Raw genomic sequence first — 44,748 nt, 5'->3', positions numbered from 1 at the left:
CACCCGGATCGGCCGACCTACGCGGGTCGACGCCGGGCACGGCGCTTTCGCCGCGTCGCCGGTTTCCCGGCGCGCGGACGGCGGAGAACTCGCGGGTTCGGTGCTCTCCGTGCTGCCTGGCATCGCACGCTGGACAGGGCCGCGCGCCGACTGGCCGCTGGTCGGTGCGGGCCACGCGAGGCTCCCCGGCGGTCGAGCGAGATGCCCGACGTCTCAACTCTTCCGCCGGGGAGCCGCAGTGATCACCTCTGCTGCCGAGTTGGACCTGCACACGCTGCTTGAAGGGAGTGACGAGGCCGATCGTCACCTGAGAGGGTGATCGCCGCTGCAGGTCCGGCCCCCGCCACGGACCTGGTCGCGCTGGTGCGCCCCACCTCGTGCGTCCGCCTCGGCAGTCTCGCTCTGGCCGACCGGGCCCAGCCCGGCGCCGACGGCAGCCTCGCCGCACCCAACGGACGCCCGCCCCGCAGGAACCCGGCACCTGGCAAAGATCGCCGGTCTAGCGCGGCGCCCAGTGCGCGGTGAAGGCCGACGCGTCCCACGTGCCGCCGATCCGGGGGGAGAGCCAGCCGGGCGCCGCCTCGCGGAAGGCGTCGGGGGCGAGGGCGGCGGCACCGGCGGGCAGGGCGCCCAGCAGCGGGGCGCCGGTGACCTCCGGCAGGTCGGAGAGGTTGCAGCGGGCGGCCAGGTCCGCGTCCTGCGGCCAGCTCCCGATGACGAAGCCCGCGCACTGCAGCTTGCGCGCCGTGAGCACCTGCGCCGTCAGCGCGGCGCCGTTCAGCGTGCCGAGCCCCGCCGGGGCCACCACGAGCACCGGGGCTCCCAGCATCCGTGCGGCGTCCGCCAGCGTCGAGCCCGCGTCGTCGAGACGGACGAGCAGACCGCCCGCCCCCTCGACGAGCACGATGTCGTGCACGGCCGCCAGCTTCGCAGCCGCCTCGGCGACATCCGTCGGCCCCACCGCGGGGATCCCGGAGCGCCGTGCGGCCGTGGCCGGGGCCAGCGGCTCGGGGTACCGGGCCAGTTCGACACTCGTGACCTCGGGCCCGGCGAGCCGGGTGACCTCGGCGGCGTCGCCCGGTTCGCCGGGCCCGACCCCGGTCTGCGCGGGCTTGAGGTAGGCCACGCTGTACTGGCCGGACAGCGCGGTGGCCGCGATCGCCGCCGTGGTCACCGTCTTGCCGATCTCCGTGCCCGTACCGGTCACGAACAACACCGTCATGCCGCCTCCGCCGCCGCGCGCACCGCCGCGCAGATGCGCGCGACGTCCTCGTCCCCCGTGACGTACGGGGGCATCGTGTAGATCAGGTCCCTGAACGGCCGCAACCATACGCCCTTGCGGACGGCGGCCCTCGTCGCGGCGGCCAGGTCGACCTCGTGGTCGAGCTGGACGACGCCGATCGCGCCCAGCACCCGCACGTCACGCACCCCGGGGAGCCCGGCGGCGGGCGCCAGCCCCTCGCGCAGCCCGGCCTCGATCCGCTTGACCTCCTGCGCCCAGTCCTGGCCCAGCAGCAGGTCGAGGGAGGCGCAGGCGACGGCGGCGGCCAGCGGGTTGCCCATGAAGGTCGGGCCGTGGGCGAGCACCGGCACCTCTCCCCGGGAGATCCCCTCGGCGACCCGCGCGGTGCACAAGGTGGCGGCCATCGTGAGGTAGCCGCCGGTCAGTGCCTTGCCGACGCACATCACGTCCGGGCTGACCCCGGCCTGGCCGGCGGCGAACAGCGTCCCGGTGCGTCCGAACCCGGTGGCGATCTCGTCGAAGACCAGCAGCACGTCGTGCTCGTCGCACGCCTCGCGCAACACGCGCAGATAGGCGGGGGAGTGGAAGGCCATGCCGCCCGCGCCCTGCACGACGGGCTCCACCACGACCGCCGCGAGCTCGTGCGCGTGACGCGCGATCATCTCCCGCAGGTGGCCGGCGTACGCCTCCTCGTACGCGGCCGGCGGCGCGTCCGCGAAGACCTGCCGGGGCAGGACGCCGGACCACAGCCCGTGCATGCCGCCCTCGGGGTCGCAGACGGACATCGGCTGCCACGTGTCGCCGTGGTAGCCGCCGCGCCACGTCATCAGCCGCTGCTTCTCCGGCCGTCCGAGCGAACGCCAGTACTGCAGGCACATCTTGAAAGCGACCTCGACCGACACCGAGCCGGAGTCGGCGAGGAAGACGTGCCGCAGCGGCTCGGGGGTGATCTCGACCAGGCGGGCCGCGAGCCGCACGGCCGGCTCGTGGGTGAGCCCGCCGAACATCACATGGCTCATCCGGTCCAACTGGCCGCGAGCCGCCTCGTTGAGCACCGGGTGGTTGTAGCCGTGGATGGCCGACCACCAGGACGACATGCCGTCGACGAGGTCGGTCACACCCTCGAAGGGCTCGGCGAGCCGCAGTCGGACCCCGGCCGCGGACTCCACGACGAGCGGTTCCTGACGGCCCGGCATGGGCCCGTACGGGTGCCAGACGTGCTCCCGGTCCAGAGCCAGCAGCTCGCCGGGGGTGAGCGGCTCAGGCATTGGGCGGCAGATCCGTGCCGGCGCCGCGGCGGCGCACGGCCACCAGGTCGGTTCGGGCGGCACCGGCGGGCGCCGGCTGCCCGGCGTCCGCGGGATCGTCCGTGGCGGCGCCCGCCCGCGTGCGGCCGCCGCAGGGACCGCAGCCGCCGGCCTCCTCCCGGCCCTCGCCGTGCGAGCCGCAGCCCGCGCCGGCGTGGCCGCCGCACGCCCCCGCCGCGGCCGCCGCCGCGTCCATCCGGTGGACGGGCAGAGTCGTCTCGCCGGCGCCCTCCACCTCGAAGCCGGCGTCCGCGATCATGTCGAGGTCGGCCTTGCCCGCCTGGCCCTCACTGGTGAGGTAGTCGCCCAGGAAGATGGAGTTCGCCAGGTGCAGCGCGAGCGGCTGCATGCTCCTCAGATGCACCTCGCGGCCGCCCGCGATGCGGACCTCCACGTCGGGACAGACGAACCGCACCATCGACAGGATCCTCAGGCACCGCTGCGGGGTGAGGTTCCACTCGTTCGCCAGCGGGGTGCCCTCGAAGGGGATGAGGAAGTTCACCGGGACGGAGTCCGGGTCCAGCTCGCGGAGCGCGAAGACCACGTCGACCAGGTCCTCGTCGCTCTCGCCCATGCCCGCGATGAGTCCGGAGCAGGCCGACAGGCCGGCCGCCTGGGCCTGCTGCACCGTGTCGACCCGGTCCGCGTAGGTGTGGGTGGTGGTGATGTCCCCGTAGACGGCCTCGGAGGTGTTGAGGTTGTGGTTGTACGCGTCGGCGCCCGCGCCGCGCAGCCGCTCGGCCTGCCCGGCGGAGAGCAGGCCGAGGCACGCGCAGACCTCGACGTCCTCGTGCCGCTCCTTGATGGCCTCGATGGTCGCGGAGACCCGGTCCACGTCGCGGTCGGTCGGGCCGCGCCCGCTCGCCACCAGGCAGACCCGCTTGGCGCCGCCGGCGACCCCCGCCGTGGCCGCGGCCGCCGCCTCGTCCGGCTTCAGCCAGGTGTACTTGAGGATCCCGGCCTCCGAGCCGAGCCGCTGCGAGCAGTAGGAGCAGTCCTCAGGACACAGTCCCGACTTGAGGTTGACCAGGTAGTTCAGCTTCACCCGGCGGCCGAACCACGCGCGGCGCACCTTGCCGGCCGCCGCCACCACGTCGAGCAGTTCGTCGTCGGAGGTCGCCAGTACGGCCAGCGCCTCCTCGCGGGTGGGCAGCTCGCGGCGCAGACCCTTGTCCACCAGAGCATTCAGCAGATCCATGTCGCGATCCTGGCGTACCGCGCGTGCCCGGGCCAATGGGGCATGCCACAAGACCGCCCGCCCAGGTGTGTACGTCACCGCACCGTACGAGCCGGTCCGGCACACTACGGTGCTGCCCGACCCTCCGCCGACCCCAGGGACGACCATGACACGCGACCCGTTCGACTGGATCGACGCGCACGCCGAACGGCGGCGCGCCGCCGGGCTCGTGCGCACCCTGCGGCCCCGGCCCGCGCGCTCGCCCCTGCTGGACCTCGCATCCAACGACTACCTGGGGCTCGCCCGCCACCCCGAGGTGACCCGGGCCGGCGCGGACGCCTGCCTGCGCTGGGGAGCCGGTGCGACCGGTTCCAGGCTGGTCACGGGCAGCACCGAGCTGCACGCCGAACTGGAGTCCGAGCTCGCCGCCTTCTGCGGCTTCGAGGCGGCGCTGGTCCTCGCCTCGGGCTACGCCGCCAACCTCGCCGCCGTCACCGCCCTCAGCACGGAGCCGGGCACGCTCATCGTGTCGGACAGCGGCAACCACGCCTCGCTCATCGACGGCTGCCGGCTCTCCCGCGCCACCACCGAGGTCGTGGCGCACGCCGATCCGCAGGCCTTCCGCAAGGCGCTCGCCGGCCACGACGGGCCCGCCGTCGCCGTCACCGACTCGGTCTTCTCGGTGGACGGCGACGCCGCCCCGCTCGGGGCGCTGGCCGGCGCCTGCGGCGACCACGGTGCCGCGCTGCTGGTGGACGACGCCCACGGACTCGGGGTGCTCGGCCCCGGGGGCCGGGGGGCGGCCGCGCAGGCGGGTCTCGCGGGCGCGCCCGCCGTCGTGTGCACCGCCACCCTCTCCAAGTCCCTGGGCAGCCAGGGCGGCGTGGTGCTCGGTCCGGCCCGCGTCATCGAGCACCTGGTCAACACCGCGCGGACGTTCATCTTCGACACGGGCCTCGCCCCGGCGGCGACGGGCGCGGCGCTGGGCGCGCTGCGCCTGCTCCGGCGCGAGCCGGAGCGTGCCGCACGGGCCCGCGCCGTCGCCCGCGAGCTGTACGAGCGGCTGGTGGAGGCCGGACTGGAGGCCGCCGTGCCGGACGCCTGCGTGGTGTCGGTGCGGGCGCCGTCGCCCGGGGCGGCGGTCGAGTGGGCCGCCGCGTGCCGCGCGGCGGGTGTGGCGGTGGGCTGCTTCCGGCCCCCGTCCGTGCCGGACGGGATCTCGCGGCTGCGGCTCACCGCGCGGGCCGACCTGACGGACCGGGAGATCGGCGACGCCGTGCGGACGGTCGTCCGCACGGCGCCGATGCCCACCTGCCCCTGACCTCAGGGACGTTCGGTCAGACCGCCCTCCGTCACGGCGGCGAGGAACTCCGCCCAGGCCGCGGGGGTGAAGAGCAGGGCGGGGCCGCGCACATCCTTGGAGTCGCGTACGGCGAGCTGTCCCGAGAGCGGCCCGCTGCCGATGAGGGCCGCCTCGACGCAGTTGTTCGCCGCTGTGCTGTGGCTGCTGCGTCGCCAGTGCACGCCGGAGAGGGACGCACTGGAGGTGACGTACTGAGGCGATGCGTCGGACATGGGGGAATGCCTCCTTACGCGCCTTTGTCGATGCCTTTGCCGATGCCGGAGATGTAGGACAACGACTGCTCGGCCGACAGGGCGTGGGAGCGCAACCGGTTGAAGGCGGCAGCGTACGCCCTGACGTCCTCGCGCTGATCCAGATAGAGACTACTCGTCAAATGGTCGATAACAACCACGTCCAGATCAGCAATGCGCGGAAATGAGAAGACGACGAAAGGCCCCGTGACGCCTATATGCCCACCGGCCGAGAAGGGCAGCACCTGCAGATGCACATGAGGCAGTGAACCCAGTTCCACAAGATGGCTCAATTGCGCCGCCATCACCCCGGGGCCCCCGACCTCCCGGCGCAGCACCGCCTCGTCCAGCACCGCCCACAGCTCCAGCGGCGGATCGGCGCGCAGCACCGCCTGGCGGGCGATGCGCACCTGCACCAGGGTCGCGATCTGCCGGGGACCGAGCTGCGGGATGACGGAGCGGGTGAGCTCGCGCGCGTAGTCCGGGGTCTGCAGCAGCCCCGGTACCACCGTCGTCTCCAAGGTGCGAGCCCGGCAGGCATCCGTCTCCAGCGAGATGAAGTCCCGGTACGCCGTGGGGAGTTCCTCCCGGAACTCGTGCCACCAGCCGCGCCGGTCGCCCTCACCCGCGAGAGCGGCGAGCATCTCGCGCAGCCGCGCGTCCCGCACCCCGTACACGTCCAGCATCGCCGCGACGTCCTCCGGGCGCACCCCGCTGCGGCCGGTCTCGATCCGGCTCACCTTGGACTGGTGCCATCCCAGGCGCTGGGCGGCCTCACCGCTCGTGAGGCGCGCCGCGTCGCGCAGTCGGCGCAGTTCCGAGCCGATCTTGCGGCGGCGTACCGCCGGCACCTGCTGCATGGTGTGTGCACCTCCCGTTGGGCGTCTCCCCCACTTCCGGAGCGAAGTCTGCCGCGCATATACGTGCTCTCGTAGCAGAGTTCACCGTTTTGGGGGACAGATATATGCATATAGCCGTGGTGAGACCCTGATGAAGGGCACGATGAATGACACTCTGGCGCGTGAGTGCCGTACGGGGCCGTGCCGTACGAAAGCGGGCACGGCGCCGTCGGCTGCCACGCGCGCGGCCACGGGTGCGGCAGGCGCCGGCGTCCTGGTCACGGCGGGAAAGGGACAGCGTCGTCATGGCAGATCACCAGGAAGCATCCGTCACCCTGCCGAGCGACCCTGCCTCGGTCCCCGCGGTACGCCGCTATGTGAGCGACCTGCTGGCGGAGTGGGGCATGCCCGAGGACTCGGATCCCGCCGACTCCGTCCGGCTCATCGTCTCCGAGCTCGCGACCAACGCGGTGCTGCACACCCTCGGCACATCGCCGACCTTCACCCTCGACGTCCGGCTCGACCGGGACGAGCAGCTGCGGATCGGAGTCACCGACAGCCACCCCCGATGGCCCCAGCGGTTGCCCGCCGCCGTGCAGCAGGACAACGGGCGCGGCATATTGATCATCCGTCACCTCACCGCGGAGGCGGGCGGCACCCTGAGCGTCACCCCCACCGCCGACGGCGGCAAGACGGTGTGGATCAGCCTGCCCTGGGCCACCGCCGCCGTCGAGTGACGCCGGGCGCACGGAGGCCGCACGGCTGTGCGGGTCGGCCTCTCAGTCGTCCCGGGTGAGCAGCAGCGCCTCGGCGCCCATCGGCACGAAGCCTGCCGCGTTGAACGCCCGCCCGCTCGCTGCGTTGCCCGGGGCGATCTGCGCCCACGCCGTCGCGCCCTCGGGCACGAGGTGACGCGCCGCCAGCGCCAGCCGGCGCCCGAGGCCCGCGCCGCGCGCCACCGGATCGACCTCCACGGCCACCTCCCAGCGGCCCGCCACGCCCCGTCCGGTCAGGACCGTGCCTCCGGGCACCGTCCAGGCCCGCACCTCGTCGCGGTGCCGCAGGGCCCTCGCGATCCGGGGATGGTCACGGTCGGTGGTCTCCCGCAGGGACAGTCCCAGGGCGGCCGGTGGCGGTCCGGGGAGAGCGGGCGCGGCGGTCAGCAGGTCCACGGTGTCCACCGTGCGGTCCAGCACCCCGCACAGCGCGGTGAGGAAGGGCGGACCGAGCGGCGCCGAAAGGTCGCCGGGGGGCAGCAGCCCGCGGACGACCTCGGGGTCGGCGTCGGCGAAGACCACGCAGTGGGCGGTGAAGGCGACCACCCCGGCGTCGCGCGGCGCGGGCTGCGGCACCACCGTCACCGAGCCGTCCGGGGGCGGGAAGACGCCCTCGGCGGCGTCGGCGAGCATGCGAGCGAGGGTCACGCGCGCACGCTACCGGCACGCCGCCGGCATGTCGACGCCGCCGAGGGCGTGGCCCGCGAGCCCCGGCTCCCGGGCCACCAGGCCGCGGTCACTTCACCCGGCCGTACCAGACGCTGCGGCTCCAGATCTTCTCCAGCCGCACCCGTCCGCCGGGCTTGGGGGAGTGCCAGATCTTCCCGTGCCCGGCGTACATCCCCACGTGGTAGACGTTGCTCCCGTAGTGGAAGAAGACCAGGTCGCCACGGGTGCGTGCGGACGACCGGATGTGCCGGACGCTGTTGTACTGGGCCGCGGCGGTACGCGGCAGCTTACGGCCCACCTTCTTGAAGGAGTAGAAGGTGAGCCCGGAGCAGTCGAAGCTGCCGGGACCGGCCGCCCCGTACCGGTACGGCGCGCCCTTCTTGGACGCCGCGATCTTCAGCGCCTTGGCGGAGACGGATGTCGCCTCCGCCTGCTGGGAGGCATCCGGCAGTACCGCGGGACCGGCCACGGCGGCGGCCGTGAGGGCCGATACCGCACCCAGCCGGCCCAGGACCCCTGACATGGCTGTCGGCGCACTCATGCGCACCCCTTCGTCGTCCGCCTGCGAAGGATGACCTGTCGGGTTCGGACAGGCGAAGATGCCCGGCCGCGGCTGCGGCTTCACCCCAAGGGTCCGGCGACCTGCACCGGGCCCGCCCTGCTCGGGTCCTCCGCTCCTGCCGTGGCGTCGTCGTCGACCTGGCACCCGCGCGGCGGCAGGATTCGGCGTCCGCGCGGACCGCCCCGCCGGGATGACGGGGGCTTGTCGTCGAAGGGATCATCACTCAGCGAAGCGGTCGATTCACAGCGCAACCGGTCGAATGTGAGTATGTTCACGACTCACCTATCCGGGTGGATTCCGCGACACACGGCGACGCCTGACGCCCTAAAAGCTAACGGAACGCCAGGGCCGAGACGTCAGATCGCCTGCCCGGAGGGCTTCGCGCGCAACTCGGGGCTGCCCGGCCGCACGCGGCGGATACAACGATCGGGCGAGTCCATTCGGTTCGAGTTCGCGTCCCCCGAACGGACCAGCCGGATCGTCAACGCGTGACGTTCCGTCAACGGGGCGGGGGTGAGGGCAAGGTGACCTGGCCCGTCCGCCGTTCGCCGTCCAGCACCCGTAGCGCCCGCTCCATCGTCGCGGTGTGCACCTCGCTCTCCCCGCGCGTGTGCATCAGCGCCAGCGCGTCACGCAGCTCCGCGGCCCGCACCACCAGGGCCTGCGCGGCGCGCAGCGCCCCGTAGGTGTCCCGGCAACGGGAGGGGTTGGTCCGGCCGAGCAGATCCACCACCTCCAGATAGGCGTCGACCAGCCCGCCCTCGGCCCGTGTCAGGGCCGGAAGCGGGGGCAGTTCGGGCACCACCGCGATCACCGCAGGGCGCGCGGGGCGCGGCCGGCGCCGTCCTTGCGGCTCAGCGTCAGCCGGTCGACCAGGCCGTAGGCCAGGGCCGACGGGGCGTCAAGAATGGTGTCCCGGTCGATGTCGGCCCGGATCCGCTCCGGTTCCCGCCCCGTGTGACGTACCAGCAGCTCCTCCAACTGATCACGGCGACGGAGCAGTTCCCGGGCCTGGATCTCCAGGTCGGACGTGGTGCCCTGGACCGCCTCCGCGAACGACGGCTGGTGGATCAGGACCCGTGAGCCGGGGGTCGCCAGCCGCTTGCCGGGCGCGCCGGCGGCGAGCAGGACGGCCGCCGCTGAGGCGGCCTGGCCCACGCACACCGTCGACACGTCGCAGCTGACGAACTGCATGGTGTCGTAGATCGCGGTCATCGCGGTGAAGGACCCGCCGGGGGAGTTGATGTAGAGCGAGATGTCCTGCTCCGGGGCGGCGGCCTCGAGATGGATGAGCTGTGCCATCACGTCGTTGGCCGAGGTGTCGTCGATGGGCGTCCCGAGCAGGACGATCCGCTCCTGGAGCAGCTTGGAGTACGGGTCCATCGAGCGGACGCCCTCACTGGTGCGCTCGGTGAACTCGGGGAGGACGTAGCGGGCGGTCGGTCGAAGCATCGCGTACCTCCGTGGGCACCCGGGCAGGGGTGATCCATAGCTGTAAAAAATGTACAGGACGTACATCTCGTTATGATGGGGAGCATGGCCCATGAAGTCCCGGTGACACAAGCGCGTGCGGAGCTGGCGGAGCTGATCAACCGCGTCGTCTACGGCGGTGAGCGGGTGGTCGTGACACGTCACGGCAAGCCGCTGGTCGCCCTGGTCTCTGCCGCTGACCTGCAACGACTCCAAGAACTGGACGCCGCTCCCGAGGAGACGGTGGTCAGCACCGTCTCCTCGGTGCGCGGAGCGGTGTCCGCCACAGGCGAACGCCGCCGCTTCGGCATCGCCGCGGAGCACCGCGGGACGGCGAACGCCCGCCACGACGGGGCCTGAGCGGCCCCCGGGCGGGCCCTCCCCAAGCCCGAGCGGGCCTGGGACAGGGGCCGGGCGGCGCGGCGTGCCCCGGTTGCCCGTACCGGTCCTGCGCGCGGCGGTGTCGGCCGTGCGCCGGGGCGCCCGGCCCGTCCCGCGGTCGCCCACCAGTCGCCACCGCCGGCGCCCGACGAGCGGCCCGAGGAGGGCGACGGAGCCCCGCCGTCCCGGACAGCGGATGAGCCGGAAGAGCGGCCCGAGGGATCCCCCGGTGGAGGGACACCGGGGTCGAGGCGGCCGCGCCGCGTGGATCGTCGGGGGCGATGGAGCCCTGTCCGCTTCCGGCGCGAGGGCCGTGCCGGCGTGGCTGATCACGTGCGGCCTTTCGCGCGGTGGCGCGGCGGCGCTCGTAGCGCCGGGCGGCGGCTCCCCGGTGAGGTCGGCGGAGCCCCGCTGTCCGGCGAGCGGCCGGCCGGAAGATCGGCCCGGTCGAAGGCGGCACAGGCATTGCGGCCGGAGGGCCGTCGCGTCGCCATGGTCCGGCCCGCCGAGTGGCGGCACCGCACGGACCAGCCGAGTGTGCCGGCACTCCGCCCGCTTCCCGCCTGCGCCATGCCGGGATTCCGAGGGTTCCTGATGGATGCCCTCCTGTATGCGGCCTTTCGCGCGGTGGCGCGGCGGCGCTCGTAGCGCCGGGTGGCGGCTCCCCGGTGAGGTCGGCGGAGCCCCGCTGTCCGGTGAGCGGCCGGCCGAAAGATCGGCCCGGTCGAAGGGCGCGGACGGCACAGGCTTTGCGGCCGGGAAGACCGTCGCGTCGCCTGCGAAGGATGCGGTACGCCATGGCGGTCGCCGCCTTCGTGTCGTACGGCGAGGAGCCAGGAGCGCCATGGCATGCTGCGCAAGGACGCCGAGGCCCACGGGTCACCCGCTCCCTGGCCGGCGCCCCTGACGGCAGGGGGAGGACGGCCCATGCCTGAGCGCGCAGGGCGCTCCGGCGCACAAGGGCCGCGGCCGCCACCACCTGCCGCTGACCGCGCGCCCGCCGGGGCCACCGGGTAAGGGCGACAGCGAGTAGGGAAGTTAACGCGGACGAAACGCCGCCGAACTAACCTGCGGCGTCCGGACAACGGCAGAGCGGATCCGCAGGCCGTACACGCCCCCGCGGGTCCCTTCACCCGGGACGACTGCGAGGTGTTGCCATGCAACTGACCCCCCATGAACAGGAACGCCTGCTCGTCCACGTCGCCGCCGACGTGGCGGAGAGGCGCCGGGCCAGAGGCCTGAGGCTCAACCATCCGGAGGCGGTCGCGCTGATCACCTCTCACCTCCTGGAGGGGGCCAGGGACGGCCGCACCGTCGCCGAACTCATGGCATCGGGCCGCAAGGTGCTCACCCGGGACGACGTCATGGAAGGCGTGCCGGAGATGATCCACGACGTGCAGGTCGAGGCAACCTTCCCGGACGGCACCAAGCTCGTCACCGTCCACGAGCCGATCGTCTAGGGGGCGCCGCGTGATTCCCGGAGAGATCCTGCACGCGGCCGAACCGGTCGTGCTCAACGCGGGCAGGCCGGTGACCCGGCTGAGGGTGCTGAACCGCGCCGACCGGCCGATCCAGGTCGGCTCGCACTACCACTTCGCCGAGGCCAACCCGGGCCTGGACTTCGACCGTGCCGCCGCCCGCGGCAAGCGCCTGGCCGTCGCCGCGGGGACGGCCGTGCGCTTCGAGCCCGGCATCCCCGCCGAGGTCGATCTCGTGCCACTCGGCGGCGCGCGGATCGTCGTGGGGCTGCGCGGCGAGACCGGCGGCGCCCTCGACCGGGACGACGCGCACGAGGCCGGCGGGTCGCACACGAGGGACGGGGCCGGCGTGCGCCGGGCGGACACGGACACGAGGGGAGAGCACGGTGTCTGAGCTTTCGCGAGCCGTCTACGCCGACCTGTTCGGGCCCACCACCGGGGACCGGGTACGGCTCGCCGACACCGACCTGCTCATCGAGGTCGAGCGGGACCTGTCGGGAGGCGCCGACGGCTCGGGCGACGAGGTCGTCTTCGGCGGCGGCAAGGTGATCCGCGAGTCGATGGGGCAGGCCCGCGCCACCCGGGCCGAGGGCACCCCCGACACGGTCATCACCGGCGCCATCGTCCTGGACCACTGGGGTGTGGTCAAGGCGGACATCGGCATCCGCGACGGGCGGATCGCGGCGCTGGGCAAGGCCGGCAACCCCGACACCATGGACGGCGTCCACCCGGACCTGGTCATCGGGCCCGAGACGGAGGTCATCGCCGGCAACGGCAAGATCGTCACCGCCGGCGGCGTCGACGCGCACGTCCACTTCATCTCCCCGACGATCGTGGACGAGGCCCTGGCCTCCGGCGTCACCACGCTCATCGGCGGCGGCACCGGCCCGGCCGAGGGCACCAAGGCCACCACCATCACGCCCGGCCCCTGGCACCTGGCCAGGATGTTCGCCGCACTGGAGCACTACCCGGTCAACATCGGCCTGCTCGGCAAGGGCAACACCGTCTCGCACGAGGCGATGCTCTCCCAACTGCGCGGCGGAGCCGTGGGGTTCAAGATCCACGAGGACTGGGGCGCCACCCCGGCCGCCATCGACGCCTGCCTGACGGTGTGCGAGGCGACCGGCGCGCAGCTCGCCGTCCACACCGACACCCTCAACGAGGCCGGCTTCGTCGAGGACACCCTCGCCGCCATCGCCGGACGGGGCATCCACGCCTACCACACCGAGGGAGCGGGCGGCGGGCACGCGCCGGACATCATGACCGTCGTCGCCCACCCCAACGTCCTGCCGTCCTCGACCAACCCGACCCGACCGCACACCGTCAACACCGTCGAGGAGCACCTCGACATGCTGATGGTCTGCCACCACCTCAACCCCGCCGTGCCGGAGGACCTCGCCTTCGCCGAGTCGCGGATCCGGCCCGGCACGATCGCGGCCGAGGACGTGCTGCACGACATGGGGGCCATCTCGATCATCTCCTCGGACTCCCAGGCCATGGGCCGGATCGGCGAGGTCGTGCTGCGCACTTGGCAGACCGCGCACGTCATGAAGCGGCGGCGCGGCGCCCTGCCCGGCGACGGGCGGGCCGACAACCTGCGGGCACGTCGCTATGTCGCCAAATACACCATCAACCCGGCCGTCGCCCAGGGCCTCGACGGAGAGATCGGCTCGGTCGAGGGCGGCAAGCTCGCCGACCTGGTGCTGTGGGACCCGGCGTTCTTCGGCGTCAAACCGCACCTCGTCCTCAAGGCCGGCCAGATCGCCTACGCGCAGATGGGCGACGCCAACGCCTCCATCCCGACCCCCCAGCCGGTCATGCCCCGGCCGATGTTCGGCGCGATCGGCGCCGCCCCCGCCGCCAACTCCTTCACCTTCGTCACGCACACCGCACTCGAGGACGGCCTCGCCGAACGACTCGCCCTCGGCAAGCGCTTCCTCCCGATCCGCGACACACGGAGGGTCACCAAGGCGGACATGCGCGAGAACGACGCCATGCCGCGGGTCGAGGTGGACCCCGACACCTTCACCGTCCGCATCGACGGAGACGTCGTCGAACCCGCTCCGGCCTCGGAACTCCCCATGGCCCAGCGGTACTTCCTGTTCTGAGCGGGCAGGGGGACGATGAACCGCGCCGCGCTGCTGCTGCTCGCCGACGGACGCTTCCCCGCCGGCGGCCACGCCCACTCCGGCGGGGCCGAGGCGGCGGTCGCCGCGGGCCGGATCACCGGCCCCGGCACGCTCGAGGAGTTCTGCCGCGGCAGGCTCCACACCACCGGCCTGGTGGCCGCGGCGCTCGCCGCCGCGGCCACCGCGGGCGCCGACCCGCTCGCGCTGGACGAGGCCGCCGACGCCCGCACCCCCTCGCCGGCCCTGCGGCAGACCGCCCGCCGCCTCGGCCGCCAGATGACGCGCGCGGCCCGCGCCGCCTGGCCGTCACCCGATCTCGACGCGCTCGCCGACGCCCGGCCGCGGGGCGCCCACCAGCCCGTGGTGCTCGGCCTCACCGCCCGGGCCGCCGGCCTCGCGCCGCTCGACGCCGCCCACGCGGCGGCGTACGAGGCGGTGACCGGCCCGGCGACCGCCGCCGTACGCCTGCTGAGCCTCGACCCGTTCGCCGTGACCGCCGTGCTCGCACGGCTCGCCCCGGACCTGGACGACGTCGCCGCCCGGGCCGCCGACGCCGCCCACCGCTGCCTCACCGAGGGCACCGACGCCCTGCCCGCCGCCTCCGCGCCGCTTCTCGACGTGTACGCCGAGGCCCACGCCGGGTGGCCCGTCCGCCTCTTCGCCTCCTAGGGGGACCCGACATGCACCTCGACCACGACCACACCGTCTTCCCGCAGCGCCACACCTGGGCCGCTCCCACCGCCCGCCCCGACGGCAGCCGCCGCGCCCTGCGCGTCGGGCTCGGCGGCCCGGTCGGCTCGGGCAAGACCGCCACCGTCGCCGCGCTGTGCAGGGCGCTGCGCGACGAGCTGTCCATCGCCGTCGTCACCAACGACATCTACACGCGCGAGGACGCCGACTTCCTGCTGCGCAACGCCGTCCTGCCGGCGGAGCGCATCGCCGCCGTGGAGACCGGCGCCTGCCCGCACACCGCGATCCGCGACGACATCTCGGCCAACCTCGAGGCCGTCGAGGAACTGGAGGACGCCGTGGGGCCCCTGGACCTCGTCCTGGTGGAGTCCGGCGGCGACAACCTCACCGCCACCTTCTCCAAGGGCCTGGTCGACGCGCAGGTCTTCGTCATCGACGTGGCCGGAGGCGACGACATCCCGCGCAAAGGCGGTCCCGGGGTCACCACAGCCGACCTGCTGGTGGTCAACAAGACCGACCTCGCCCCGTACGTCGGCTCCGACCTCGGCCGCATGGCGCGCGACGCGCAGCGGCAGCGCGGCGAACTGCCGGTGGTCTTCACCTCCCTCGTCGCCGAGAACGGCGTCGGCCCCGTCGCCGAGTGGGTCCGCGACCGGCTGGCGGCCTGGGCGGCGGTCGCCGCGTGAGCGGTGTCCACGCCACTGCGCGGATCACCGCCGTCCCGGACGGCCGCGGCGGCACCGCGCTGCCCGAACTCGCCGGTGAGGGACCGCTCGCGCTGCGCCGTACGCGGTCCGCGGACGGACGAGCCGCCCGGGTGACGGTCGTCGGGGCCATGACCGCGCCGCTGGGCGGCGACCGGCTGGCCGTGCACGTCACGGCGGCACCGGGCGCGGTGCTGCACGTGGACGCGGCGGCGGCCACCGTGGCGCTGCCGGGTCGTGACGGCGGCCGAGCGCGGTACACCGTGCGGCTCGTGGTCGGCGAGGGAGCGGAACTGCACTGGCTGCCGGAGCCGTTGATCGCAGCGCAGGGCAGTGACCTGCTGATGGCCACCACGGCGGAACTCGCTCCGGGGGCCCGCCTCGTCCTGCGCGAGGAGCAGATCCTCGGCCGGGCGGGGGAGCGGCCCGGCCGCCTCACCACCCGCCTGACGGCGCGGATCGGCGGCCGTCCGCTGCTGGACCAGGAGCTCGCCTTCGGGCCGGGCGCGCAGGGGTGGGCCGGGCCCGCCGTCCTGCACACCTATCGGGCCGTCGGTCAACTCCTCGTGGTGGACCCGGCCTTCGAGGACACACCGATACAGGCGCGAGCGTCGTCGGCACCGGACGCGGAACAGGGGCAGTCCGTGCTGGCCCCGCTCGCCGGTCCCGCCGCGCTGCTGACGGCAGTTGCCCCGGACGGGTTGTGCCTGCGGCGTATGCTGTCGGCTAGCGTACTCCCGTGACGTCGATAGACACCGAGACCCCGGGCCGCTACGGCCCCACCGCGACCACCGAGGCAGAGCCCGAGCAGGTCGGTCCCGTCCGCACCGAGTACGCGCCGGCCCACGACGGCGACCCCGACCCCGGCGAGATCGTCTGGACCTGGGTGCCCTTCGAGGAGAACGACGGCCGCGGCAAGGACCGGCCGGTCCTCATCGTCGCGCGCGAGGCCGGCGACACTCTGCTCGCGGTGCAGCTGTCCAGCAAGGAGCACAACGACGACCGCGAGTGGGTCGCCATCGGTTCCGGCCCGTGGGACAAGGAGAACCGCCCGTCCTGGGTGAATGTCGACCGGGTGATGCGCGTCCACCCGGACGGCATGCGCCGGGAGGCCTGCGCGCTCGACCGGGGCCGCTTCAACATCGTCGTGAACCGGCTCAAGGAGCTGTACCGCTGGAGCTGACGCGCCCGCGGACCGGCCCCCGGGGCGGACGGACCGTCCCGGGGGCCGGAGCACGCCGTCACGGCATCACGACCGGACGTCGGCCACGACCGCGTACTGCGTCGACTCGTGTTCCAGGACGCACTCGCGCAGTCCGACGCGGCGCGCCTTGAAGTCCTCGCTCGACAGGTACGCGAGGTACTGCTCGAGCGACCGCCACTCGCTGGTCACGATCCAGCTGTCCGGGTCGGTGAGGGACCGGCAGACCTGGGAGCTGATGAAGCCGTCGGCGTTGACGATGCCGCGGTGCACGAGGTCGTATGCCTGCGCATACTGATCGCCCGTGCCCTCGTGGAGCCGGAGCCGCAGCACGACGCGTGTCTTCTGGGTGCTGTCCATGGAGACCTCGATCCTTCGGGGCGCGGGGACCGTGCGTCCGCCGCGACCGCGCCGGGCGGGGCCCGTGGCCGCGCTTCGGGCGGTGGCGTGGGCCCGGGAGGGCCGCTGGAGCGCACGGGGCGGTGCGGGACCGCGTGGCAGGGGCCGTCGAGCGCGGGACCCGGGGCGGTCGCCCGGGAGCTCGCCTCGTCCATCGCCGGGGATGGGGCGCCCGGTCACCGCCATTCCTCGACTGTGCGGCCCTCACCCGGGCGGGGCAAACAAACACTGCGCCAGACGGGTGAGCACCGCCCCGGGGCACGGGGTGGCGCGGGGCGGCCGGCGCGCGAAGGCGTGGCCCGGTACTGCGGCGACGACACCGGACGCCCTTCCGTTCCCGGCACGTGCGCCGGAGCCCCGACTGGGCGGCGCCCCCGCGGCCGGGGCGGCTATCCGAGCCGTACGCCGGCCGTGCCCGTGCCCTCGTCGCTGTCTCCGGTGTTGACCGTGCCGCGGGGCTCGAACATCAGGATGCGGGTGCCCTCCTCGGCGCGCGGCCGGTGCGGGACGCCGCGGGGCACGGTGAACACGTCGTGCGGGCCGAGGGTCACCGTGCGGTCCGGCAGCTCCAGGTGCAGACGGCCGGCGAGGACGAGGAAGAACTCGTCGGTGTCCGCGTGCGCGTGCTCGGCGAAGTCGCCCTCGACGTCGGCGACCTTCACGTCGTAGTCGTTGACCTCGGCGAGGACGTGCGGCATCCACTTCTGGTCCACGGCGTCCATCACGGTGTCGATGTTGCGCTTGTCGCTCATGTGACTCCTCTACCCGGGGAAGGCGGCGGCGAAGGCCGTGCGGGTGGGCGAGTCCGCGCGCCGGTCCAGTACGGCGAAGACGACCCGGGCGAAGCGGTCCGAGAACCGGCCGCCCGGCCCGAGGTGCTCGCGGAAGGCGGCGGCGACGGCCGCCGGGTCGTTGCGGAACACCCCGCAGCCCCAGGCGCCCAGCACCAAGGAGGGATAGCCGTGCGCCGCCGCGACCTCGAGGACCCGGCCCGCCCGCGACGACAGGGCGGCGGGCACCCGGTCCACTGCCTCCGGCTCCTGACGGGCGATCACCCCCGCGTTGGGCGCGGGGGAGGTGAGGAAGCCGACGTCGAAGGGCTCGTCCAGCACGGCGCCGCGCTCGTCGCGGAAGACCGGGACGGCGGGGGAGTGGATCACCCGGTCGCTGTAGAAGGGGCTGCGGTCCTCGCGGTGCCAGTCGTAGAACTCCCGCGCCGCGAGCAGCGTGGTGTAGAGCGCCGAAGCGCGGCACAGTGCCTCCTCCTGCGCCTGCGCCCCGTTCAGGTAGCCACCGCCGGGGTTGCGCGCCGAGGCGAAGTTCAGCACGGCGACCGGGGCCTCCCGGACCCTCCCCACCAGCCGGCGTGCCGCCTGCAGGCTGTCCTCGCCGGTCACCTCGAAGACCGTGGGACCGATGCCCTCCACGCCGGGGCCGGGATCGACGGGCCCGGGGCCGTGGATCCGCGTCCCTCGCACGGCCCGGGCGACGGCCTCGCCGATCGCCACCTCCACGCCCCGGGCTGTGCGGTAGCGGCCGTCCGCGACGAAGCCTTCCGTCTCCTTGGCGAGGGCCCGCAGCCGCGCACTCATGTCCCGTCCTCTGTCACGCCCCGAGGCTAGTGAGCCTCCCGGTGCGCGGCGAGCGGTTTTCCGGCGGCCAGCCAGCGGTCCTCGGCCTCGTAGTCGAACAGGTCGCCGAAGCGGTCGTACGTCGACGCCAGGTAGGGGAAGCCCTCGCGCCAGTCGCGGTCGCCGAGCCGTTCCACCAGCCAGGCCACGGTCTCCGGCAAGGACTCCGCGTAACCGGTCACGGCGCGGTAGCCCAGCTCGCGCTCCGCGGCCGACATGTCCAGGACGAAGGGGTGCGCCGTGGTCCAGGGCGTGTCGCCGACGTTCTTCGCAGGGGGAGGGCCGTCCACGGTGTACGTCTCCGCCTCGTGGCCCAGTACCGCCGCGATGGCGTCGGCGATCTCCGCGACCGTCGGGGCGTACGGGTCACCGGCGTTGAGCACGCGGGTGCCGGGGCGGCGGGCGGCGAGGCGCACCAGTTCCGCGAGGTTCGACGCGTGCACCGGGTGGAAGCGGCTGGCGCCGTTGTACGCGAGGACGTGGAAGGGCCGCCGGTCCACGGCCCGCTTGACGAAGTACAGCTCCCGCGGCCGCAGGCTGTGCAGTCCGTGGACGGCCCCGGCGCGCAGCAGAGTGACGGGCAACCGCCCCTTTGCCGCCAGCAGATGGCGCTCCAGCGCCACTTTGCGCGCCGAGTAGCCGCCCTCGCCGGGGGCCAGCACCGGCTGCGTCTCCGGGATCGGCACCGGGAGGACGGGCGCGCCGCCCGGCTCCCCGCCGGTGTCCAGGCTGCGGCCCCGGTCGTCCGCGTAGACGGAGCAGGTGGACACGACGACCGCGGAGCCGACCCGGTCCGCGAGATCCGTCAACTGCCGTGCGTGCTCCGGCCCGTAGGCGACGCAGTCCAGCAGCACGTCGCAGCCCTCGCCGAGCGCCGCCGCCAGAGCCGCGGTGTCCTCGCGGTCCACGGCCACCGGCCGCACCCCGTCGGGCCAGCGCACATCGCCGCCGCCCCCGCGGGAGGCGGCTCTCACCTCCCAGCCGTCCTCGGCGAGGGCGCGCACCGCCGCCCGGCCGATCTGTCCCGTTGCCCCGAGACGAACGCGGTTCCCGTCATGGCGGTGACGCTAGCGGCAGGAAGACACGTGGACCAGACCGGTTCGCCGTGCGCGGATCCGCGCACGGCGAACGGGCGAAAGGTCAGGCGCTGCGCCGCAGCCGGGAGCCGATGCCGGTCTGGCCCTGCTGCTCCGCCTTGACCTCGGCGGCGTAGCGGTCGACGTACTCCTGGCCGGACAGGGCGAGGATGGCGTACATGATCTCGTCGGTGGCCGAACGCACCACATAGCGCTCGTTGTCCATCCCCTCGAAGCGGGAGAAGTCCAGCGGCTCGCCGAAACGGATGGTCACCGGTTTGATGCGCGGCAGCCGACGGCCGGTGGGCTGGATCTCGTACGTGCCGATCATCGCGCAGGGGACCACCGGGACGCCGGCGCGGATGGCCATGGTGGCGACCCCGACCTTGCCCTTGTAGAGGCGTCCGTCGTGGGAGCGCGTGCCCTCGGGGTAGATGCCCAGCAGTTCGCCCTTGGCGAGCACCTTCAGGCCCTCGCGGATCGCCGACTCGCCCGCCTTGCCGCCGGAGCGGTCGACCGGGATCTGCCCGATGCTGTGGAAGAACGCCGCCGTCAGCCGCCCCTTGAGGCCGGTGCCGGTGAAGTACTCGGCCTTCGCCAGGAAGGTGATGCGGCGCGGCAGGATCGCGGGCATCAGGAAGTGGTCCGAGAACGACAGGTGGTTGCCCGCGACGATCGCCGCGCCTTCCTCCGGGATGTTCTCCATGCCCTCGATCCTCGGGCGGAACAGCACCCGCAGCAGCGGGCCGAGGACCACGTACTTGAGCACGTAGTAGAACACTGACGGTCTCCCTACTGGCGCCGGTCGGCTCCGGGGCGGCGTTCTGCCAGGTCACAACGTGGTGCGAGGATGGTCAGTCTAGGCGCGGCGGGCGCCTGGCGTCACCGGGCCGGCACGAGTGCGCCGCGGCGCTTTCGCGACCGGTGGCCGACGGGTAGCGAGGGCGCCACCAGGGGGCCGGCGCCGGCGGCCCCCGGTCGGCATGGTGGAGGCGCTCACGCGCGACGAGGGCGACGAGCGCTTCGAGTTCGTCCTCGACCTGCTCGTCTCCGGCCTGGCCCGCCGCGGCGCCGGCTGACCTGACGACACCGGGAAGGCGGCGAGGTCGGCGGCATCGCTGTGGGCGGGGGGAGGACCCGCACCGCCCTGGCGGGGGCCTCAGCGGGGCGTGCGGACCGCGAGCATGCCGATCGTGGACAGCGTGAGGACGACCCAGGCGAACCAGAGCCAGCCGCTGGGGCCGAGCGCGACCGTGTACGCCGTCGCGGCGATCAGGCCTGCGACCGTGCAGGTGATCATCGCCTTGGCAGGTGTGGGCATCTTCGGCCTCCTCCCCGAGGGGCCGCGAGGCGGCGGCCCGGCTTCCATGGTCCCGCCGCCGCCCGCTGTGCGCTACCAGTCGCCGTCGGTGACCTGGTCCCCGTCCTTGAGGTGCTTCACCTGACCGGGATGAGGCGCCACCCAGGGCGACTCGTCCTCGCCGAGCCAGTCGCCGACCGGCTCGACCCGGCTGAGCGCGCCGGGCGCCGCCAGGTCCTCGGCGTCGGCGTCGTAGTAGTCGAACCAGGGCAGACCCGCAGCGGTGTACGCGGCGCGGTCGACCGGCGAGGGGGGAGCCGGCTCGCCGGTGATGCGGCGCCATTCCGGCACCGTCGTGAGGTGCACGAAGACCCGGCCCGAGGGCTTGTCACGCCAGTCCGAGGGCGCGCGGTCGTCGCGGTAGACCTCCTGCCGCATCCGGCCGCCCGCCCCCAGCCCCATGGTGACCGGCGAGCGTCCCGCGGCCCTCGCGGCCCGCGGCGCGCCTCCGGGGGCCGCCGGCGGGACGGCCGACGGGGCGGCCATCGGCATCGCCCCAGGAGCGCCGCCGTAGCCGCCGAAGGCGGTGGGACGGATGCTCGGCCGGCGCCGCTGCTCGTCCTGCCACGCGGCGAGCCGCTCCTCGCCGAGCTCGAACACCTGCAACTGCACCCCGCCCCAGACCTCCTCCCCGCTGACCTGGCCCTCGACGGTGGCGCCCAGGCCCAGCGGCACGGCCACGAACTGCCGGATCGTCCCGGAGCCCGAGTTGATGCCGTCCAGCCACGGCTGCCGCGGCACCACGAGGTAGTTCTGCGGGTCCTGCGACAGCCGATCGCTCCACGGCCGCCCCGACACGGCGCACACCTTGCCGACGCCCACCTGCAGCGCGGCCGGAGCGGCGGCCGAGAAACTGAGCCACATGGCTTCGCGCTGGTAGACGGGCAGCATGACGCCGCCCCGCGCGAGCCACTCCGGGGGCACGGTGTCGGGGTGATCCGCGACCCGCCGCAGCGGGAAGGCGCCGAGCCCGGGTGGCAGCGGATGCGTCCCCGTCTCCGGCAGCCGCAAGGTGCGCATGAAGCGCACCGTCACACCCCCCGGCAGGCACAGCGCGTCACCCTTGATCCGTACCTGGTCGCCCATGGGGCCCTCCTTTCGTGGCGGGCGGCCCCGGTCAGCCGCGACCCCGCGCCTCCAAGGATGCCAAGTACGCGTTGTAGGCTGCCAGTTCCGCGTCGCCGTCGCGGTCCGCGGCGCGGTCCTTGCGGCGGGCCTGGCGCTGGTCGGAGGTGTACCACTGGATCAGCAGCGCCACGAGGACGATCACTGACGGGATCTCGCTGAACGCCCACGCGATGCCGCCGGCCGCGGTCTGGTCGTCCAGCGCGTCGATCCCCAGCGAGGCGGGCGGGTGCTGGAAGGCGCCGATCATCGGTTCGCTCGCCATCATCAGCGCGATGCCGAAGAAGGCGTGGAACGGCATCCCGGCGAAGAGCTCCAGGATGCGCATCACATGGCTCGGCCGGTTCGGACCTGGATCCACGCCCATGATGGGCCAGAAGAACACCAGGCCCACGGCGAGGAAGTGGACCATCATCGCGATGTGCCCGGTACGGCTGCCCATGAGGGTGTCGAACAGCGGGGTGAAGTAGAGCCCGTACAGGCTGGCGATGAACAGCGGGATGGTGAACGCCGGGTGCGTGATCACCCGCATGTAGCGGCTGTGCAGCAGTGCCACGAGCAGCTCCCGCGGCCCCTTGCGGCCGCGTGCGGCGGTCGGCAGCGCCCGCAGCGTCAGTGTCACCGGGGCTCCCAGCAGCAGGAGGATGGGCGAGACCATGCTGACGACCATGTGCTGCACCATGTGGACGCTGAACATGGCCATGCCGTAGTCGTTCAGGGCGGTGCACATCACCAGGGCGATGGAGAGCACCCCGGCGACGAAGGCGACGATCCGCCCGGCCGGCCAGCGGTCGCCGCGCCGCAGCAGCCTTACGACGCCCCAGCCGTAGAGGACGAGTGCCAGCACACAGCCGGCCAGGAAGACCGGGTCCCCGCTGAACTCGAGCCCCCGGCCGAGGGTGAACGGCGGGAGCTCCGTCGTCATCCCGTGTCCGCCGTGGTCCATCCGTCACTCTCCTGTCGCGCCTGCCGCACCGCGCCGCGCCGTCGGCAATGTGCCGGTTGGGGCGGGTGCGCCCGCACCAGACTAGAGCCGCCCCCGGCCGCGTTCGCGACCGGGGGCGGCTCTGGGAGGTGATCAGCGCGTCACAGCACGCACTCGGCCTCGACATAGCGCTCGGCCGGGACGGTCTTGAGGTGCTCGACGGCCTCGGCCAGCGGCACCAGGGTGATGTCGGTGCCGCGCAGCGCCGTCATCATGCCGAAGTCGCCGTTGTGGGCGGCCTCGACCGCGTGCCAGCCGAAACGGGTGGCCAGCACCCGGTCGTAGGCCGTGGGGGTGCCGCCGCGCTGCACATGGCCGAGGATGACGGGGCGGGCCTCCTTGCCCAGCCGCTCCTCCATCTCGATCGAGAGCCGGGTGGCGATGCCGGTGAAACGCTCGTGCCCGTAGACGTCCTTGACGCCCGTCTCGAACTCCATCGTGCCCTCGAGCGGCTTGGCGCCCTCGGAGACCACGACGATCGCGAACTTCTTGCCCGCGGAGAAGCGTTCGCCGACCCGCTTGGTCAGCTCCTCGATGTCGAACGGCCGCTCCGGCACGACGATGGCGTGCGCGCCGGCCGCCATGCCGGAGTGCAGCGCGATCCAGCCGGTGTGCCGGCCCATGACCTCGACGATCAGCACGCGCTGGTGCGACTCGGCGGTCGTCTTCAGGCGGTCCAGCGCCTCGGTGGCCACCGTGACGGCGGTGTCGAAGCCGAAGGTGACGTCGGTGGAGGCGATGTCGTTGTCGATCGTCTTGGGCACGCCCACGATCGGCAGGCCGTTGTCGGACAGCAGCCGGGCGGCCTTGAGGGTCCCCTCGCCGCCGATCGGGATGATCGCGTCCAGACCCAGGTCGGCGACGTGGCCCCTGGCCCGCTCGACACCGTCCCGCAGGTGCTCGGGGCGGACCCGGGAGGAGCCGAGGATGGTGCCGCCACGGGCCAGGATGCCGCCGACCGCGTCGAGGTCGAGCTTGCGGTAGTCGCATTCGAGGAGGCCCTTCCACCCGTCGTGGAAGCCTATGACCTCGTCCCCGTGGTCGACGACCGCGCGGTGCACGACCGACCGGATGACGGCGTTGAGGCCGGGGCAGTCGCCGCCGCTCGTCAGCACACCAATACGCATTTGCTCGTTACTCCTGAATGATCGATCCGGGCGCCGGACCTCGTCGTCCGGATGGACCCGCGGCCACGCGCACCGCTGCACCTACGTTATCGAGCCGGGCGCGGGCGGCGGAAACGCCGCCCGCAGTGCGGACACCACCCCGGCTGCGGCCCCGCCGTCCCCCCGCCCCGTCCCGCGGCACTGCGGGCGTCAGGCGGGCTGGGTCGCCGCGGCGATGCGCTCCGCGCGCAGCGCCTCGTACCACTGGTCGTCGACCGGCGGCAGCGCCCTGACGTCCATCGCCAGCTTGATCAGCATGTCCGCGATCTGCGGGTTGCGGGCCATGACGGGGCCGTGCATGTACGTGCCGAAGACGGTGTCGTTGTACGCGCCCTCGGTCCCGTCGCCGGTGCCGTTGCCGTTGCCGAAGCGGGTCCGGGCCAACGGGCGGGCGTTCTTGCCCACGTGCGTGACGCCCTGGTGGTTCTCGAAACCGGTCAGCGGAGGCAGACCCAGCGCGGGGTCGATGTCGGCCAGCACGTCGCCGACGCAGCGCGCGCCCTCGCCGCGGACGCTGACGACGTCCAGCAGGCCCAGGCCCGGCTCGGGACGGCCGAGGTCGTTGACGAACTCGTGGCCGATGATCTGGTAGCCGGCGCACACCGAGAAGACGATCGCCCCGTTGTCGACCGCCCGGTTCAGCCCGCCGTCGCGGCGCAGCCGCTCGGCGGCCAGCCGCTGCGGCCGGTCCTCGCCGCCGCCGATGAGGTAGATGTCGCCCGAGGTCGGGATCGGCTGGTCGGACCGTACGTCGATCCGGGTGACCGGCACCCGCCGCTGGCGGGCCCGGCGCTCGGTGACCAGGACGTTGCCCTGGTCGCCGTAGGTGCTCAGCAGGTCGGGGTAGACCCACACCAGACGCAGGCTGGAGTCGCTCACAGCGTGTTCTCCTGTCGAAACGGGTCTTCGGTCAGTTGCCGACGCGGCGGCGGAGGTCCTGGAAGGCGGTGTAGTTCGCGATGGCCTCGATCCGGCCGGCCGGCGAGGTGGCCACGGCCTCGTCGAAGTCGCGGCACACCTGGAAGTCCAGGCCCGCGACCTCCAGGCGGACCGCCAGGTCCAGCTTGCGGTCGCCGACGACCCGGATCGGGTGCCCTGCCAGGCGGGTGTAGTCCACGTCCCAGAGCCAGGAGGTGTCCGTGCCGTCCGCCGAGCGGGCGTTCACGGAGAGGATCACCGGGGTGGGCGGCCCGTCGATCAGCGAGAAGGTCTCCAGCCAGCCGGCCGGGTTCTTCGCCAGCAGCAGCCGTACGTCGCGGCCCTGGAACTGCACCACGTCGTAGCGGCCCGCGACGGCCTGCACCTTGTACATCCGCTCCAGGGCGACCTTGGGGTCGACCCCGAAGGCGGCCGCCGCGGCGGCCGACACGGCGGCGTTGGACTTGTTGGCCCGGCCGGGCAGCTGGAGCTGGATCGGCCACGCGGACCCGTACGGATCGATCACGTGGTCGCCGGAGAGCGCCCAGGTCGGCGTCGGGCGGCGGAAACCGCACTCCCCGCAGAACCAGTCCTCCGCCGGCCGCTGCAGAACGCCGCCGCACGAGGGGCAGGACCAGGCGTCGTCCTTCCACTCCTGGCCCGCGGCGACCCAGACGACGGTCGGGCACGAGGAGGCGGCCCAGGTGATCAGCGGATCGTCGGCGTTGGCGATGATGATCGCGTCCGAGCCCGCCAGTCCCTCGCGCCACTTCTCGGCGAGCATGCGCGTCTCGGCTGCGCGGTCCAGCTGGTCCCGGGAGAGGTTGAGCAGGGCGATCGCCTTGGGCTTGACGTCCCGGGCCACACCGGCCAGGTACTTCTCGTCCACCTCGATCACGCCGTACCGCGCCTCGGAGCCGCCGGCCAGCGCCGAGGTGATGCCGGCCGGCATGTTGGCGCCCAGCGCGTTGGAGACGACCTCTCCGTTGGCGCGCAGCGCCTCGGCGATCAGCCGGGTGGTGGTCGTCTTGCCGTTGGTGGCCGAAACGAGCACGACGTCGAGATGGGTCGCCAGCCGGGCCAGCAGATCAGGGTCGAGTTTGAGTGCCACCCGGCCGCCGATCACCGATCCGCTGCCGCGCCCCGCCGCCCGCGACACCGCCGCCGCGGCCTTGCCCGCCGTCACGGCCAGCTTCGCCCGCGGCGACAGTGGCTCCGCGTTGCCTGCCATCGTCTCCACATCCTCCTCGCGTCCGGCCCCGCCCACCCCCGGCGGTCGGCCGGGGTGCGCGCCCCGCCCGGTGCACCGGCCGGAAAGGTATCGGTCGCCGATCAGCCTATCCACTTCCGCCACCGGCGTTGAAACGAGCCATCCCCGTACGCTGACCGGCATGCGACACGCCCCCATCCCCGGCAGCTCCGGGACCGTCCGCCCGATGCGGCTGCTGGGTGACCCCGGGCTCCGGGAACCCTGCCGCGACGTGACCGTCTTCGGTGCCGAACTCGACGCCCTGGTGGAGGACTTGTTCACCACGATGTACGCGCACCAAGGGGTGGGTCTGGCGGCGAACCAGATCGGCGTCCCGCTGCGGGTGTTCGTCTTCGACTGCCCCGACGACGAGGACGTCCGGCACCTCGGGCACGTGGTCAACCCCCGCGTCGTGCACAACGAGGGGGTCGTGGTGACCGGGCACGAGGGCTGCCTGTCCCTGCCGGGTGTGCACGCGGGCACCGCCCGGTACGACGAGACCGTCGTCGAGGGCGTCGACAAGGACGGCGCGCCGGTGCGCGTGGAGGGCACCGGGTTCTTCGCCCGGTGCCTGCAGCACGAGTGCGACCACCTCGGTGGCGGCCTGTTCGTGGACCGGCTGACGGGCCTGCGCCGCCGCCGCGCGCTGCGCGCGGTGCGCCGGGCCGCCTGGGCGCCCGGTGCGGGGGGCTTGGTCCCGCAGACCTGAGGTCCTGCGGCGGGCGGGTGCGTCGGAGGCGGGGGGCGCCGGGGCGGTCGCCGACGGCGGCGAGGCGGCCCCGGAGCAGGTCGGTGAGGTGGCGGACGAGGGCGTCGCGGGCGACGGGGCGCTCGCCCGGCCACCGGTCCCCGGCCGTGTGCGTCGTCCCGGGGACGAGGGCGCCCCGCATCCCGGGCGCGGCTCGGGCGGGCGGGTGCGTCAGAGGCGGGGGGCGCCGGGGCGGTCGCCGACGGCGGCGAGGCGGCCCCAGAGCAGGTCGGTGAGGTGGCGGACGAGGACGTCGCGGGCGACGGGGCGCTCGCCCAGCCACCAGTCACCGGCGGCGTGCATCATCCCGACGATGCCGTGTCCCCACACCCGGGCCGCGACCTGGCCCTCCGGGCCCAGGTCGAGCCGCTCGGCGACGACGTCGGCCAGTTCCTCGCCCATGCGGCGCAGCACGGGCGCCGCGTGGCGGCCGATGTCGAAACCGCGGTCCGCGTCCGGAGGGTTCTCGGCGGGGTGCATCAGGAAGCGGTAGACCTGCGGCCGGGCCTCGATGGCCGCGAGGTACGCGTCAAGGGTGGCCGCCACGCGGTCGCGCCGCTCATTGGGGGCGTCGAGGGCGGCGCGCAGGCCGGCGAGCAGGGCGTCGGTGTGCCGCTTGGCCAGGGCACGGTACAGGCCGCTCTTGTCGCCGAAGTGGCGGTACAGGATGGGCTTGGTGATGCCCGCCTCGGCGGCGATGGCGTTCATGGAAGCCTCGGGGCCGTCCCGCAGCACGACCCGGTCCGCGGCCTCGAGCAGCTCTCTGCGCCGCTGCTTCGCCGCGGAGCTCGCCCGCTGCTCCTGCCGTCGGCTGGTGTCCACCAGGCCTCCCCGCCTGTTCGAATGTCCTCGCGCCTGCGCAACGTAACACCCCAGGTCCGGTTGACATCCCTTACCAACCGGTAACACACTGGCAGTTACCGCAGGTAATGGGCAGGTGGAGGGGACGATGGGCGACTTCTCGCTCGAACTCAGCGATGATCAGAAGTCGGTGCGCGACTGGATCCACGGCTTCGCGGCCGACGTCATGCGCCCGGCCGCGGCGGAGTGGGACGAACGCGAGGAGACCCCCTGGCCGGTGATCCAGGAGGCCGCGAAGATCGGACTCTACTCGCTCGACTTCTACGCCCAGCAGTACTTCGACCCCACCGGTCTCGGCATCCCGATCGCCATGGAGGAGCTCTTCTGGGGCGACGCCGGCATCGGCCTGTCCATCGTCGGCACCGGTCTGGCCGCCGTCGGTGTGCTGGCCAACGGCACGGACGAGCAGATCGGCACCTGGATCCCCCAGATGTACGGCGACGCCGACGACGTGAAGGTCGCCGCCTTCTGCTCCTCCGAACCCGACGCGGGCTCCGACGTCGGCTCGATGCGCACCTTAGCCGTGTACGACGCCGTCAAGGACGAATGGGTCCTGAGCGGCACCAAGACCTGGGTCACCAACGGCGGCATCGCGGGCGTCCACGTCGTCACCGCCGTGGTCGACCCGGACCTCGGTTCCAAGGGCCACGCCTCCTTCATCGTGCCGCCGAACACCCCTGGCCTCACCCAGGGGCAGAAGTTCAAGAAGCACGGAATCCGCGCCTCGCACACCGCCGAGGTCGTCCTCGACGACGTCCGCGTCCCGGGAAGCTGCCTGCTCGGAGGGAAGGAGAAGCTCGACGAGCGCCTCGCCCGGGCGCGTGAGCGGGCCAAGGGCGGCGAGCGCGTGAAGAACGCCGCCATGGCGACCTTCGAGGCATCCCGCCCGGCGGTCGGCGCGATGGCGGTGGGCACGGCCCGGGCCGCGTACGAGGTCGCCCTGGACTACGCCATGAACCGCACCCAGTTCGGCCGCCCGATCATCGACAACCAGGGCGTCGCCTTCCAGCTCGCCGACATGCGCACGCAGGTCGACGCGGCCCGCCTGCTGGTCTGGCGCGCCTCCTGGACGGCGGCCTCGGGCAAGCCCTTCACCTCGGCCGAGGGCTCGATGTCCAAGCTGTACGCGAGCGAGACGGCCAAGAAGGTCACCGCGCAGGCCGTGCAGATCCTCGGTGGCAACGGCTTCACCCGCGAGTACCCCGTGGAACGCATGCACCGGGACGCCGCCATCTACACCATCTTCGAGGGCACGAGCGAGATCCAGCGCCTGGTCATCGCGCGCACCCTGTCGGGCATGCCGATCCGCTGACCCGACGACCACCCCGAGCGGTCTCGACCGGCCCGGCCCCGTACGGGTGTCAGCGGCGCCGCGAGGGGCGGGTGCGGGGGCGCGGGCGCAAGGCGGTCTGAAGGTCGTCGAGGGTTTCCACCAGCAGTTCGGCGCTGCGGCGCACGATGCGTTCGGCGTCCGAGGCGGGCCAGGCGTCGAGCGTGGCGCGGACCGGCGCGAAGTCCGGGGCGCGCCGCTCGCGCACGGCGTCCGCCGCGTCCGCCGTGGCCGTGCGCAGTCGGTGGGCGAAGGGGGCGGCGTCCGGGACGGGGTCGGCGTCGGAGGGCGGGAGGTGGGCCTCCATCAGCATGGGCACGCGGCCCATGGCCGACAGGGCCGCGTCGGCGCCGTCGGCGGCGCGGCGCGAGAGCCCCCGGCCCCGGACGGGTTCGGCGTCGGCGCGGGCGACCGCCTGGTCCCAGGCGAGCGCGGCCGCCCGCGCGTCCAGCAGCGCCGCGCGCACCGCCTCGCGCCGTTCCTGGGCGGGAGCCGCGTGCGCCTCCATCGCGGCGGCGGCGTACCGCCCGGTGGTCTTGATGCGGTCGGCCAGCCGATCCCGCAGCCGAGGCGTCTCCCAGGCCGGGAACAACGCGTACGCGGCCATGGCGAGCACGCCGCCCAGCATCGTGAGCAGCACGCGCTCGGGCACCGTCTGCGTCCAGCTGGAGCCGGCCATGCCCAGCAGGAACACGACGTACGCCGACGCGGCCACCTGGGAGACGAGGTAGCCGGTGCGCATGAGCCCGTACATCAGGGTGATCGCCACCACCGCCAGCGCGGCGCACGGATAGGGCTCTGGTGTGAAGGACTGCATCACCGCCGTCGCCAGGGCGACGCCCGCGACGGTGCCGACGAAGCGGGCCACGCTGCGGCCGTACGTCTGCGAGAAGTCGGGCCGCATCACCAGGACCGAGGTCAGCGGCGCCCAGTAGCCGTGACCGGAGTGCAGGGCCGCGCCCAGGACGTAGCCCGCGGGGGTGACGGCGGCCAGCCGGACGGCGTGCCGGAAGACGGGGGAGTCGAAGCGCATCTCGCGTCGCACCGTGCGCGCGGTGAGCGGCACGAGTTCAGCGACGCTCGGGCGGCGCAGATGGGCGTGGTCGCCGCCCACCGAGCCGCCGCTGCCGCCGGCGGCGGAGACCGCCTCGCTCAGCAGCGCGACGAGCCGCAGGGAGGTACGCCGGGCGGGCCCGGTCAGCTTCTCCTCGGGAGCGGGGTCGACCAGCACCACGGACTCCGCCTGCGGCGGCACGCACACCGGCCGGGCCTCGCGCACCGCGCTCGCCACCGCGTCCAGCACCGAGGCCGCCGCGGCCAGCAGCTCGCGGGCCCGGTCGCGCTCGGGTCCCTCGGCGGCGGCGCCGACAGCAGGATCGGCGAGGGAGGCCAGCACCGGGCGGATGCGCTCGGCCAGCACCCGCGTGCCGCGCAGCGCCGCAGGGCGCCGCCGCGCCTGCCGATCGGTGATCACCGCCGCGCTGCGTGCCGTCATCAGCGGCCCGGGGTCGAAGGGCGCCACGGGATCGTGCCGCAGTCTGCGCGCGTAGTCCGCCTCCGCCGCGAGTGCGTCGGCCAGCGCGTCGCGCTGCGCACCCCAGCGGCGCACGGGGAACAGCAGGATCAGCGCCGCCTGCACGACCCCGCCCGCCGCGATGACCAGGGCGTGCCCGAAGGCGCCGTACACAGAGGTCGGCAGCGTGACCACGACCAGCATGACCGCGACGGTCAGGGACGAGACGATGCCCGCGGTGGGCCCCAGCGCCCAGGCCATGCCCGCCAGGAACGCCCACACCGCCAGCAGCGCCACGAACGCGCCCCAGTGCGCCCCCGCCAGATAGCCGAGGAACGTGCTGACGGCCAGCCCCGCGCCGGCGACCAGGGCCAGCACCGGCCGCGGCCGCCAACTGCGCTGGAAGGTGGCCATGCCGGAGGCGAAGGCGCCGAAGGCCGAGGAGGCTGCGACCGAGGGCGTGGCCAGCCACAGTGACAGGCCGATGACGACGGCGACACCCGCGGCGGCACGCAGCGCGACCAGCGGCTCCAGCCTGGTGCGTTCGATCCGCAGTCCCTCGCGGGCGCTGCCGCGCAGAGCACGGAACCAGGTCATGAGGCCGAGGATAGGACGGGTAGGAAGGGGCGGGCCGGGTAAGCGGAGCGCACGATGCGTTCCGGCGACTTCGAGGAGGCAGACCGCCATGACCGCCTCACCGCACCGCGCCACGGTGCCGCCTGTGCCGCCCGCGCCCAGCCCGGTGCCGCCCGTGCCGCCCGACCCCGTGCCGCCCGCCCCGCACCCCGTCCCCGGTCCGGCCCCCGACCCGGTGCCCGCGCCGCCCCCGCAGCCGGAGCCCGGCCCCGAGCCCCAGCCCGAACCGCAACCGCTGTAGGGCCCGGCCAGAAGCCCGGGCAGGGTGCTCCCTGTTCCGGCGGGCACCGTGTCTGGTTCAATGGGTGCCATGGTCGGCCTCACTGACACCGCGACAGGTCGCAGCGACCTCGAGCCGTTCTGGCCGTCCAGGCAGCGGTACCAGTTCGACCGGGAGTGTTGTCGCGCGGTCCCCGCGCGGACCCCGGACCGCAGCTGACGCCGCCCTTCGTCACCGCCCGCTGCCGGCCTCCCGGCGGTCCCGCGCAATACGTCGTCCGACGACCCTTCGCGCGAGAGCCGAGACCCACATGTCCTCGATCACCAGCACCAGCACCAGCGTCCGCACCAGCCCCCCGTCGCTGCCGCCGTCCGCCGCGGGCCGTCAGCACCTGCGCGCCGTCCAGGCCGCGGACGTCCCGCCCGTGCTCGGCTTCCTTCCGCCCGGGGCGACCTGGCAGCCCGCCCCCGGCCACCTGATGCCAGCGGCGGCGGGCGGGACGCCGATGGTCGGCTACCTCGTCCTCGTCCCCGCCGCAGGCCAGGCGCCGCCCCGGCCCGCGCCGACCGCCGACCGGCCGGTGGCCGTCGACGTCGAGCGCCGCGTCGCGCAGGTGCCGGGCCGCACGCTCGACCTCACCTACCTGGAGTTCGAGCTCCTCGCGCATCTGGTGGCGCATCCGCACCGGGTGCACACGCGCGACCAGCTGGTGACCACCGTCTGGGGGTACGGCCATGTGGGGGACGGGCGTACCGTCGATGTGCACATCGCGCGGCTGCGGCGGAAGCTGGGCCCCGAGTACCGGGGCAGCATCGTCACGGTGCGCCGGGTCGGCTACGCGTACGCGCCGCCGGCGGCCGGCTGAGCCGTCCGGACCTCTTCCCGGACCTCCCCGGAAGCCGCGTGCACCTTCCGGGACCATGGGAAAGCCCGGCGTTCTCACATGCCGCATCCGTGGCATGTCCCCCACTGGACTATGGGTACGCTGTTGCCGTTCCGATGCGGCTCGGCGCAGCGGGGAGCGGGTCCGGAGGACGTATGGCTGAGTCTCGGGAGTGGGCGCCCCCTGCGCCCGCGACGGTGGCCTGGCCGGCCCCCGCCGACGCCCGGATGTCGCTCAACGGCATCGGCGGCTTCGACTGGGACCTCGACCGCGACCGCATGCACCTGGACGAGCACGCCCTGCGGACGGTCGACCTGCGTCCGGAGGACTTCGACGGCGACCCGAAGGCGCTGTTCTCCCGGCTCGAGCCGGACGAGCCGCACGGGCCGGGCGCGTCGGGCGAGCGGGACGAGGCCGGCGGCGTCGCCGAGACGATCGCCCGGGCCCTCGGTGACGGCCACTCCTCCTTCCGGGCCCTCGGCCGGCTCACCCGCCGCGACGGCCGACGCGGCTGGGTCCGTCTCCAGGGCCGCGTCGTCCGGGACGGCGCCGGCCGGGCGAACCGGGTGATAGGCGTCCTCAGCGACGCCACCGACGAACTCGCCCAGGCCGCACAGCGGCTGCGCGAGGACGCGGACCGCCCGGCCGAGAGCGACCTGGTCCTGGAGGTCACCGCGTCGCTGGCCCGGGCGGTGACCGTGCGGGACGTGACCGCGGCCCTCACCGGGAACCGCCGGATGGACCGGCTGGGCATCGCCAGCCTGTTCCTCGGCCAGGTCGAGGCCGGCCGGGTGCACATCGTGAGCGACGCCAACGCCGACAGCTGGGTGCCGTCGCTGCAGTACACCCGGATCGAGGACGACTTCCCCATGAGCGAGGTCGTCCGCACCCTCGCCCCGCGCTTCATCACCTCCGGCGAGGAGTTCGCCCGGCGCTACCCCGCGCTGTGGCCGCACATCGAGCCGCTCGGCGCCTCCTCGGCCGCCTACCTGCCGTTGATCGCGCAGGGCAGGCCGATCGGCGCCCTGGGCCTGCTGTACCGGTGCCGGCAGGGCTTCTCCCCGCAGGAGCGCCATCTGCTGATCGCGCTCAGCGGCAGCATCGCGCAGAGCCTGCAGCGCGCCATCCTCTTCGACCAGGAGCACGACATCGCGCAGGGCCTGCAGACCGCGATGCTGCCCCGCACCATCCCGCGCGTCCCCGGCACGCAGATCGCGGTCCGCTACCGCTCCGCCCGGCAGGCCTCGGACATCGGCGGCGACTGGTACGACGTCGTGGCGCTGCCGGGCGGGCGGGTCGCCGTCGTCGTCGGCGACGTCCAGGGCCATGACACCCACGCCGCCGCCGTCATGGGCCAGTTGCGGATCGCGCTGCGCGCCTACGCCGGCGAGGGCCACCCGCCCGCCAGCGTCATGGCGCGGGCCTCGGCCTTCCTCTACGAGCTGGACACCGACCGCTTCGCCACCTGCCTGTACGCCGAGGTCGACCCGGCCACCGGTTCCGCCCTGCTGGTGCGGGCCGGCCACATCGATCCGCTGGTGCGGCAGTCCGACGGCGCCGTCCGGGGGCTGCCCACCGCGGGCGGTCTGCCGCTCGGCCTCTCCGCCCAGTTCGGCAGGCCCGCGGACTACCCGGTCACCGCCGCCGAACTCGGCCCCGGCGACACGCTTCTGATGTTCAGTGACGGACTCGTCGAGCGGCCGAGCGCCGACCTCGACGTCGGCGTGCGGCGGCTGTCCGCGGCGCTGGCCGCCGGCCCCCGGGACGTCACCGACCTCGCCGACCACCTCACCGCCGTCATGGGCGAGCAGGCCACCGACGACGACATGGCGCTGCTGCTGCTCCGGCGGGACAGCGACGCCGCCCCGCATCCACCGCGCCTGCTGCACCGGGATGTCGCCCCCGGCGACCCCGGGGCGCTCTCCGAGGCCCGTGCCATGGTCCGCGACACCATGGCGGGCTGGGGGTTGAGCGACCGGGTCGACGAGGCCGAACTCGCCGCCGGCGAGCTGATCACCAACGCGCTGGTGCACACCGACGGCGGCGCCGTGCTCACCCTGCGCGTGCTCCCCGGCCCGTCCCCGGCCACCGCCGCGCCGGACGCCACCCGGCGGCTGCGCATCGAGGTGCACGACACGGCGGCGAACTGGCCGCGCCGCCGCCGGCCCGGCGACCGCGAGGTGTGCGGACGCGGACTGCTGCTGGTCGAGCGGCTCGCGGACGCGTGGGGTGTGGAGCCGCATGGTTCCGGCAAGGCAGTGTGGTGCGAATTCCGCGACCGGACAGCCGTGGCGGAACCCGTCCGGCACTGACCGCGAGGGTGCTCCCGCACCCCGTTCGCGCCGGTCACGCACCCCGGATTCACCCGGACGGCTCACCCGCCACGACACACCGCCCGTTTGGCCGCAGGCTGTCGGTGAGGAGCCAAGAAGCCACTCTGCTCACATGCTGGCCGCGCCGGCACCGGGGAGGTCTGCGATGCCGACGGTGTCTACGAGCGTGATCGTCACCCGTACCGTGGAAGAGGTCTTCGCCTTCCTTGCCGACGCCCGCAACCTCGCGTCGTGGAACTCCGGTGTCGCCGCCGTGGCGGCCGACGCCGTGTCCCCCGGCGAGCGGGCCGTCTACCGCTATCACTATCCGGGCCGCCACCGGGAGCACTGGCTGGTGTGCTCGGTCTTCCAGCCCTGCCGGCGCATCACCTACCAGGGCCGGCGGATGTGGAGTCCGCTGGGCACCCAGACGCCCGAGTTCGCCTTTCGGATGCTGCCGCACTCGCGGGGCACGTTCCTGCACGTGCAGGTCACCTGCCAGCTCGGCGGCGGCATGCTGCTGCTGGGTCCCTTCCTGGGCTGGGCCTGGCGCCGCGACCTGCCGGAGGACGCGCGCCGGCTGCGCGAGGCGCTCGGCGACCACAGCGCGGCGCCGCCACCGCTGCCACCCCCTCCGCCGCCACCGCCCCCTTCGGCGACGGGACCCCTGCGCGCCGGCCAGGCCCGGGTGCCGGCGGCCGAGGTCGTCGGGGCCGTCCCCGCGCCGCCGGCCAGGGGGCTGCGCCGTGCGATGGCGCGGGTGGCGGGTCAGCACCGGATCGGCGCGGGCAGCTGAGGACCGCCGCGCATACCGGCCGCAGAGCCGTTCCGCTGAGAGGCTGGACGCCGTACGTGCCCCCGCACACAGCACAGAGAGGAACCGCAGATGGCGGAGCAGGCCCGCATCGGCGTCACCGGACTCGCGGTCATGGGCCGCAACCTGGCCCGGAACCTCGCGCGGCACGGCCACCCCGTGGCCTTGTACAACCGCACCCCGGCCAGGACGCGCTCCCTGGTGGAGGAGTTCGGCGGCGAGGGCGAGTTCCATCCGGCGGAGACCCTGAGGGACTTCGTGGACTCCCTGGAACGACCCAGGCGCATCATCGTCATGGTCAAGGCCGGTGCACCCACCGACGCCGTGATCGACGAGCTGACGCCGCTTCTGGAGCCCGGCGACATGGTCGTCGACGGCGGCAACGCCGACTACCGCGACACCCGCCGCCGGGAGAAGGCGCTGCGCGACCAGGGCCTGCACTTCGTCGGCACCGGGATCTCCGGCGGCGAGGAGGGCGCCCTCAACGGCCCTTCGATCATGCCGGGCGGCTCGGCGGAGTCGTACGCGTCCCTGGGCCCGAGCCTCGAGGACATCGCCGCCAAGGTCGACGGAGTGCCCTGCTGCACCCACGTCGGCCCGGACGGTGCCGGGCACTTCGTCAAGATGGTCCACAACGGCATCGAGTACTCCGACATGCAGCTCATCGCCGAGGCCTACGACCTGCTGCGGCACGCCGCCGGCAAGCGGCCGGGCGAGATCGCGGAGATCTTCCGCACCTGGAACGCGGGCCGCCTGGAGTCCTATCTGGTCGAGATCACCGCCGAGGTGCTGGCCCACACGGACGCCGCCACCGGCAAGCCGTTCGTCGACGTCGTGCTGGACCAGGCCGGGCAGAAGGGCACCGGCAGCTGGACGGTGCAGAACGCCCTGGAGTTCGGCGTCCCGGTCTCCGGCATCGCCGAGGCCGTCTTCGCGCGGTCGCTGTCCGGCAGCGCGCAGCTGCGCGCCGCCTCACGAGGGCTGCCCGGACCGGCGGAGACCTGGCTGGACAGCGCGGCGAGCGACCGCTTCGCCGACGAGGTCGAGCAGGCGCTGTACGCCTCGAAGATCGTCGCCTACGCCCAGGGCTTCAACCTCATCCAGGCGGGCAGCGCGGAGTTCGGCTGGGACATCGACGCGGGCGCGATGGCGACGATCTGGCGCGGCGGCTGCATCATCCGGGCGCGCTTCCTCAACCGCATCAAGGAGGCCTTCGACGCGGAGCCCGGCCGTCCCACCCTGCTGACCGACGCGCACTTCGCCGACGCCCTCGGCACCGCGCAGGCCGCCTGGCGGCGGGTCGTCTCCACGGCGGCCGAGCTCGGCGTGCCGGCGCCCGGTTTCTCGGCGGCGCTCGCCTACTACGACGCCCTGCGCGCCGAGCGGCTGCCCGCCGCGCTCGTCCAGGGCCAGCGCGACTTCTTCGGCGCCCACACCTATCAGCGGGTGGACAGGCCCGGTTCCTTCCACACGGTGTGGGGCGGTGACCGCTCCGAGCATCCGGCCGGCTGACGCCCGCACCGGGGCGGCCGGCGCCCCCACCGCACCGCGGGTCCGGTGCGGGGTCCCGGCCGGGTGGGTCTATGCGGCGGCGAACGGCGGGGCGATGGCTTGTTCGGCCCAGACCGTCTTGCCGGTCTTGGTGTAGCGGGTGCCCTGGGCGTCGGTGAGCTGGGCGACGATGGTCAGGCCGCGGCCGTACTGGTCGCTGGGCTCGGCGTGCCGTGGGTGCGGGGCGGCGCTGCAGGAGTCCGAGACCTCGCAGACCAGGACCTGGTCGTGGATGAGGCGCAGCCGGATGGGCCCCGTGGAGTACCGGATGGCGTTGGTGACCAGTTCGCTGACGACCAGGGTGGTGGTGGAGACCAGCTCAGGGAGTTTCCACTCGGTCAGCAGCCGCTCGGTCCAGGTCCGTGCCTCGGCCACCGCCCGCGGGTCGTTGGGCACCTCGCGGGTGGCGACGGCGGCGGCGTCCAGGGCGCGGGTCCGGGCGGCGAGGAGCACCGGATCCGTGCCGGACGCGGCACCGCGCAGGACGCCGTCGAGGACCGCCGCCGGGTCCACGTCGACCGCGTCGTCGGCGGGCAGCACCCGCAGCCCCGTCACCTGGCCGGCGGCCTCCGCGCCGGCCGGGACACCGTCCGTGCTGCAGCTCAGCAGCAGCACGGAGCCGGGCGGCACGTCGCACTCGGAGACCTCCGGCTCGCCGGAGGCGTGGAAGCCCTCGTCCAGCGCCCGCGGGGGCACCGGAGGGGTCGAGGCGGCGTAGCCGCCGCACGCCACCGTGCAGTGGCAGGCCACCGGGTCGTAGACGGCGATCAGGCACTGGTCTTCCTCGCCGCCCGTCGGAGCGGCCGTGGGCCGGTGGAGCCGCGCGAGTACCTCGCCGGGGCTCATGTCGAGCATGACGAGCGCCCGGACGGCGGCCCTGAGCTGGCTCATCGCGGTCGCCGCGGAGACACCGCGCCCCCGCACCGATCCGGCCACCAGGGCCACCCGGGCACTGGACAGCGGGATGACGTCCACCCAGGCGCCTGGGGCCGCCGACGGCGGCACATGCCCGCGGGGGTCCTCGATCGCGCTGATCCTCGGCCCCTGCGTCGAGAGCAGGGCCTCCTGCAGGATCCGCCCGGTGGCGTACTCGACCAGGCGCCGGCGGGCGGCGTCGAGCAGCCGGGCGGCCTCGCGCGCCAGCCGGCCGGCCGCCAGCAGGTCGCACCGGGAGAAGGCGGCGGAGTCCCCCCTGCGGTAGAAGGACGCGATGCCGAGGACGACACCGCCGACCTCCAGCGGTGTCACGAGCAGGGAGTGGGCGTCGGTGATCCGCATCAGGGGGGCGCGCACCGGGTCGCGGGTCAGCCACCCCGTCTGCGGGCGCAGGTTCATCACCAGGTGCGGCCGCAGGTCGGTCAGCGAGGCGTGGTACGGCGTCCTGGCCGGCACGCTGCTGATCTCACCGACCTCGTAGGCACGCGGGATCGCGGTGCCCGGGGCCGCCTTGAAGGCCCCGCGGCGGAAGACGAGCCCGGTCGCCGGCAGCCCCGAGACGGCGGCCCTCTCCGAGACGGTGGCCTCGGACACCTCGACGGCGGCGAAGTCGGCCAGTGCCGGCACGGCGGAGTTCACGAGCTGCTCGGCCGTGTCGTAGGACCACGGCCGGTCCGCGTGGTCGGCAGCCTGGGGCGGGAGGGTGGCACAAAGCATGGCGGTCGCCTCGGATGAGGTTCGGGGTGGGCGGTCGGCTGGCTCATCAGCACTCGCACCGAGCCTGCCTCCGCACCGAGGCGGCGACATCCCTTCGGGTCCGCAGAGGACATCAGGATTCGCCCGCAGATGTGACTGCGGGTTTACCGCAGCCCGGCCGCGACGGGCTGCCCCTCGCGCGCGCGCGATCTACCGTGTGTGGTATGGACGTGCGCAGCCGCCCAGACGGCAGGCATCACCAGGCCATCCCGGTCGTACTGGCCGACGACCACCTGGTGGTGCGCGCGGGCATGCGGCTGCTGATGGCCGCCGATCCGGCCTTCGAGATCGTCGCCGAGACGGCCACGGTCGTCGAGACCATGGAGGCCGTACGGCGCCACCGCCCGAGGGTACTCGTCCTGGACCTGACGATGTCCGGCAGATCCAGTCTGCCGACGATCCCCGCCCTGCTGACCGAGTCGCCCAGGACGCGCATCCTGGTCCTGACCATGCAGGAGGACCCGGCGTTCGCCCGTGAGGCACTGCGCACCGGCGCGGCCGGCTACCTGCTGAAGGAGGCCGCCGCGGACGAACTGCTCGCCGCCGCCCACCAGGTCGCCGGCGGCGCCACCTACGTCCAGCCCTCGCTGGGGGCACGGCTGGCCGTCGAGGACCTGGACCTGGCGGAGCGGCACCACGAGGAGCCGCTCACCGACCGGGAGGCCCAGGTGCTGACCCTGCTGGCGCTGGGGCACACCAACCAGGAGATCGCCCGGCGCCTCTTCGTGTCCATCCGGACCGTGGAGACCCATCGGTCGCGGCTGCGGGACAAGCTCGGCAAGGAGAGCCGGGCCGAGCTGATCGCCGCGGCCAGAGAGCGCGGGCTGGTGGCATGACCCCGTCCGGCCACGGAAGGACCGGGACGCGCCTGGCCCTAGAGGGGCTGGGCACTCTGCTGCTCGCCGCGGCGACCGTCATGGAGGTGACCGACCGCTCCCAGACCGTGGAGCTCTACCTGGCCCTGGCATCGGCCGTGTGCTACCTGCTGCTCACCCCGCTGGTGGCGCCGCGGCAGCGGCTGTGGCTGGTGGTGGCCATCGCCTTCGCGCTGATGCTGACGGTGGCCGGGACGGTGCGCGTGGCCCAGCAGCCCCTGCTGAACGTGCTGCACGTGCTCCCCCTGCTGCTGGTCGCCTACGCCTTGTACGCCGTCCGGTCCTCGACGCACCGGGAGGCCAGACTGCGCCGGGAGCGCGTACGGGCCCAGCACGACGGTGCGGAGCGCGAGCGCCGCCGCTGGGCGCGCGAACTGCACGACGACACCCTGCAGGAACTGGGGGCGGTGCAGGTGGTGCTGTCCTCCGCCGCCGCGGACGGCCGCCCGGAGGCGATGCGGGAGGCCATCGACCAGGCGCGCGGCCTGGTCGGCAACCAGATCGCCTCGCTGCGGCACCTGATCGTCGACCTGCGGCCCGTGGTCCTGGACGAACTCGGGCTGCGTCCGGCCCTGCAGGCGCTGTGCCGGCGCTTCTACGAGACGTACGGCATCCGCACGGAGTTGCGGATCGGCGCGCGGGCGGACGCCGCCTGCGGCCGGCTCAGCGTCGAGACGAAGGCACACCTGTACCGGATCGTCCAGGAGGCGGTCACCAACGCGATGAAGCACGCCGACCCGACCCGGGTGGTGGTCAGCCTCGACAGCGACGAGCGGGGCGTGCACGTGGCGATCAGCGACAACGGGCACGGCATGGCCGTGGCGACCGCCGCCGGGCGGGACGACCGCCGCGCCACGCGGCCGTCGTCGCCACCGGCCGGCATGGGCCTGTCCGCGATGCGCGAGCGCGCCGACCTCATCGACGCCCGGCTCACCGTCCGCAGCGCGCCGGGGGAGGGCACGACCGTCGACCTCGGGATGCCGTGGGAACCGGGCCAGGTCTCCGACGAGGGGTGAGCACGGGCCGCCTGCGCGGGCGCGGACCGCGACGGGCAGTATGGGGGCGTGCGACTGACGCCTGTGACCTGGGAACGGCTGACCGACGCCGTCGCGGACCGCGTGCTGGACCTGACGCCTGACGACGGCGGCGAGCGCCCCCGGGTGGCGTTGGACGGAGCACCGGCCACGCGCCCGGACGTGTTGGGCGAGGCGCTGGCCGAGGCGCTGCGGCTGAGGGGCCGGCCGGTCGTCCGGGTACAGGCGCGCAATTACTGGCGGCCCGCCTCGCAGCGCTACGAGCTGGGACGCCACGACGCCGACGCCTACTACGAGCGCTGGCTGGACAGCGGGGCGCTGTGGCGTGAGGTCTTCGACCCGCTCGCGCCCGGCGGCACCGGGCGGGTGCTGCCCTCCCGGTACGACCCGGCGACCGACCGCGCGACGCGGACCGCGTATGAGGAACTGCCGCCCGGGGGCGTTCTGTTGCTGGAGGGGGCGCTCCTGCAGGGCTACGGCTTCCCCGTCGACCTCTGCGTCCACCTGCGGATGTCGGAGGCGGCCCTGGCCCGCCGCACGCCCCAGGACGAGCGCTGGACGCTCCCGGCGTACGCACGCTACGAGCAGGAGTGCGCGCCCGGCGCCACCGCCGACGTGCTGGTGCACACCGACGACCCGCGGCATCCGGCCTGGAGCGGGTGACCCGCCGGCCTTGCCGCGGCCCCGCCGGACCGTTACCGTCGCGGACCACCATGACTGTCGCCATCTCCCCGCTGACCACCGAGCACGTCCCCGAGTCGGCGGCCCTCCTCGACCGCTGGTACGCCAGGGCCCGCAAGTCGCTGCCCCACCAGTCGGGCCGAACCACCGCGCCGCCGGCGGGGGAGGGGCTGCTCGGCGGGGTCCTGGCCGCGCCGGGAGCGGAGGCCGTCCTCGCGCGCGGCGGCGGGACGCTCGCCGGTTATCTCGTCGCCACCCCGCTCGACGTGGCGGACGACGACCTGGCCGCGTTGCGCGCCCACCCGCGCTCCGCGCTCGTCCCGTACGGGGCTCACGCGCTGCGCGGCGGCCGGGACGGGGAGGACGTGCTGCGCGCGCTGTACGCGGCGGTGGCCGAGCGCCTGGTCGCGCAGCGCCGCCATGTGCACTACGTGGACCTGCCGGCCGACGAGGCGGTGGCCGCCGCATGGTTCAGGGGTGGCTTCGGCCTGGAGCGGGTGCGGGGCCTGATGGCGGTGCGGCCGCGCGGGCGGCAGCCGCGCGGGGTGGAGGCGCTCTCGGTGCGCCGTGCGGGCCCCGGCGACCTGGACCGGATCGGGCGGATGGCGGTGGAGGCGGCACGGGCGGACCGCGGTACGGCGGTGTTCCGGCCGCAGCCCGAGCGGGCGCTCGCGGCGCTGCGGACCCACTACGCGGACGCCTTGGCCGACGCGCGCAGCGGCGCGTGGATCGCGGCCCGCCGCGGTGAGGAGATCGGCATGGTGGTCCTGACGCCGGCGGCGTCGGGCCCGGTCGTGCCCGACGGGTGCGTGGAACTGGCCGAGGCGTACGTGACGCAGGCCGCCCGGGGCGAGGGCATCAGCCGGGTGCTGCTCGCGACTGCGCTGGCTTGGGCGTACGACAGCGGCTACCGGCACATCACGGCCAGTTGGCCGGCCGCTTCACCGGTGTCGGCCGGGCACTGGCCGGCGGTGGGCTTCCGTCCGGTGGCGTACCGCTTGCAGCGGATACTGGACCCGCGCATCTCTGTGACAGCACACCGTTGACACGTGTGAGGAGCACATGTGAGCGGCGCGGAGCACCACTCGACCGCTGTTAAAATCATTCTGTCGGTTGCGCGGACCAGGAGTGTCCGCGGCGGCCTTCTCTGTCTGCCCCGGCTGGATCCCCCCGTCCCGGCCGGGGCTTCTTGCTTTCGGCGCATTCTTGGTATGGACATGACCATTTTGTCGGGAGTATCGTCACTTGTGGTCTAGACCTCGGCTCGCGGGCTGCGCATCTCAGAACTCCCCCACGTTCTCCGAGGAGCGAAGCATGCACAGGAAAATCGGCGCCGCCGTCATCGGCCTTGGCCTCGTCGGGCTCTGCGCGCTCGGCACCGGCAGCGCCTGGAGCCACGGCTACACCGACGCCCCCATCAGCCGTCAGAAGCTCTGCGCCAACGGCACCGTCACGGGCTGCGGCGACATCCAGTGGGAGCCGCAGAGCGTCGAGGGCCCCAAGGGCTTCCCGTCCTCCGGCCCGTCCGACGGCACGCTCTGCGCCGGCGGCAACAGCCGGTTCGCCCAGCTCGACGACCCGCGCGGCGGCACCGGCTGGCCCGCCACCAAGGTGACTGCCAGTCAGGCCTACAGCTTCCGCTGGCAGTTCACCGCCTCGCACGCCACCAGCGACTTCCGTTACTACATCACCAAGCAGGGCTTCGACCCCAGCCGCCCGCTCACCCGCTCCGCGCTCACCCTCACGCCGTTTCTCACCGTCCCCTACAACGGTGCGAGGCCGCCCGCCACCGTCACCCACCAGGGCACCATGCCCACTCGGTCCGGGCGGCACATCATCCTGGCCGTCTGGTCCGTCGCGGACACCGGCAACGCCTTCTACGCCTGTTCCGACGTGCAGTTCTGACCTTCGGCGAAGGGGCGGGACCGCCGTGAGGCGGTCCCGCCGACGAGCCGTCGGTGTGGTGCGGTACGGGTGCGGTGCGGGGCCGGTGCCCCGAAGGCTCAGGGCGTGTGCGTCCACTTCTGGTTGGCCGCGCCGGTGCAGGTCCACAGCTGGAGCCTGGTGCCGTTGGCGGAACTGTTGCCGGTGACGTCCAGGCACTTGTCCGCCTGGGGGTTGACGATGTCGCGCGCACCGGTGATGACCCACTTCTGGTTGGTGCTGCCCGCGCAGTCCCACAGCTGCAGCTGCGAGCCGTCGGCCGTGCCGAAGTCCTTGACGTCCAGGCACTTGCCCAGGGCGCGCAGGGTGCCGTCGGAGGCCGCGGTCCACTGCTGTGCGGCGGTGCCGTTGCAGTCGTAGAGCTGGACGGGGGTGCCGTTGGCGGGGTTGGCGCCGGCGACGTCGACGCACTTGCCGGCCAGGCCCGTGATGCGGCCGGTCGTACCGTCCCCGCCCCCGCCCCCGCCGTCGTCGGAGGTGGTGACGCGGACGTAGTCGACGACCAGTTGCTGCGGGAAGGCGGTGCTGCCGTCGGGATCGCCCGGCCAGTAACCGCCCACCGCGAGATTGAGGATGATGAAGAACGGTTTGTTGAACACCCATCGGCGTCCGCCGAGGTCGGCCGGGGTGCGCCGCTGGTAGACGGTGCCGTCGACGGACCAGCTGATGGAGTCGGGACCCCAGTCGACGGCGAAGGTGTGGAACGCGTCGGCGAAGGCCTGGCCGCCCGGCAGGGTGTACCCGGCCCCGATGCCGCCGGAGCCGAAGTAGTCCGGGCCGTGGATGGTGCCGTGGACGGTGCCGGGCTCGAAGCCGACGTTCTCCATGATGTCGATCTCGCCGCTGGCGGGCCATCCGCTGCCGATGTCGTTGCCCAGCATCCAGAACGCGGGCCACATGCCCTGGCCGCGCGGGATCTTCATGCGGGCCTCGACGTGGCCGTACGTGGTGCTGAAACGGCCGGCGGTGTTGAGCCGGGCGGAGGTGTACTGGCACGTGCCGTACCAGCACTGGTAGTTCGCCGGGTTCTCCTTGCGGGCGGTGATGACGAGGTGGCCCTGGCCGTCGAGGGCCGCGTTGCGGTTCCCGGCGGTGTAGTACTGCCGTTCGTGGTTGTTGACGTTGTCGCCGGTCTCGATCTGCCACTTGCCGCCGTCGACGGCGCCGCCGGCCGGGCCGTCGAACTCGTCGGCGAAGGTGGTGACGGCGGCCGCGGCGGCGGGGGTGGCGGGAAGCGGGGGTTCGGTGGGGCCGGCGGTGGTGAGAGCGGCGAGGGCGAGGAGTCCGGCGACGCCGGCGGCGAGCAGGCCGCGGGCGCGCGGGAGCCGGTGCGGGCGCGGGGGTGGGGGGAGTGCCTTCACAAGGGCGCTGCCTTTCGGGGCGGTTGTGGGGGCGGACCGACAAAGGATTGGCGTGAACCTGACAATTCTCATGTGAGGGCGCAGGGTTCCTGCCCGCCTTCGTCGAAGGCTTTGTTCACGCCGTGATTGAACTGCCGCCCCCCGATCCCGTCAAGAGGTCTGGAC

The 44,748-nt window shown here is 73.8% G+C and carries 45 protein-coding genes, 2 pseudogenes and 1 riboswitch; of the genes and pseudogenes, 22 read left to right on the top strand and 25 right to left on the bottom strand.

The genetic code is table 11. The features are described 5' to 3' along the window. Positions 1 to 499 precede the first annotated feature (499 nt). Genes bioD through bioB form a run of 3 tightly spaced genes read right to left on the bottom strand, consistent with a single transcriptional unit; the run spans position 500 to position 3,748 of the window. On the bottom strand, positions 500 to 1,222 hold the full coding sequence (gene bioD / locus AC3ET4_RS21050; protein WP_431951646.1) for a dethiobiotin synthase: 723 nt from the start codon (positions 1,220 to 1,222) through the stop codon (positions 500 to 502). After that, a complete protein-coding gene (locus AC3ET4_RS21045) occupies positions 1,219 to 2,511 on the bottom strand; it encodes an adenosylmethionine--8-amino-7-oxononanoate transaminase (protein ID WP_431951644.1) in 1,293 nt (430 codons plus the stop codon). The genes bioD and AC3ET4_RS21045 overlap by 4 nt, the downstream gene beginning before the upstream one ends. Next, the gene (bioB, locus tag AC3ET4_RS21040; protein WP_431951642.1) at positions 2,504 to 3,748 is read right to left on the bottom strand and encodes a biotin synthase BioB; all 1,245 of its coding nucleotides are present in this window, start codon (positions 3,746 to 3,748) and stop codon (positions 2,504 to 2,506) included. Before bioB ends, AC3ET4_RS21045 begins: the two co-directional genes overlap by 8 nt. 145 nt (positions 3,749 to 3,893) lie before the next feature. Between bioB and AC3ET4_RS21035 the strand changes: the two genes are divergently transcribed. Further along, positions 3,894 to 5,048 carry an 8-amino-7-oxononanoate synthase gene (locus AC3ET4_RS21035; RefSeq protein ID WP_431951640.1) on the top strand — a complete coding sequence of 385 codons (1,155 nt, stop codon included), beginning with the start codon at positions 3,894 to 3,896 and terminating at the stop codon, positions 5,046 to 5,048. A 2-nt stretch (positions 5,049 to 5,050) separates the two neighbouring features. On the opposite strand, the gene AC3ET4_RS21030 is transcribed toward AC3ET4_RS21035, so the two are convergent. Next, on the bottom strand, positions 5,051 to 5,302 hold the full coding sequence (locus AC3ET4_RS21030; protein ID WP_431951638.1) for a DUF397 domain-containing protein: 252 nt from the start codon (positions 5,300 to 5,302) through the stop codon (positions 5,051 to 5,053). A gap of 14 nt (positions 5,303 to 5,316) precedes the next feature. Then, on the bottom strand, positions 5,317 to 6,180 hold the full coding sequence (locus tag AC3ET4_RS21025; protein WP_431951637.1) for a helix-turn-helix domain-containing protein: 864 nt from the start codon (positions 6,178 to 6,180) through the stop codon (positions 5,317 to 5,319). A gap of 284 nt (positions 6,181 to 6,464) precedes the next feature. Here AC3ET4_RS21025 and AC3ET4_RS21020 point away from each other — a divergent pair, with 284 nt between their 5' ends. Then, the gene (locus tag AC3ET4_RS21020; protein WP_431951635.1) at positions 6,465 to 6,896 is read left to right on the top strand and encodes an ATP-binding protein; all 432 of its coding nucleotides are present in this window, start codon (positions 6,465 to 6,467) and stop codon (positions 6,894 to 6,896) included. 42 nt (positions 6,897 to 6,938) lie between these two features. Here AC3ET4_RS21020 and AC3ET4_RS21015 read toward each other — a convergent pair whose 3' ends face one another. The 4 genes from AC3ET4_RS21015 to AC3ET4_RS21000 all read right to left on the bottom strand — a co-directional run bounded on the left by AC3ET4_RS21015 (position 6,939) and on the right by AC3ET4_RS21000 (position 9,618). Beyond that, positions 6,939 to 7,568: a GNAT family N-acetyltransferase gene (locus tag AC3ET4_RS21015; protein ID WP_431951648.1), complete on the bottom strand. Its 630-nt coding sequence runs from the start codon at positions 7,566 to 7,568 to the stop codon at positions 6,939 to 6,941. A 103-nt stretch (positions 7,569 to 7,671) separates the two neighbouring features. Continuing rightward, a complete protein-coding gene (locus AC3ET4_RS21010; protein ID WP_431951633.1) occupies positions 7,672 to 8,145 on the bottom strand; it encodes a C40 family peptidase in 474 nt (157 codons plus the stop codon). 3 nt (positions 8,146 to 8,148) lie between these two features. Next, positions 8,149 to 8,302: riboswitch (cyclic di-AMP (ydaO/yuaA leader) on the bottom strand. 363 nt (positions 8,303 to 8,665) lie between these two features. Continuing rightward, positions 8,666 to 8,971, bottom strand: a complete 306-nt coding sequence (locus tag AC3ET4_RS21005; protein ID WP_431951631.1) for a hypothetical protein — start codon at positions 8,969 to 8,971, stop codon at positions 8,666 to 8,668. A 5-nt stretch (positions 8,972 to 8,976) separates the two neighbouring features. Beyond that, entirely contained in the window at positions 8,977 to 9,618 is a 642-nt protein-coding gene (locus AC3ET4_RS21000) for an ATP-dependent Clp protease proteolytic subunit (protein ID WP_431951629.1), read from the bottom strand. Between the two features lie 84 nt (positions 9,619 to 9,702). On the opposite strand from AC3ET4_RS21000, the gene AC3ET4_RS20995 reads away from it, so the two are divergent. The 8 genes from AC3ET4_RS20995 to AC3ET4_RS20960 all read left to right on the top strand — a co-directional run bounded on the left by AC3ET4_RS20995 (position 9,703) and on the right by AC3ET4_RS20960 (position 16,201). Continuing rightward, entirely contained in the window at positions 9,703 to 9,996 is a 294-nt protein-coding gene (locus tag AC3ET4_RS20995) for a type II toxin-antitoxin system Phd/YefM family antitoxin (RefSeq protein ID WP_431951627.1), read from the top strand. 1,178 nt (positions 9,997 to 11,174) lie between these two features. Beyond that, positions 11,175 to 11,477: an urease subunit gamma gene (locus AC3ET4_RS20990; RefSeq protein WP_431951625.1), complete on the top strand. Its 303-nt coding sequence runs from the start codon at positions 11,175 to 11,177 to the stop codon at positions 11,475 to 11,477. Between the two features lie 10 nt (positions 11,478 to 11,487). Next, positions 11,488 to 11,889, top strand: a complete 402-nt coding sequence (locus AC3ET4_RS20985) for an urease subunit beta (RefSeq protein ID WP_431951623.1) — start codon at positions 11,488 to 11,490, stop codon at positions 11,887 to 11,889. Further along, entirely contained in the window at positions 11,882 to 13,603 is a 1,722-nt protein-coding gene (locus AC3ET4_RS20980) for an urease subunit alpha (protein ID WP_431951621.1), read from the top strand. The genes AC3ET4_RS20985 and AC3ET4_RS20980 overlap by 8 nt, the downstream gene beginning before the upstream one ends. A 15-nt stretch (positions 13,604 to 13,618) precedes the next feature. Continuing rightward, positions 13,619 to 14,293, top strand: coding sequence for an urease accessory protein UreF (locus AC3ET4_RS20975; protein ID WP_431951619.1), 675 nt, complete (start codon positions 13,619 to 13,621; stop codon positions 14,291 to 14,293). Between the two features lie 11 nt (positions 14,294 to 14,304). Next, positions 14,305 to 15,000, top strand: coding sequence for an urease accessory protein UreG (gene ureG, locus AC3ET4_RS20970; protein WP_431951617.1), 696 nt, complete (start codon positions 14,305 to 14,307; stop codon positions 14,998 to 15,000). Further along, positions 14,997 to 15,761, top strand: coding sequence for an urease accessory protein UreD (locus AC3ET4_RS20965; RefSeq protein ID WP_431951615.1), 765 nt, complete (start codon positions 14,997 to 14,999; stop codon positions 15,759 to 15,761). Before ureG ends, AC3ET4_RS20965 begins: the two co-directional genes overlap by 4 nt. Next, the gene (locus AC3ET4_RS20960) at positions 15,758 to 16,201 is read left to right on the top strand and encodes a type II toxin-antitoxin system PemK/MazF family toxin (RefSeq protein ID WP_431951613.1); all 444 of its coding nucleotides are present in this window, start codon (positions 15,758 to 15,760) and stop codon (positions 16,199 to 16,201) included. The genes AC3ET4_RS20965 and AC3ET4_RS20960 overlap by 4 nt, the downstream gene beginning before the upstream one ends. A 66-nt stretch (positions 16,202 to 16,267) precedes the next feature. On the opposite strand, the gene AC3ET4_RS20955 is transcribed toward AC3ET4_RS20960, so the two are convergent. The 11 genes and pseudogenes from AC3ET4_RS20955 to AC3ET4_RS20905 form a co-directional block, all read right to left on the bottom strand. Beyond that, entirely contained in the window at positions 16,268 to 16,579 is a 312-nt protein-coding gene (locus AC3ET4_RS20955) for an antibiotic biosynthesis monooxygenase family protein (RefSeq protein WP_431951611.1), read from the bottom strand. A 428-nt stretch (positions 16,580 to 17,007) separates the two neighbouring features. After that, on the bottom strand, positions 17,008 to 17,370 hold the full coding sequence (locus tag AC3ET4_RS20950) for a cupin domain-containing protein (protein ID WP_431951609.1): 363 nt from the start codon (positions 17,368 to 17,370) through the stop codon (positions 17,008 to 17,010). Positions 17,371 to 17,379: 9 nt separating this feature from the next. After that, positions 17,380 to 18,210, bottom strand: coding sequence for a TIGR02452 family protein (locus tag AC3ET4_RS20945; protein ID WP_431951607.1), 831 nt, complete (start codon positions 18,208 to 18,210; stop codon positions 17,380 to 17,382). 26 nt (positions 18,211 to 18,236) lie between these two features. Then, a pseudogene (locus tag AC3ET4_RS20940) lies at positions 18,237 to 19,286 on the bottom strand (NAD-dependent epimerase/dehydratase family protein); the annotation flags it as partial. 103 nt (positions 19,287 to 19,389) lie between these two features. Then, positions 19,390 to 20,106, bottom strand: coding sequence for a lysophospholipid acyltransferase family protein (locus AC3ET4_RS20935; protein ID WP_431951605.1), 717 nt, complete (start codon positions 20,104 to 20,106; stop codon positions 19,390 to 19,392). A 378-nt stretch (positions 20,107 to 20,484) separates the two neighbouring features. Then, a complete protein-coding gene (locus AC3ET4_RS20930) occupies positions 20,485 to 20,646 on the bottom strand; it encodes a hypothetical protein (RefSeq protein WP_431951603.1) in 162 nt (53 codons plus the stop codon). A 72-nt stretch (positions 20,647 to 20,718) separates the two neighbouring features. Beyond that, positions 20,719 to 21,771, bottom strand: a complete 1,053-nt coding sequence (locus AC3ET4_RS20925) for a hypothetical protein (RefSeq protein ID WP_431951601.1) — start codon at positions 21,769 to 21,771, stop codon at positions 20,719 to 20,721. Between the two features lie 31 nt (positions 21,772 to 21,802). Then, the gene (locus tag AC3ET4_RS20920; RefSeq protein ID WP_431951599.1) at positions 21,803 to 22,756 is read right to left on the bottom strand and encodes a cytochrome c oxidase assembly protein; all 954 of its coding nucleotides are present in this window, start codon (positions 22,754 to 22,756) and stop codon (positions 21,803 to 21,805) included. Between the two features lie 140 nt (positions 22,757 to 22,896). Further along, positions 22,897 to 23,922: a 6-phosphofructokinase gene (locus tag AC3ET4_RS20915; RefSeq protein ID WP_431951597.1), complete on the bottom strand. Its 1,026-nt coding sequence runs from the start codon at positions 23,920 to 23,922 to the stop codon at positions 22,897 to 22,899. A 189-nt stretch (positions 23,923 to 24,111) separates the two neighbouring features. After that, complete coding sequence (locus AC3ET4_RS20910) at positions 24,112 to 24,840, bottom strand: type 1 glutamine amidotransferase (RefSeq protein WP_431951595.1); 729 nt, start codon at positions 24,838 to 24,840, stop codon at positions 24,112 to 24,114. Positions 24,841 to 24,871: 31 nt separating this feature from the next. Continuing rightward, complete coding sequence (locus AC3ET4_RS20905) at positions 24,872 to 26,110, bottom strand: MurT ligase domain-containing protein (RefSeq protein WP_431951593.1); 1,239 nt, start codon at positions 26,108 to 26,110, stop codon at positions 24,872 to 24,874. Between the two features lie 160 nt (positions 26,111 to 26,270). On the opposite strand from AC3ET4_RS20905, the gene def reads away from it, so the two are divergent. Then, a complete protein-coding gene (gene def / locus AC3ET4_RS20900; RefSeq protein ID WP_431951591.1) occupies positions 26,271 to 26,837 on the top strand; it encodes a peptide deformylase in 567 nt (188 codons plus the stop codon). 40 nt (positions 26,838 to 26,877) lie between these two features. Here def and AC3ET4_RS20895 read toward each other — a convergent pair. Together AC3ET4_RS20895 and AC3ET4_RS20890 are read right to left on the bottom strand one after the other, a co-directional pair. Continuing rightward, positions 26,878 to 27,018: pseudogene (locus AC3ET4_RS20895) on the bottom strand (TetR/AcrR family transcriptional regulator); the annotation flags it as partial. A 29-nt stretch (positions 27,019 to 27,047) separates the two neighbouring features. Then, the gene (locus AC3ET4_RS20890) at positions 27,048 to 27,698 is read right to left on the bottom strand and encodes a TetR/AcrR family transcriptional regulator (RefSeq protein ID WP_431951589.1); all 651 of its coding nucleotides are present in this window, start codon (positions 27,696 to 27,698) and stop codon (positions 27,048 to 27,050) included. A gap of 127 nt (positions 27,699 to 27,825) precedes the next feature. Here AC3ET4_RS20890 and AC3ET4_RS20885 point away from each other — a divergent pair, with 127 nt between their 5' ends. Then, positions 27,826 to 29,049 carry an acyl-CoA dehydrogenase family protein gene (locus AC3ET4_RS20885; protein WP_431951587.1) on the top strand — a complete coding sequence of 408 codons (1,224 nt, stop codon included), beginning with the start codon at positions 27,826 to 27,828 and terminating at the stop codon, positions 29,047 to 29,049. Positions 29,050 to 29,098: 49 nt separating this feature from the next. On the opposite strand, the gene AC3ET4_RS20880 is transcribed toward AC3ET4_RS20885, so the two are convergent. Next, on the bottom strand, positions 29,099 to 31,177 hold the full coding sequence (locus AC3ET4_RS20880; RefSeq protein ID WP_431951585.1) for an FUSC family protein: 2,079 nt from the start codon (positions 31,175 to 31,177) through the stop codon (positions 29,099 to 29,101). Between the two features lie 88 nt (positions 31,178 to 31,265). On the opposite strand from AC3ET4_RS20880, the gene AC3ET4_RS20875 reads away from it, so the two are divergent. The 5 genes from AC3ET4_RS20875 (at position 31,266) to gndA (ending at position 36,957) form a co-directional block, all read left to right on the top strand. Beyond that, positions 31,266 to 31,457, top strand: coding sequence for a hypothetical protein (locus AC3ET4_RS20875; protein WP_431951583.1), 192 nt, complete (start codon positions 31,266 to 31,268; stop codon positions 31,455 to 31,457). A gap of 289 nt (positions 31,458 to 31,746) precedes the next feature. After that, the gene (locus AC3ET4_RS20870; RefSeq protein WP_431951581.1) at positions 31,747 to 32,301 is read left to right on the top strand and encodes a winged helix-turn-helix domain-containing protein; all 555 of its coding nucleotides are present in this window, start codon (positions 31,747 to 31,749) and stop codon (positions 32,299 to 32,301) included. Positions 32,302 to 32,474: 173 nt separating this feature from the next. Beyond that, positions 32,475 to 34,631 (top strand): SpoIIE family protein phosphatase, encoded by a 2,157-nt coding sequence (locus AC3ET4_RS20865; protein ID WP_431951579.1) that lies wholly within the window; start codon positions 32,475 to 32,477, stop codon positions 34,629 to 34,631. Positions 34,632 to 34,806: 175 nt separating this feature from the next. Next, positions 34,807 to 35,427 (top strand): SRPBCC family protein, encoded by a 621-nt coding sequence (locus AC3ET4_RS20860; protein ID WP_431951577.1) that lies wholly within the window; start codon positions 34,807 to 34,809, stop codon positions 35,425 to 35,427. A 90-nt stretch (positions 35,428 to 35,517) separates the two neighbouring features. Further along, positions 35,518 to 36,957, top strand: coding sequence for an NADP-dependent phosphogluconate dehydrogenase (gene gndA / locus AC3ET4_RS20855; RefSeq protein WP_431951575.1), 1,440 nt, complete (start codon positions 35,518 to 35,520; stop codon positions 36,955 to 36,957). A 69-nt stretch (positions 36,958 to 37,026) separates the two neighbouring features. Here the strand turns inward: gndA and AC3ET4_RS20850 are convergent, their stop codons facing one another. Next, on the bottom strand, positions 37,027 to 38,649 hold the full coding sequence (locus AC3ET4_RS20850) for an ATP-binding SpoIIE family protein phosphatase (RefSeq protein ID WP_431951573.1): 1,623 nt from the start codon (positions 38,647 to 38,649) through the stop codon (positions 37,027 to 37,029). A gap of 203 nt (positions 38,650 to 38,852) precedes the next feature. Between AC3ET4_RS20850 and AC3ET4_RS20845 the strand changes: the two genes are divergently transcribed. From AC3ET4_RS20845 to AC3ET4_RS20825, 5 genes are all read left to right on the top strand, one after another. Then, complete coding sequence (locus AC3ET4_RS20845; protein ID WP_431951571.1) at positions 38,853 to 39,524, top strand: response regulator; 672 nt, start codon at positions 38,853 to 38,855, stop codon at positions 39,522 to 39,524. Further along, complete coding sequence (locus AC3ET4_RS20840; RefSeq protein ID WP_431951569.1) at positions 39,521 to 40,579, top strand: sensor histidine kinase; 1,059 nt, start codon at positions 39,521 to 39,523, stop codon at positions 40,577 to 40,579. The genes AC3ET4_RS20845 and AC3ET4_RS20840 overlap by 4 nt, the downstream gene beginning before the upstream one ends. Positions 40,580 to 40,627: 48 nt before the next feature. Next, entirely contained in the window at positions 40,628 to 41,260 is a 633-nt protein-coding gene (locus tag AC3ET4_RS20835) for a nucleoside/nucleotide kinase family protein (RefSeq protein ID WP_431951567.1), read from the top strand. Positions 41,261 to 41,310: 50 nt separating this feature from the next. Continuing rightward, positions 41,311 to 42,324 (top strand): GNAT family N-acetyltransferase, encoded by a 1,014-nt coding sequence (locus tag AC3ET4_RS20830; protein WP_431951565.1) that lies wholly within the window; start codon positions 41,311 to 41,313, stop codon positions 42,322 to 42,324. 268 nt (positions 42,325 to 42,592) lie between these two features. Further along, complete coding sequence (locus tag AC3ET4_RS20825) at positions 42,593 to 43,183, top strand: lytic polysaccharide monooxygenase auxiliary activity family 9 protein (protein WP_431951563.1); 591 nt, start codon at positions 42,593 to 42,595, stop codon at positions 43,181 to 43,183. Positions 43,184 to 43,281: 98 nt separating this feature from the next. Here AC3ET4_RS20825 and AC3ET4_RS20820 read toward each other — a convergent pair whose 3' ends face one another. After that, a complete protein-coding gene (locus AC3ET4_RS20820; protein WP_431951561.1) occupies positions 43,282 to 44,583 on the bottom strand; it encodes a ricin-type beta-trefoil lectin domain protein in 1,302 nt (433 codons plus the stop codon). Positions 44,584 to 44,748 lie beyond the last annotated feature (165 nt).

The organism is Actinacidiphila sp. bgisy167, from assembly GCF_057707665.1.
Note: the sequence above shows the minus strand (reverse complement) of the source record. Positions and strands in the feature narration are given on the sequence as shown.

Excerpts from the sequence above, each read along its gene's own strand:
- AC3ET4_RS21045 (WP_431951644.1), bottom strand. The coding sequence starts at position 2,511 with ATGCCTGAGCCGCTCACCCCCGGCGAGCTGCTGGCTCTGGACCGGGAG.
- AC3ET4_RS21000 (WP_431951629.1), bottom strand. The coding sequence starts at position 9,618 with ATGCTTCGACCGACCGCCCGCTACGTCCTCCCCGAGTTCACCGAGCGC.
- AC3ET4_RS20920 (WP_431951599.1), bottom strand. The coding sequence starts at position 22,756 with ATGGACCACGGCGGACACGGGATGACGACGGAGCTCCCGCCGTTCACC.
- def (WP_431951591.1), top strand. The coding sequence starts at position 26,271 with ATGCGACACGCCCCCATCCCCGGCAGCTCCGGGACCGTCCGCCCGATG.
- AC3ET4_RS20870 (WP_431951581.1), top strand. The coding sequence starts at position 31,747 with ATGTCCTCGATCACCAGCACCAGCACCAGCGTCCGCACCAGCCCCCCG.
- AC3ET4_RS21010 (WP_431951633.1), bottom strand. The coding sequence starts at position 8,145 with ATGAGTGCGCCGACAGCCATGTCAGGGGTCCTGGGCCGGCTGGGTGCG.
- AC3ET4_RS20955 (WP_431951611.1), bottom strand. The coding sequence starts at position 16,579 with ATGGACAGCACCCAGAAGACACGCGTCGTGCTGCGGCTCCGGCTCCAC.
- AC3ET4_RS21035 (WP_431951640.1), top strand. The coding sequence starts at position 3,894 with ATGACACGCGACCCGTTCGACTGGATCGACGCGCACGCCGAACGGCGG.
- AC3ET4_RS20830 (WP_431951565.1), top strand. The coding sequence starts at position 41,311 with ATGACTGTCGCCATCTCCCCGCTGACCACCGAGCACGTCCCCGAGTCG.
- bioB (WP_431951642.1), bottom strand. The coding sequence starts at position 3,748 with ATGGATCTGCTGAATGCTCTGGTGGACAAGGGTCTGCGCCGCGAGCTG.
- AC3ET4_RS20845 (WP_431951571.1), top strand. The coding sequence starts at position 38,853 with ATGGACGTGCGCAGCCGCCCAGACGGCAGGCATCACCAGGCCATCCCG.
- AC3ET4_RS20905 (WP_431951593.1), bottom strand. The coding sequence starts at position 26,110 with ATGGCAGGCAACGCGGAGCCACTGTCGCCGCGGGCGAAGCTGGCCGTG.
- AC3ET4_RS21020 (WP_431951635.1), top strand. The coding sequence starts at position 6,465 with ATGGCAGATCACCAGGAAGCATCCGTCACCCTGCCGAGCGACCCTGCC.
- AC3ET4_RS20995 (WP_431951627.1), top strand. The coding sequence starts at position 9,703 with ATGGCCCATGAAGTCCCGGTGACACAAGCGCGTGCGGAGCTGGCGGAG.
- AC3ET4_RS20875 (WP_431951583.1), top strand. The coding sequence starts at position 31,266 with ATGACCGCCTCACCGCACCGCGCCACGGTGCCGCCTGTGCCGCCCGCG.
- AC3ET4_RS20990 (WP_431951625.1), top strand. The coding sequence starts at position 11,175 with ATGCAACTGACCCCCCATGAACAGGAACGCCTGCTCGTCCACGTCGCC.
- AC3ET4_RS20975 (WP_431951619.1), top strand. The coding sequence starts at position 13,619 with ATGAACCGCGCCGCGCTGCTGCTGCTCGCCGACGGACGCTTCCCCGCC.
- AC3ET4_RS20865 (WP_431951579.1), top strand. The coding sequence starts at position 32,475 with ATGGCTGAGTCTCGGGAGTGGGCGCCCCCTGCGCCCGCGACGGTGGCC.
- AC3ET4_RS21015 (WP_431951648.1), bottom strand. The coding sequence starts at position 7,568 with ATGCTCGCCGACGCCGCCGAGGGCGTCTTCCCGCCCCCGGACGGCTCG.
- AC3ET4_RS20945 (WP_431951607.1), bottom strand. The coding sequence starts at position 18,210 with ATGAGTGCGCGGCTGCGGGCCCTCGCCAAGGAGACGGAAGGCTTCGTC.
- AC3ET4_RS20880 (WP_431951585.1), bottom strand. The coding sequence starts at position 31,177 with ATGACCTGGTTCCGTGCTCTGCGCGGCAGCGCCCGCGAGGGACTGCGG.
- AC3ET4_RS20825 (WP_431951563.1), top strand. The coding sequence starts at position 42,593 with ATGCACAGGAAAATCGGCGCCGCCGTCATCGGCCTTGGCCTCGTCGGG.
- AC3ET4_RS20915 (WP_431951597.1), bottom strand. The coding sequence starts at position 23,922 with ATGCGTATTGGTGTGCTGACGAGCGGCGGCGACTGCCCCGGCCTCAAC.
- AC3ET4_RS21030 (WP_431951638.1), bottom strand. The coding sequence starts at position 5,302 with ATGTCCGACGCATCGCCTCAGTACGTCACCTCCAGTGCGTCCCTCTCC.
- gndA (WP_431951575.1), top strand. The coding sequence starts at position 35,518 with ATGGCGGAGCAGGCCCGCATCGGCGTCACCGGACTCGCGGTCATGGGC.
- AC3ET4_RS20925 (WP_431951601.1), bottom strand. The coding sequence starts at position 21,771 with ATGGGCGACCAGGTACGGATCAAGGGTGACGCGCTGTGCCTGCCGGGG.
- AC3ET4_RS20840 (WP_431951569.1), top strand. The coding sequence starts at position 39,521 with ATGACCCCGTCCGGCCACGGAAGGACCGGGACGCGCCTGGCCCTAGAG.
- ureG (WP_431951617.1), top strand. The coding sequence starts at position 14,305 with ATGCACCTCGACCACGACCACACCGTCTTCCCGCAGCGCCACACCTGG.
- AC3ET4_RS20950 (WP_431951609.1), bottom strand. The coding sequence starts at position 17,370 with ATGAGCGACAAGCGCAACATCGACACCGTGATGGACGCCGTGGACCAG.
- AC3ET4_RS20930 (WP_431951603.1), bottom strand. The coding sequence starts at position 20,646 with ATGCCCACACCTGCCAAGGCGATGATCACCTGCACGGTCGCAGGCCTG.
- AC3ET4_RS20850 (WP_431951573.1), bottom strand. The coding sequence starts at position 38,649 with ATGCTTTGTGCCACCCTCCCGCCCCAGGCTGCCGACCACGCGGACCGG.
- AC3ET4_RS20885 (WP_431951587.1), top strand. The coding sequence starts at position 27,826 with ATGGGCGACTTCTCGCTCGAACTCAGCGATGATCAGAAGTCGGTGCGC.
- bioD (WP_431951646.1), bottom strand. The coding sequence starts at position 1,222 with ATGACGGTGTTGTTCGTGACCGGTACGGGCACGGAGATCGGCAAGACG.
- AC3ET4_RS21025 (WP_431951637.1), bottom strand. The coding sequence starts at position 6,180 with ATGCAGCAGGTGCCGGCGGTACGCCGCCGCAAGATCGGCTCGGAACTG.